The organism is Polynucleobacter sp. MWH-UH24A, assembly GCF_018687475.1.
Taxonomy (GTDB): Bacteria; Pseudomonadota; Gammaproteobacteria; order Burkholderiales; family Burkholderiaceae; genus Polynucleobacter.
This window is the reverse complement of the sequence record NZ_CP061292.1, coordinates 1779344-1834434: the sequence shown is the minus strand read 5'-3', so window position 1 is coordinate 1834434 and position 55091 is coordinate 1779344. Positions and strand designations below refer to the sequence as shown.

The following is a 55091-nucleotide window of genomic DNA, read 5'->3' as shown; positions in this document are numbered from 1 at the left end:
GATCACTTAAATCAATTTCCTGAATACGGTCAGTTGATTGCAAGTGCTGAAATTGCCGGGCCGGGATTCATTAATTTTCGTTTAAGTCTTGCAGCAAAATCGGCAGTGGTGGAGCTTATATTGCGTCAAGGTTCCCGTTTTGGCCGTCGGGATAGCACGGGGGCTCCAGACCCAAGCTTGCCAAAGCGGGCCATGATTGAATTTGTATCTGCTAATCCCACAGGACCCTTGCATGTCGGGCACGGCCGTCAAGCCGCTCTCGGTGACGCATTAGCCAATCTTTTAGATAGCCAAAATACCGAGGTTCATCGGGAGTTTTATTACAACGATGCCGGCGTTCAGATTCATAATCTGGCACTATCCGTTGAAGCTCGTTTGCAGGACTTAAATCCCAAAAGCGCTAATTGGCCTAAGGATGCTTATAACGGCGAATACATTGCTGAGATTGCTCAGTCCTATCAAATTAGTGGTCACGATTTATCGGATTTGGAGCAAATCCGTCAATATTCAGTCGCCTATTTGCGTAAAGAACAAGACATTGACCTCAAGACCTTTGGTGTTCAATTCGACCAATTTTATTTGGAATCCTCTTTGTACACCGATGGAAGTGTTGAACAAATTATTAGTGATCTTCAAGCGGTTGATAAAACCTATGAGGCAGAGGGCGCTTTATGGCTAAAGACCACTCTAGATGGGGACGATAAAGATCGTGTGATGCGCAAGTCCGATGGTACGTATACCTATTTTGTGCCAGATGTTGCTTATCACATTAATAAATGGAGCCGCGGTTTTGAGAAAGTGATTAACGTCCAAGGCAGCGATCACCACGGCACCATCGCTCGAGTCCGTTCTGGAATTCAGGGGGTTGCACAAAAACGCGATTGGCCAATTCCGACAACCTATCCCGATTATGTGTTGCATAAGATGGTGACTGTCATTCGCGATGGTGAGGAGGTTAAGCTCTCCAAACGCGTCGGCTCGTATGTGACTTTGCGGGATTTGGTCGAATGGTCTGGTGGCGTTCATGCGCAAATGAGCGATGCAGAACGCAATCTAGCCTTACAGCGTGGGCGCGATGCAGTCCGCTTTTTCTTAATCTCTCGCAAGGCGGATACCGAATTTGTATTTGATGTAAATCTAGCGTTGCAGCAAAATGATGAGAATCCCGTCTTTTATGTGCAATATGCCCATGCAAGAATTTGTTCCATTCTCCAGCAATGGGGTGGCGAGCCCAGCGCCCTAGAGAATGCAAATTTAAGTTTGCTAGATAGCAAAGCAGCCGATCACTTATTGCGGCGATTATCGGAGTATCCAGAGGTACTAGCCAATGCCGCCCATGACTTGGCTCCGCATGCGGTCGCCTTCTATCTGCGTGAGCTCGCAGGGGATTTCCATGCTTTCTACAACGCGGATCGCGTTTTGGTGGACAATGAGCAACTCAAATTAGCGCGGTTAGCGTTGCTAGCTGCTACACGGCAAGTCTTGGAAAATGGCCTAAAAATTTTAGGGGTTAGTGCCCCGAAAAAGATGTAATTACTCAGACGTAATTACTCTCTAAGCTCGTATTTTTGAGCAGCGGTTAAGATAGAGGGCATGGCCGACTTTAAATCATCTAGAACACCAGAAAAGCAATCTGCAAGCTATCTTCTAGGCTCCTCCGAGTCTGGCGGAATGATTATGGGTGTTCTAATTGGCGTTTTTGTTGGGGTTGGATTAGCGCTGATTGTGGCCTGGTATTTAATGAAATCTCAGCCACAAGAAAAGCCTGGTGTTCGGGCTCCAAATGCCCCAGCATTTATGAAGCCAATGCCGCCAAAATCGGACAAAGAGACCGAGGAAGAAACTACCATAGCACCGCCTCAGCTTGATCTGAATAAGTCTCTACAAACCAAAGTTCCAGGTATTGGTGGCGTCGATCCAGCGCGCGATCCGATTGCTGATATTGCAGCGGGCAAGACCCCAGAAACAAAGAACGAGGCAAAAGCTGACACTTTATTTTTTGTACAGACCGGAGTATTTAGCCAGCGCGCAGAAGCAGATGCCCAAAAAGCAAATTTAGCGATGCAGGGCATCCAAGCGCAATTGAGCGAGAGTGCCGTGGATGGCAATTCAGTTTGGCGAGTTCGAATCGGACCTTTCGGTAGCATTGAAGATACAACTTCAGTACGCAGTAAATTAACTATTCTTGGAATTAAACCAACCGTTATTCGTGTGAATCGATCATGAAATCTGTATTCAAAACTTTTGTTCTAATCCTGACTCTGTTTGGTCTTCAATCACTGGCATTCGCCCAAGCCCCCATTAAGGTTGAAGAGGGCTTTGATTACCGCGTTTTACCGATCGCTCAGCCAATCGATGTAAAAGGCAAGGTTGAGGTTATCGAATTCTTTTGGTATGGTTGCCCACATTGCTTTGAGTTTGAGCCTGAGCTAAAAGCTTGGTTAAAGCGCCAAAATAAAGATGTGGTTTTCAAAAAAGTACCAATTGCTTTTCGTGACGAATTAATGTCTCATAGCCTGTTGTTTTATGCCCTTGAGTCATTGGGAAAGGGCGAGGCTCTTAATGACAAGGTGATGCATGCAATGCATCGCGAGAACAAGCGACTTCTTAATGAAAATGATATTGCTGACTGGGTGGCAGCACAGGGCGTTGATCGCAATGCATTCTTAGCAGCCTATCGTTCGTTTTCTGTTCTCTCAAAAGCGCGTGCAGCGAATCAGTTGGGTAACTCCTACCGCATTGATGGCGTGCCAACGGTTGCAATCCAGGGTAAATACATTACATCCCCATCGATTGCGGGCTCGCGCGCCAAGTCCATTCAGGTCATGGATTTTTTAGTAAATAAAGTTCGTAAAGACGGCTACAAATAAATTTAGATCTTCACAAACTTGCGTAATATCCAAAAATAAATTGGGTAGGGCAAAAGGCGTAAGAACTTTAAAAAGCCTGAAAAGCGCTTCGGAAAATGAATATCAAATTCTCCACGCGCAATGCCATCCAAGATTTCATTGGCGGCGGTTGTCGCTGAAATCAAGGCTGGCATTTCAAAGTCATTTTGAGCAGTCGCTTCAGTTTCTACAAATCCGGGGGAGATCATATGAACCCCGATACCTTTTGGCTGCAGGTCATAAAACAAGGTTTCACAGAAATTAATCATTGCTGCCTTTGTTGGTCCATAAGCCAGCGCCTTCGGCAAACCGCTGTAGCCTGCAACACTACCAACGATTGCAATATGCCCGCTACTGCGATTAAGCATGGCCGGCAATACAGCAGCAACTGCACGCATCGGCCCTAAGATATTCGAATCCACCGTTTTTTGGGCATTAGCCATATTGAAAGTGTCTGCCCGCATCGGGATATAAATACCAGAAACAAAGAGAAGCAGATCAACACCGCCCCACTCTTTTTCTATCTTTTGATAAGCATCTTGAACATCAGCCTCACGCATGACATCAACGGGTAAGATTAAATGATCTTCTTTTGGGTAGCCTTGCGCGATTGCTTCGAGTCGATCAACGCGACGGCTTGACAATGCAACTCGCGCACCCTTTTGAAAAAGAGCCCTCACGCAAGCCTCACCGATACCACTGGATGCCCCAATCACCCATACACGTTGTTGCTTAAAGTTAGAAATCGCTGGCTGATTCATCGATTACCTTATTTAGGTTGGTGGCTAAGTGTAAATTGAACGACGTCAATATTTTGCTGTTTGAAGCCAGCTGCACAATACAGCAAATAAAAGTTCCATAGCCGGATGAAGGGCTCATCAAAACCAAGTTCTCGGATTTCAGGGAGTTTGTGATTAAAGTGCTCATACCAGATGCAAAGGGTTTTGGCATAGTCATGACCAAATGCAAATTCACACTCGATCTGAAGCCCAGCCTGTTGCGCATAGTGCTTAAAGGCTTCTCTAGAGGGGAGCATCCCACCTGGAAAAATATATTGCTGAATAAAGTCTGTACTTTTGCGATAGCGGTCAAACAAATTTTCTGCGATTACGATTGTTTGGATGCATGCTTTACCATTTTTCTTAAGACAGCGAGAAATTGTCTCAAAATACATTGGCCAATATTGCTCACCAACGGCCTCAAACATTTCAATAGAGGCAATCCCATCAAATTGATCCTTACAATCTCGATAGTCTTGCAGTCGTACTTCATGACGATTGGGCCATTGGTGATTCAAACGATCAATCGCAAATGACTGCTGTTCAGTTGACAAGGTAAGACCGGTGACCTGGTGACCGGCAAGCGCGGCTTCCTCCATAAATCCACCCCAACCACAACCAATCTCAAGAACCTTGTTATTTGGTTGAAGTGCTAGAGATTTCAGGATGTTTTGATATTTTGCCCGTTGCGCAAGCTCTAAACTAGTATTAGGATCGGCCTGAAACCAAGCGCTTGAGTAGGTCATGCTTGGATCAAGCCATAAGCGATAAAAAGCATTTCCCAAGTCGTAATGCGCATGAATATTTTTTTTGCTACCTGTTTTATTATTACGATTTAGAAAGTGACGAAATCGATATACCAAGGATCCAAACCAATTGCCATAAATGGCGCGCTCAAGAATATTGCGATTTTTGACTGCCAAATCGAGCAGTTTCTCAAGATGAGGACTGTCCCAATCGCCGCGGATATACCCTTCAGCAAAACCGATATCACCGTGTCGCAAAATATCCTGAAATGCTGACCAGCGATGAAACCGAATCTCGGCATGCAAAGAATCGGATCGGGCTCCAAATTCACGTTGCTCACCATTGGGAAAGGTCATCACCAGGTAGCCAGCCGATAATTGCTTTAAAAGGCGTTCAATGGTCCTCGCTGCAAGAGTAAGTTTTCCATCCGCTGGCAATTTCTCCGTTTGCGACGGTGATAATTTATGAAGCAGGGATTGTCCGGGCCGAATCATGAACTCACTTCAATTCTGGGAGGTGTTGGTTTTGAATGAAATGGTACCCCCTTTAGCCAAAGTTTGAGCGCTTGCCAATGAATGCGTGCTATGACCCCAAAGGTCATCATTGGGTAGCGAAGCTTTGCACGGTTTAAAGCAGAACGGGATAGGGGAAAATCTTGACCACTAATGCTGGTATAGATAAGCGGCTGATTGTCGGTGTACAGCTCAATACGACATACCGAATCAATTTTGCGTTGGCTATCTTTGGAAAACAGAAAGCGAAACCGATACTCGCCAGAAACATCACAAAATGGCGATACATGAAAAATCTTCTGACTAATAAGTGTCTCACCGGAATGTAACTCTGATCCATCTCTTTTATGAAGTAGGTAACAATGCCGCTCACCAAAGGTATTATTTACTTCGGCTAAGATCGCTCGTACAGAGTGATGTGCATCGGTGTAGATCCAAAAGCTGACTGGATTGAAAACGTAACCCAGTACTCTTGGAAATGTTTGCAACCAGATTTCACCTTCGGGGATCGAAATGCCCTCTTGGGTAAAAATAGATTCCGCCCATTCCAGGCTGTTTTCTGTGCCCTGACCATGATCATGGTCATAAAAAGAGTAAAAAGCCCAGCGGTTATCACCAACGCCGAATTGCTTGAGAAGATTGGGATTGCGATTTCGCTCTCGCATCGGGATCTTTAAGGTGAAGACCCCATAACTAAAGCGATTGCTCACCGGTCTTAAGCGGCTGTGCTTGACTTGACCATAATTAATGAGTGGATTAACCATCGCTTGGAATGCAAAAGCTTTGTTTAGTTTGCTGATTGAAGAGGCGGGCGCTTAAGAGGCGCATGCAGGGAGGGTGCAAGATCGGCTGCCACCAACTCCCCCGAGCGAAGACCATCTTCATGAAAACCGTATCCAGTCCAAGCGCCACAGAACCAAATGCCCCCCTTACCCTGAATTAATGAAAGATTTTTTTGTGCCGAAATGGCCTTCGCATCAAAGATAGGGTGTGAGTAGGCAATTTCCTTAAAAACTAAATCAGGCTTTGGCTCAACTAAGGGGTTAAGGCTAACAATAATTGGCTCATGCTGCAATGCAGCTGGTAAGGGTTGTAGCTTGTTGATGAGATAGTCAACACTCACCGCTTGGATTTGATTATTGGAGTAATTTGTTTTGTAGTTCCAGGCTGCCCAGCAGCGTTTTGTTCGGGGCAAGAGGTTGGCATCTCGATGCAACACTGCGCGATTTGATTGATAGGGGATAGCTGCCAAGAGAGATCGATCAAATTCAGCAATCCCATGGAGTAGCTTCAGGCTCTCATCGCTATGACAGGCCATAACGACCTCATCAAAATAATGGATACCTTGAGCACTAATCAATTCAACGCGTTTATCAGGACTTTGCGGATCGGGCACATTCACTTTTTTGACGGCCTCACGAATTAACTTAAATCGCTCGGGATGCATGGCATTGATTAGTCTTGACACGTACTCTTTTGATCCACCCCTAACCGTTAACCATTGAGGGCGATTATTCACTTGTAAAAGCCCGTGGTTGTGACAAAACCGCACCATGGTTTCGATTGGAAACTCCAGCATTTGTTGGGTGGGGCAGGACCATATCGCACCAATCATCGGTAAAAAATACCACTCCCGAAATGGTCGACTAAAACCATGTTCGTCAAGAAATGACGCGATCGATTGCAACTGCTTGGGATCAGCGCTGTGTCCAGCATTTACCTGTTTGGTTGCAAGCGCGGTCGCTAGGCGATTAAACCGCACGATATCCGTAACCATTCTCCAAAATGCTGGACGTAGTAGATTCGTTCGTTGCCCAAATAGGGTATTTAGGTTATCACCTGACCATTCTAGGGACTGATCAATGGAAACTGAGAAGGTCATTTCCGATAAGGCAATTGGAACCTGCAGCTCCTCGAACAAACGCGTTAGGCGTGGGTAGGTTTTTCGGTTAAAGACTAAAAATCCAGTATCCACCCCACACTTAACCACGCCGTTGCGATCCACAATTTCAATATCAACGGTATTGCTGTGTCCTCCAATATGCGAAGCTTCCTCAAATAAGGTGACATGGACCCCTGCATTCTTTTGTAATGCATAGGCACAGCCTAAGCCAGAAATGCCAGCGCCAACAATTGCAACTTTTTTTTGGGGTGAAGAATGAGGGTGCGGGTTCACGAGGCTTTGGGCTTTAGTAGTTTTTCAATTTCAGAAGTTATCGATTTGCTATCCGGTTTCGTTAGGCTATTAAAGGAATCAACAATATTGCCGTCACGATCAATTAGGTACTTGTAAAAATTCCACTTGGGCGTGGTACCCGTTTTGGTAATCAACATCTTAAATAAAGGATTCGCTTCTTTGCCACTAACGGAGCTTTTAGCAAACATTGGAAATTTTACATCGTAGGTATTCTTACAAAACTCCGCGATTTCTTTATTTGATCCAGGCTCTTGTTGCCCAAAATCATTGGATGGGAAACCTAAAATCACAAAACCACGATCTTTATAGCGTGCATAAATTTTTTCAAGGGATTCATACTGGCTCGTAAAACCACAAAAACTAGCGGTATTCACCACCATGATGACCTTGCCTTGGTATTGGCAAAGATTTTGTGGGATTTCATCTTGAAGCCTCAGAAAGGTATGTGAAAGCGTTGGGCTGCACTTATTAGCCGACGAGTTTGCGTGCGCATCATTTGGATTAAGCATAGTCACAGTACCAAATAGGGAAATCATGATTAGCCATTTCATTCGGAGACCTCACTTTTAACCTAGAAACCTTGAAGTCTACCGTCTTCCGCCACCTTTTGTGTTTTGAAGAAAATTACCCCTTATTTTCAGGGTAAGGCAGCATTTTTAGGTTGGGAATCATCTAGAATTCGAACTATGGTCCAGCCAATTTTGAAGCCCCCTACCTTTGAAGCAAAACTATGTGACATTGATGGAGATTTGGAGGCAAAGTTAAATACTTTAGTTCGCCCCATGGTTTTCACAAATGGGGTGTTCGATCTTTTGCACCGGGGCCATGTAAGTTATTTGGCACAAGCCCGCCAGCTAGGAATGAGCCTTGTCGTTGGCGTCAACTCGGATGCATCGGTACGCATGTTAGGAAAGGGTTCAGATCGTCCAATTAATGGTCAGGAAGACCGAATGGCCCTTCTCGCCGCATTAGAGAGCGTTGATTTGGTCGTACTGTTCACAGAACAAACTCCTGTCGAATTGATTCGTCGAATCCGCCCAGATATTTATGTCAAAGGCGGAGACTATGCGATTGAGTCTTTAGAGGAAACCAAGGTCGTGCAGGCTTGGGGTGGAAAGGCATTTGCAATCCCTTTTATTTACGAGCGTTCCACCACAAATCTGCTGGGTAAGATTCGTTCTTAGTTCGCTGTGACCTGGGTGTTGAGCCAGGCCCAAAGTCCACGAAGTACTAAACCCGGCATTTTTTCTACAGGGATTTGCTTTCGAATCAAATCATCAAACACGATATTCGTATTGCCGCCATCGATCCATACCCGGGTAATTATTTGATGGTGTTGCTTAGCAAAATTCATCGCCTCTTGAATTGCCCCCAAATGGGCTAGTCGGGATCCCTCGTCAATAGCGTTCGCAGTATCTAATCCAATACCGGACGATTGTTGATGAAGGCTGGCCACATCAAGCCCGGCAGTATGTTGCAATAGACTTTGTCGCATTAGACCCAAACCGGGCAGAATCCAGCCGCCATAGTGCATACCGTTGCCACCTAGAAAATCAATGGTCGTAGCGGTACCAGCACTAATCACTAAGGTGTTGTCATTGGATAAATGACGAGCGGCAATCAAAGCGGCCCAGCGATCAGCGCCCAGAGTATGGGTGTTTTGATATTGGGTCCGTAGGGATGGATACGATGAGTTTCCGAACAGACGAAACTGGGGGCAGTTTTGCCAGGGCTGAAGTAGCTCACTCAATTGTTGGACTGCAGATTCAGCTACCACACTGCAAAGCCCAATCGCACTTGGGGCTGGGATGGTATTGAAAATATAGTGAGCCAGTTCATCACGGTGTTCTTTTGAACCTAGCAACTTCGTATCAATGGCGCCGGAGTGATCCCATAATTTTTTATCCCGCTCAATGGGGTTACGTTTGCCATCAACGCTAGCCCACTTTAAGCGAGAGTTACCAATATCAATCAATAGGAATGAGCTCATGTGTGCCTTCTGAGGGATACATCGCCGGCATAAATCGTTGTTAGCTCAGCCTTATCAAACTCTTGCAGTAAGAATGCCCCTTCTTCATTGATACCATGCGCAATCCCTGTTTGCTTAATTAAGCCAGATTCAGAAATACTCACGGGCTGATTTCGGTAGGCGTCCCAAAAATCCCACTGCGAGCGAAACGGTACAAATCCTTTAGTGGCAAATAGCTCTAAATAATCACCAAGGGCGTTGAGAATGGCGAGCCAAACTAAATCGGCTTCCATTGGCATGTGTTTTTGATTGAGCTCCGACAGAGCGCTAATGGGTAATTGGGTAGCATTTTCTAGGGCCTTGGAATGGGTTAAGTTCATGCCAATCCCAATAATCATCCAGACTCGTTCATTCGCATTCGAGCTTGAAAGCTTCCCCCCTTCAATCAGAATCCCTCCTAATTTACGTTCGTTAATGAGAAGATCATTGGGCCACTTCAGCGAGAGGCCGCGCTGTCGCAAGCTCATTTCATCAAGTCCGAGACTCTTGGAAATACCCTGGATAACAGCCAGTCCACAAACAAGACTTAGCCCGTGTAGAAATTGCTGTGGTTGATTAAATGGATAAGCAAGCGAGAACGATAAGGACGAGTTTGGCTCGGCAAACCATTGTCGCCCTGCTCGCCCTTTGCCCTTGGTTTGGTGTTTGGCTAAGCGAGAGACAGGATCAATAAGTTCCCTTGAGCGCCAGCGCGCCATCAGGTCATCGTTGGTTGATTCAGTTTGGGCGACGCGCTCAAGAATGCAATTCCAGTTCATTTGTCTATTGTAGAAAGGTCTCGCTAGAATGGGTACTTATGTCAGGTAAAGACGAAAAAGACCTTATCCAGGAACGCGCGGATACCCCAAGAGTGCCACAGCGTATTCATTGGCCTTTACAGGCGATGCCACTGGCTCGAGCAATTGCGATTATCTATGTTTTCCTGATTGGCTATGGCTGCTTAAACCCTTTTAATGTGGATTGGAAGTTTGGTTTAGATCCATTTGCGTGGTGGACTGGTCCCCTACCAAAATACATCACCTTATTTGATGTCACGATCAATATCTTGGGATACATTCCTTTAGGCTTTATTTTGGTCTTTGCGCTTTATCCTCGTTGGCAAGGATTTCAAGCGATTGCTATCGCCGTAGTATTTAGCGCCTTTCTATCGGGATCGATTGAAAGTGCACAAAGTTGGCTGCCCACTCGAGTGCCTACACAAATTGATTGGATTGCTAATCTAATGGGCGCTTTTATTGGCGCGTTGTTAGCTCAACCCTTAGGGCCACACTGGTTATCTGGAACGGCGCTACGTAAGCGTTTTGATTATTGGTTTGGCACACGCTGGCTAAGTGTCGCCCTGTTCATTTTGTTCCCGTTTGCACAAATTTATCCTCAAAGTGCATGGTTGGGCATGGGCTTTTTGGGTCTCGGCGTAAATCCAATAGCCAATTGGGGGTTGGGAGGAATTCATCACACCATTTATGAAGCCTCGGTGACCGGCCTTAGTTGGTTTGGCGTTTGCTTATTTTTTTCCCTCGCATTACGCGCCAATATTCCAAAATTAACTCTATTGGCAGGATTATTGGCAATCACAATCATTATTAAATCCTTATTCACATCCCTACAGTTTGGATCGGAGTTTGGCTTTGTATGGTTAAGTGCTGGTGCCATTTGGGGGATGGCGCTCAGTAGTCTCCTGGCTGGTATTTTTATGCGCTTTTCAACCAGCATTCGGCTCATTGCTTGCATCAGCGCTCTAGTGGCTCTCATGATTTTGGTGAACTATTTTCCAGATAATCCATACTTCACCATCAGCCTGCCGAGATGGAATCACAGCCGCTTGGCACATCTCAATGATTTAATGCAATGGCTATCTTGGTTATGGTTACCAGTAGCATTTATTTGGCTTATTTATTTTGCGCGCCGGGCAAATAACTGAGTTCGGCTAGAAGCGCTATCCATCGATATAATTTGAGAATGAGTTATCAATATCACCTATTTTTTTGTTTAAATGAGCGAAGTAATGGCGATGATTGCTGTGCTCGACACAATGCCCAAGCGTTATTTGATTACACTAAAAAACGGGTTAAGGAGTTAGGGCTTAACGGTGCAGGTAAGGTGCGCGTGAATAAAGCCGGCTGCTTAGACCATTGTGCGAATGGTCCGGTCATGGTGGTTTATCCGCAGGGCATATGGTATTCCATGATCGATACTGAGGATGTGGCAGAAATCATCGACTCTCATTTGATGCAAGGTAAGCCTGTCGAACGTTTAATGATTTAGTTGAGCGATTGGCGCATCGCATGAATAGTCGGACCCAAACCATTACGATCCAAGGCCCAGCAGGTCTGATTCAGCTCTCCATTGATTTACCAGAAAGCCTTAAGCAAAATCCCCATACTGTGCTGCGAGGGCTGGCCTTGATTGCGCATCCCCACCCGCTTCTTGGGGGAACGATGGATAACAAGGTGGTGCAGACCTTAGCAAGAACCTTTAATCAGCTCGATTATGTGTGCGTGCGCCCAAATTTTCGTGGCGTTGGTTTATCAGAAGGCATTCATGATGAGGGGCGCGGTGAGCTCAATGATCTAATTGTCATTAGCGATTGGATGCGCACCCCAGGCGCTTGGTTGCAAAGCTTGTCTAATGCCAATGAGCAGCCATGGATTACTCAGGTCAATCAATTACCCTTGGTGTTGGCCGGTTTCTCATTTGGAAGTTATGTGGGTACGCATTTGGTACAAAAATTGGCTGAGCTTGGTCGACCGGTAGAACGTTTTGTGATGGTTGGTAGCGCAGCGGGTAAATGGGAGTTAGCCGAACGTGTTCCAGCCGATACGATTGTGATTCATGGAGAAAATGATGAGACCATTCCATTGAGTGCTGTATTTGATTGGACCAGGCCTCAAGAATTAACGGTTCATGTTGTGCCAGGAGCGGATCATTTTTTTCATCGCAAGTTGCACTGCATTCGCAATATCATTTTGTCTAACTGGTTGGGCTTTCCGAGAACATCATCATGAACACCAACGCTCCAGCGGAGTCCTTGATACAGTATCCCTGTGACTTTCCAATCAAAGTAATGGGTAAAGCCACCCCTGAGTTCTTGCCTGCGGTGATTCATGTTGCTAAGCAATTTGACCCTGATTTTCAGGAGACAAGTATTGAAGAGCGGCCATCGCGTGATGGTAATTACCTCGGTCTAACAATCACGGTGCATGTAACGAGCCGGGAGCAGCTCGATGAAATCTATCGAACCTTATCCACACATCCCTTGGTGAGCGTCGTACTCTAGTGACTGATATGCAGGCTAGCCCAGTGCAAATTCGCTTCTTGGGCATGGTGGATTACCAGAAAGCCTTTGATGCCATGAAACGGTTTACGCAGGATCGTTCTGCAACAACGGCAGATGAGATTTGGGTGTTGCAGCACCCTCCAGTCTTTACCTTGGGTTTGGCTGGAGAGCCAAGGAATTTACATACTCCGATTGATTCGATTCCGCTCATTGAGGTTGACCGTGGTGGTGAGATTACTTATCACGGGCCAGGGCAAATCGTGATTTATTTATTACTGGATCTTAGGCGTAAGAAGCTTTTTGTGAAAGAGTTCGTTCGAAGTATCGAGGAAGCGGTGATCCGGACGCTCAGAGCTTACAAGGTGATTGCTGAACGCAAACCAGGAGCCCCTGGCATTTATCTGAGTAACCAGTCTGAGGTAGAAGAGTCTCTTTGGGGTGCGAAGATTGCAGCCCTAGGGCTTAAAATTACTAAACAATGTAGTTACCATGGTTTGGCACTGAATATTGATATGGACTTATCGCCCTTTGATGCTATCCACCCCTGTGGCTATGAGGGCTTACGAACCGTTGATCTCAAATCGTTGGGAATTTGCGAGAATATCGATACCGTTGCAGGAACTTTATTGAATCACCTACAACAGCAATTGCAACTGGAGCCTGTTTGATGAGCGATTTAAAAAAAGAATACGATCCCCTGCAAAAACAAAAGTCAGCAGATAAGACCGCGCGGATTCCGATCAAGATCGTGCCTCTAGCCGAGACTCTAAAAAAGCCAGATTGGATTCGGGTGAAAGCCGCATCGAGCAGTTCACGATTTACAGAGATCAAACAGATTTTGCGTGAGAACCAGTTAGTCACAGTATGCGAAGAGGCGAGCTGCCCAAATATTGGTGAATGCTTTGGCAAAGGTACGGCCACATTTATGATCATGGGCGATAAATGTACCCGCCGCTGTCCGTTTTGTGATGTGGGTCATGGCAGACCCGATCCTCTGGATTTACAAGAACCAATTAATCTGGCCAAAACAATTGCTGCACTCAAATTATCTTATGTCGTAATTACGAGTGTGGATCGCGATGACCTGCGAGACGGAGGCGCACAGCATTTTGTCGATTGCATTCGTCGCACCAAAGAACTCTCACCTTCAACGCGTATTGAGGTTTTGGTGCCTGATTTTCGGGGTCGCCTTGAGAAGGCTCTCGATATTTTTGCTAGCGATCCACAAGGTTTGCCCGATGTCATGAACCATAACCTTGAGACCGTACCGCGTTTGTATAAACAAGCCCGACCAGGGTCAGACTATGCGCACTCATTGAAGTTATTGATGTACTTTAAGGCGCGCTTTCCGCAGATACCAACCAAGAGTGGATTGATGGTTGGTTTGGGCGAGACCGATGAAGAGATTTTTGAGGTAATGCAGGATATGCGTGCGCATCATATTGATATGCTCACCATTGGTCAGTACCTTGCCCCATCAAATCATCATTTACCCGTATTGCGGTACGTACATCCGGATACCTTTAAAGAGTTTGAGCAAAAAGCCTATGCGATGGGATTTAGCCATGCAGCAGTTGGTGCGATGGTCCGTTCCAGTTATCACGCCGATCAACAAGCCCATGAGGCTGGCGTTGTATAGAGTGTTGCGCAGATTTGGGCTAGTTACCCTTGGTATTCTGATCGTAGCGTGTAGCCCCCAGTTCGATTGGCGCACAATTAAAAATGATGCGCAGGGCTATTCGGCGATGTTTCCAAGTAAGCCCCAATTGATTGAGCGCAGTATCAATTACCAGCAGACTTCCCTAAAGCAAACGTTGGAGTTTGCTAAAGTGAATGAAGATGTGTTTGCGGTGATGACCACACAAATACCGGCAACGATTGCGACCCAGGTCACAATGGTTGAGAAGATGTTGCAAAATACCCTATTGCAGCAAGTTCCCACCACGCAATTTAATCTGGTTAAAGATGCCACTAGTCGAATTGGGTCAGCAGATCAAACTAAACAAGTGGCTCAGGATTTTTATTTAGATCTTGCGCAAAATAAGAAGGTGATGCGCGTACGGTGGCTGATTAGGCCGGCAGCAAATGATTCAGTGAACCTCTATCAGATTAGTGTGATTCGGACGGGTCAGTCGAGTCAACTCGAGCCGCTCCTTAACCAAGAAAACATCAGCATTTTTTTTGATGAGTTTCGACCGAACTAAGTGCTAATGAGTCGAATGCATTACTCCCATTGGTATGGCAGGCCCAATGATCGTTTAAAGCTACCGGTCGAGGGCGGGTTTGCATTGCGTATTTTCTTATGCTTTGCGATGGCCTACTTCATGTCCTATGCATTTCGCACGATTAATGTGGTGATCGCTCCTGATCTTATGCGTGACCTCCAAATCAGTAATGCAGACTTAGGTCTTTTGTCATCGGCTTATTTTGTCGGTTTTGGAATGACTCAAATCCCACTGGGTTTAGCGCTTGATCGCTTTGGCCCACGAATTACGGAAGCGTGGGTGATGACCCTTGCAGTAATTGGTGCCATTATTTTTGCCTTGGCCGAGAACTTCAATACGCTTGTAATAGCTCGGGTCTTAATTGGAATGGGGGTATCTGCATGTCTGATGGCGGCATTCTCGGGCTTTAGAGCGTGGTACGCCCCTTCCCAACAAGGGCAACTTGCCTCAGCCATGTTGGTATTTGGAACCAGTGGTGCATTAGCCAGCACCTGGCCAGTACATCTAGTTACACCCTATATCGGTTGGCGCGGGGTCTTTTTAGTGCTCGCCGGCTTATCGTTTTTGGCAATCCTGATTTTGTATTTTGGTTTACCAGTGAGAAAGCAATATCGGCAAAATCGGCAACATCAGCAACATCAACATATTAATAATGAAGTATCAGGCTCACACGCTAATTTGTCGTGGCAAAGTTATCAGCCGATTTTGACCAATCCATTTTTCTGGCGCATCCTGCCATTGGGCACATTTTGTTATGGCGGATTTATTGCGATTCAAACCTTATGGTTTGGTCCTTGGCTCATTGAGGTGATGGACTATCAACCCAGTACCGCTGCACAAATCGTATTCGGATTTAATACCGTACTTCTAGTTGCTTATCTTTTTAACGCATGGATCCTACCAAAGTTAGCAAAGCGCGGGATTGATACCATGCGTTATATGACCTGGATGGTCGGTGCTTCAATGGTCATGCAAGCCTGTGCGTATTTTTGGCAAACACCCTTGGTATGGATCTGGTGGTATTTATTTGCTATTACCTGCGCTTCCTTTGTGTTGGCACAAAGCATTATTGTTTTGTATTTTCCGAAACACTATTCAGGAAGAGTCAGTACTACATACAACCTCACACTCTTTATAGGCGCCTTTATTGTGCAATGGGGCATTGGCCATCTATTGGATTTCGGAATTGCCATGGGATGGAATAAAACCAGCGCTTATGATTTGGCGTTAGCCGTATTTCTAGTCGTGCAAATTGCTGGCTTTATTTGGTTCTTGATTGCACCCAAATACTATCCTGCCGCATTCTTTCGTGATGACGATGAAGAAGAAAATACTCCAGTGACAACCTAGAGAACAACCAAGAGCATTAGGATTTGTTTTCGAGAGCCGCTACTTTTGCTTCAAGCGCTTCTAATTTTTCACGGGTCTTAGCCAAGACCTTCGACTGAATATCAAACTCTTCGCGGGTAACCAAATCCATGCGTTGAAAGCCTTGGCTCATCATGGCCCTGACATTTTTTTCAATGTCCTTAGCGGGTGAGTTGCGAATGACCTCGCCGATCTTGTTTTGCATATCGACCGCAATGGTCTGCATTTGCTCGAATAGTTGACTAGGTTTTTGCATAGATAAATTGTAGGGCGAAGCCAAAGACCTTGCATGCACAAAATAAGTGCAAATCACAGTGCATTCTTTTGGTGCAAAAGCCCGTTATTCAACAGAGTTTCACCAAGTTGAAACCTAAATAAAAGAAAAAAATCCATCTTAAAGACCATAAGTAATTGATTATAAACGATATTTTAAGGTTGGCATGCTAATTGCATTAGTAGGTCTGTAGTGCATTTTTTCATTCAACCAGAAGGGAGTATTCATGAACACTTTTAAGAAAACCACACTTGCTCTAGCGATCTCTGGATTGGCAAGCGGTGCAATGGCGCAATCGGCACCAGCACCCGCTCCTGAGCCAGAAAAGAGCCCCATTACTGCAAACGTGACAATTACAAACGATTATCGGTATCGCGGTATCACGCAAACAAATTACCAGCCTGCTATTCAGGGTGGATTTGATTATGCCCATGAAAGCGGTTTCTATATTGGCAACTGGAACTCAACAATCAATTGGGTTTCCAACACCACAGGAAATGCAGTTACAGCCCCTGTCGAAATGGATTTTTATGGCGGATTTAAAAAGGAGTTAATTGCGCCAGGTTTTGCGTCTGATATTGGGGTGTTGCAGTATTTTTATGCTCAAAAGGGTAACTATCCTGCCGGATCGATGTTGAATCCCAATACCACAGAGATTTATTTAGCCCAGAACTATACTTTCGGCTCGTTAAGTGGTTTTGGAAAGATAAATTACGGACTTACAAACATTTTTGGTATTCCCAATAGTTCAGGTTCTTATTATTTAGATTTAACCTCTAATTTTGATACGGGTATTTGGGGATTAACACTTAACGGACATATAGGTTATCAATATGTTGCCGGCCAACCAAGTCGACCTTCTGGCTGGTCCTCGCCAACACCTAATAATATTAGTTATACCGACTGGAAGCTTGGTGTTACTAAGGATTTCGGGGGTGGCTTGAGTTTATCGGCTTCGTATGTTAGTACCAATGCAAACTCTTCTTGGTGGAATACATGGAGCGCCCTGCCACAAGGTACTCCAACCACTACTGCCGGCCGCGGTGGCGCCGTTGTTGCCCTTACCAAAACTTTCTAATCCCTCTCACTATCTAGGAGATATGCATGAAAATGATTACCGCAATCATCAAGCCTTTCAAGCTTGACGAGGTGCGTGAGGCTCTCTCAGAAGTTGGGGTTTCAGGCATCACCGTCTCAGAGGTGAAAGGTTTTGGTCGACAAAAGGGTCACACCGAGTTGTATCGTGGTGCTGAATATGTCGTTGATTTTTTACCTAAGGTTCGCATTGAAGCTGCGGTAGAAGATGGCATTCTCGATCGCGCCATTGAGGCGATTGAGAAATCAGCACGCACAGGCAAGATTGGTGATGGCAAGATTTTTGTCTCTTCCATCGAACATGTCGTTCGTATTCGTACCGGTGAAACCGGTACCTCAGCACTATAAGGGGTTAACCATGTTGAATTGGATGAAACGTCTCGTTGCTGCTGGTGCTATGGCACTTGCTGTGACCACTACGACAGGTGCGCTAGTTTCTCCAGCGTACGCTGCCGATGATAAAAAACCCGCAGTGACTGCGCCTGCCGCAGCTCCTGGAGCCCCAGCTGCTGCTCCATCAGCCGATCCTGCTCCAACGCCAAATAAAGCAGATACGACCTGGATGATGGTATCAACAGCCTTAGTGATGTTGATGACACTTCCTGGCCTCGCATTGTTTTATGGTGGCTTAACCCGCAGTAAAAACGTACTCTCCGTTTTAATGCAATGTATGGTGGTGTTCTCCTTAGTGGCAGTGTTATGGGCCATTTACGGATACAGCTTCGCATTTACAGAGGGTAGCGCGTTCTTTGGTGGTTTGGATCGTTTGTTCTTGTCCGGACTCACGCCAGAGAGTAATGCCGCGACATTTAGTAAAGGTATTGTCATACCAGAACTATCATTTATGGCATTCCAAGCCACTTTTGCATGCATCACTTGCTGCCTGATCATCGGTGCATTTGCTGAACGCGCGAAGTTCTCTGCAATTTTGTTGTTCATGATCCTATGGTTCACGTTTAGCTATCTGCCGATCGCCCATATGGTTTGGTTCTGGGCTGGCCCAGATGGAATTAAGGATGCGGCATCACTTGAGGCTGTGACAAATAGTGCTGGTTGGTTGTGGCAAAAAGGCATTCTTGATTTTGCTGGCGGTACCGTTGTCCATATCAACGCTGCAATTGCTGGTTTGGTTGGCGCATATGTAATCGGTAAGCGTATTGGCTATGGCAAAGAAGCGATGAAGCCACACAATCTGGTTTACACCATGGTTGGAGCATCGCTATTGTGGTTTGGTTGGTTTGGTTTTAATGCTGGCTCAGCTTTAGAAGCAAACGGGACTGCAGCATTGGCGTTTGCCACCACACTATTAGCAACTGCCGCAGCAGTTCTTGGTTGGACTCTTTCAGAGTGGATGACCAAAGGTAAGCCATCGATGTTAGGTGCAGCTTCTGGTTGTGTTGCAGGCTTAGTCGCAATTACCCCCGCAGCAGGTTTTGTTGGTCCAATGGGTGCCATCATCATTGGCTTTATTGCTGGAGTTCTGTGCTTATGGGGTGTATCAGGCCTTAAGCGTATGCTCGGCGCCGATGATAGCCTTGACGTATTTGGCGTTCATGGCGTAGGCGGCATTGTTGGTGCAATTCTGACGGGTGTATTTGCTGATCCTGCCTTAGGTGGAGCTGGTATTTACGACTATGTTGCCAATGCAGTTGCCACCGAATACTCAATTGGTAGTCAAGTGTTCGTCCAAGCTCAAGGCGTGGTGGTGACTCTGATTTGGTCTGGTGTTGTTGCGTTCATCGCTTTCAAGATCGCGGATATGGTATTCGGATTGCGCGTCAAGGAAGAGGAAGAGCGCGAGGGTCTGGATATCAACTCTCATGGAGAGTCAGCTTACGAGACCTAATTTAAGTATGCAATAGTGGTTTAGTGATTTTTACCCCTCACTAGGCGACACTGGTTGGTTGCCTAGTTTTTAAGCGCGGAATCGCAAGATTCCGCGTCTTTCTTTCAAAAAACTTACAATGCGGATATGGTCCCGCATCTTATTACCGCCTTAAGTGGCCCCCTCTTAGAGCTCGAGTCGAAAGTTCTCGAAGCAACTCCAACGATTGAGCGCTGGTTTCGCTTGGAATGGCAGGAGCACACTCCACCGTTTTATTGCTCAGTGGATCTGCGTAACTCTGGCTTTAAGCTCTCTCCGGTTGATACCAATCTATTCCCAGGTGGGTTTAATAACCTGTCACCAGAAATGTTGCCCTTGGCCGTTCAGGCTGCGATGGCGGCGATCGAGAAAATTTGCCCAGAGGCTAAAAATTTATTATTGATCCCAGAGCGGCATACACGCAATACCTTTTATTTACAGAATATTGCCTGCCTATCATCAATTCTGCGGCAAGCTGGATTAAATGTCCGCTTGGGTACCTTATCGGAGGAGATTAAAAAGCCGACCGCCATTGAACTACCTGAGGGCGGAAAGTTAGTTTTAGAACCCCTTACACGATTAGGCTTACGTAAGACTCGTTTGGGCCTCAAAGATTTTGACCCTTGCTCAATTTTGCTAAACAATGATTTATCCGCTGGTATTCCACCAATACTCGAGAACGTCCATGAGCAATATTTATTACCAGGATTGCATGCGGGTTGGCCAAGTCGTCGCAAATCCAATCACTTTCAAGCCTATGAAGAGTTAGCAAAGAAATTTGCCAAACTAATCAATATTGATCCCTGGATGATCAATCCCTATTATGCCCGCTGCACGGGTATGGATTTTCATGAGCAAAAGGGTGAAGAGCAATTACTTGCCGCAGTTGATCAAGTGCTCAAAAAGACCGCTAAAAAATACCGCGAGTATGGAATTAAAGACAAACCTTATGTGGTCGTGAAGCCCGATGCTGGAACCTATGGAATGGGTGTGATGGTTGCGCATGACCCCAATGATCTAAAAAACTTAAATCGCCGTGACCGTAACAAGATGAGTGTTGTTAAGGAAGGTCTTGAGGTAAACGACGTGATTGTTCAAGAAGGTGTCTACACCTTTGAAAAGGTTAATGAGGCAGTGGCCGAACCCGTGGTTTATATGATTGATCGTTACGTAGTTGGTGGGTTTTATCGGGTTCATACCGATCGCGGGCCGGATGAGAATCTAAATGCACCCGGAATGCATTTTGTACCCCTTGCGTTTGAACAAAACGCCATGCCCGATATGAAAGCAAAACCAGGTAGTGCAGCGCCAAACCGTTTTTATATGTATGGCGTTGTTGCGCGCTTGGCCCTGCTCGCCGCATCGCTTGAGCTTGAGCGCACCGATCCGGATGCCGAGGCCGCTTAAGTCTGGCCATGAAATTTCTGTTTATTGCCGATCCCCTCGATTCATTCAAGGTCGAGAAAGATAGCACCTTGGCCATGATGCGCGCTGCATCGGCTGCAGGTCATGCGATTTGGTATACCCAAAGCCATGATTTGCTGTGGGGTGAAGGCAAAGCCAGAGCGCGTTGCCAAGCGATTGAACTTTTAGATGGTGAGCATTGGTATGCGTTAGGTTCCTTTGAGGAGCATCCGCTGGAATATTTTTCAGCGGTATTGATGCGCCAAGATCCACCTTTCACGGTGGAGTATTTGACGAGTACCTGGATCTTATCGGCTGCGGTCTTGCAAGGGGCGCGGGTATTTAATTCGCCAGATGCGGTTCGCAATCATTCTGAGAAACTCTCGATTACGGAGTTCCCACAATTTATTCCTCCAAGCTTGGTGACGCGTGATATTCATGCAATTCGTGATTTTCATCAGCTGCATCACGATATCGTGATTAAGCCGCTCGATGGTATGGGAGGCATGGGCGTATTTCGGGTCGGGCCCGATGGCCTCAATTTAGCAAGTATTGTTGAAACGCTGGGTGAGAATGGCGCACGCACATTAATGGCACAACGTTACTTACCCGAAATTACTGCCGGGGATAAGCGCGTTTTATTAATTGGTGGTGAAGTCATGCCCTATGCCTTAGCCCGTATTCCGCAGGGCTCGGAGATTCGTGGGAACTTAGCCGTTGGTGGAAAAGGTCTGGCGATGGCCCTGACAGCGCGCGAAGAGGAAATTGCAAATCATTTAGCCCCCATTTTGGCTAAGCGCGGTTTGTTCTTAGTTGGACTTGACATGATCGGCGGCTACTTAACCGAGATTAATGTGACTAGCCCAACCTGCTTTGTGGAAATTACTCAACAAACCAATTTGGATATTGCTCAAAAATGGCTTACATTGCTTGAAAAGGAGCTAATTTAAAGTGCCAGGAATCCTAATTGTTGCCCACACACCGATTGCAGGATCCATGCTTGGCTTTGTTGAGCATACCTATGGCAAGGCGCCGGTTCGTATGGCTGCAGTTGATATTCCTCCGTATGAGGATACGAAAGTCAGCTTTGATCGTGTTTATGAAGCGGCAACCCAGGTCCAAAGTGAATATGGAATATTGGTATTAACGGACGTCATGGGTGCCACGCCGGCAAACGTTGCTACTCGGCTTGCAAGGTCAGGCCTTTTCCAGTGCAAGGTGATTGTTCTAGCCGGTGTGAATTTGCCAATGCTGATGCGGGCAATTTCTTATCGGGGTACCGGGGTTGAATCGGTTGCCCTAAAAGCAATGCAAGGGGGTCAAAACGGCATTATTCGGTTAGGGGCGCCCTCTTCGATGACAGAGACTGAGCTTATCTTGAATCAGAATGCAGGAACGAGTGATGCCAAAAGTTGATATTGAAATTATTAATAAGCTTGGTCTGCATGCACGTGCCTCAGCAAAATTATCGCAACTCGCTAGTGAGTATCCGTGCGAGGTTTATATGAGTAAGAACGGCCGACGCATCAATGCCAAAAGTATTATGGGTGTGATGATGTTAGCTGCTGGTATCGGAAGCATCGTCACCATTGAGACCGTTGGCGAAAAAGAAGACGATGCCTTACAGAAAATTTGTGAATTGATTCAAGATCGATTTGGTGAGGGCGAATAGGCATGACCTTTGCTCTTCATGGGATTGCAGTCTCCAAAGGCATTGCGATTGGCAAAGCTGTATTAATTTCCAGAGCTGCTCTTGAAGTTAGTCATTACCTCATTGAGCCCGGAACTGAAGAGGCGGAAGCTAAAAAATTACTCGAAGCATTTGATTGCGTCCGCCAAGAGCTCAATACTCTGAAAGCGGCTTTGCCTAAAGATGCTCCACAGGAGATGGCAGCATTTTTAGATGTTCATCAACTAATCCTATCGGATCCCACCTTAGCCGAAAAGCCTTTAGCCCTAATTCGGGAAAAACGGCTAAACGCTGCTTGGGCGTTGACGACGGAGCTCAATGATTTGCTTGAGCAATTTGCTGAAATGGATGATCCGTATTTAAAGGAACGGGGTAATGATATTCGGCAGGTCGCTGAGCGTGTTTTGAAGGCCTTACAGTCAAATAACCGTCAGACTGTCATTGGTGGTGAGGGCCTAATTACTGGACACTTTGATGATGACGCGATCGTGGTGGCGCATGATATTGCACCTCATGACATGTTGCGTTTTAAAGAGAACGCATTAGGTGGATTTGTGACTGATTTGGGTGGCAAGACTTCACATACCGCCATTGTGGCTCGCAGCCTAGAAATACCTGCAGTTGTTGGTATTCGGCACGCGAGCGACATGATTGAGCACGGCGATTGGATTGTGATTGATGGCGACCGCGGGATTGTGGTGGTTGCTCCAGACGAAATGCTCTTAAGTCAATATCGGAGTCTTCAGGCTGAGCAACGCATCGAGTCAGAAAAGTTGCAAGAGCTCAAGTACAGCCCAACCCGCACTAAAGATGGTGTTGAGATCGAGTTATTTGCCAATATTGAATTACCAGAGGATGCAAAGCATGCCCTAGATTTAGGAGCAGTCGGTATTGGCCTATTTCGGTCAGAGTTCTTGTTTATGAACCAAGAACACGGTCTTCCAGATGAAGAGAAGCAATATCAGGAATACACGCGTGCCGTTGAGGCAATGTTTGGCTTACCAGTGAATATTCGTACGATTGACATTGGTTCTGATAAAGCGGTAGTGGGAACAGAGACCGGAACCACTGGAACCTCCCCACTTGGATTGCGGGCCATCCGTTGGTCTTTATCTGAGCCAGAGATTTTTTTAACCCAATTACGCGCAATCTTGCGTGCATCGGCTCATGGTCAGGTTCGACTGTTATTGCCGATGTTAGCTCATGCTCAAGAGATTCATGAAAGTTTGCGACTCATTGATAAGGCAAAGCAGCAATTGCAGGAGCGAGGTCAGGCATTTAACCCAGATATTCAGGTGGGGGCAATGATTGAAATACCTGCAGCTGCCTTAATGATGCCGCTTTTTGTAAAACACTTTGATTACCTTTCAATTGGTACGAACGATCTGATCCAGTACACCTTGGCAATTGATCGCGCCGATCACGCTGTAGCTCACTTGTATGACCCATTAAATCCAGCGGTGCTGAACTTAATTGCGGGGATTATCCGTGAAGCAAATCGAGCTAATGTACCCATTGCAGTATGCGGTGAGATGGCTGGCGACCCTGCTTTGACAAAGCTATTGCTGGCGATGGGTCTGACCGATTTCTCAATGCACTTTAGTCAGCTTTTACTGGTTAAGCGTGAGATTATGCAAGCCGATACTCGCAAGTTAAAGATGCATATTCATGAGCTATTAGCGGCTTACGAGCCAGTTGAGCAAGGCGTTCTATTTAATCGCCTGAACTCAATTCACTAAGGTTTGCCTGATCCGCATACGGTACAGGCATGATGGCGTGCGAGATTAATTTCATCTACCTGGGTCGTTCGGGCATTCCAGATCAACAAACGTCCGAGTAATGGTTTTCCAAAACCAATAATCACTTGCAGAGTTTGCGCCGCCGCAATAGTTCCAATAATGCCCACCAAAGGTGCAAATACTCCCATGCTGGCACAGTTGGTTTCAACATAATTTGGGTCTGGTGGAAAGACGCAGGCATAGCACGGTGAGCTCGAATTACGAAGATCAAATACGCTCACTTGACCATCAAAGCGTAATGCAGCTCCAGAGACCAATACTTTTTTATGGTTTACACACACCCGATTAATTAAATGTCGGGTCAGAAAGTTATCGGTGCAGTCAACGACTACATCAACATTTTGGATGACCTCTTCAAGTAAAGGTTCATCAATCTTCTTTTCAAGCGCTTGAACCTGACAGGTGGGATTTAAGTTTTTCAGAAAACGCTTACCTGATGCTACTTTACTCATGCCAATACTATCCATTTGATGCATGATCTGTCGCTGAAGATTGGTGAGATCAACATGATCATGGTCAATCAGAGTAATTTTTCCAATCCCAGCTGCGGCTAGATAGGGCGCGCACGCACAGCCTAAACCACCAGCACCTATAACGAGAACATGAGAATTTAGCAGGCGTTCTTGGCCAGCAATATCAATTTCATCGAGCAGTAGGTGGCGCGAATAGCGAAGAAGCTGCTCGTCATTCATGAGCAAATGAATTACTCGAGTTTAGAAGCCGAGCGTTTGACCGTTTGACCGTTTAGGAAGGCAATCGCTTGTTGCAACATGAAGTCATCATTACTGCCAAACTCAGGTGGACGACGATTTTTTTCTTTCTCACGCTCTTCAGGAGTCTTCTTCGCGTTACGCTCTTCAATGAGTTGCAACTCTTGGAGGCGACGCTTCTCACGATCTTTGATTAAAGCCTCTTCAGACGATTGTTTGTTGCGTAGGTGCTTCTCACTGTCAATTTCTCGGGTAATCAATACATCTTCGGGGTCGCCATCTTTATTCTGATCAACTGGAATATCGGGTTTAATTCCAAATGCTTGAATTGAGCGACCATTGGGCGTGTAGTAATAAGCAGTGGTGATTTTGAGTGCAGAGTCGCTACTGAGTGGCCGAACGGTTTGAACCGAACCCTTACCAAATGTAGTTTTTCCAAGAATGGTGGCCCGCTTGTAATCTTGTAAAGCACCTGCAACGATCTCAGAAGCGGATGCCGAATATGCATTGACGAGCACTACCATTGGGATTTTCTTAAAGAGAGGCGGAACCTCATCAAGGGGATCATTTGATTCGTTCAGTTTATACATCGCAGGAACCGCATTAAATACCTGCCGTGAGTCAGGAGCCTGACCTTTGGTCGACACAATCACAGCACCTGGAGGCAAGAAAGCTGCCGCTACTCCAACCGCACCTTGGAGTAGGCCACCACCGTTATTGCGTAAATCCAATACCAGGCCTTTTAAGTTCGGATCTTTAGCGGCAAGCTCTGCTAATTTTTTTGCAAGATCGGGAATGGTACGTTCTTGAAAGCTAGTGATCCGGACCCATGCAATATTGTTATCGACAACTTTTGCTCGAATCGATTGCACTTTAATTTCAGCGCGAGTGATGGTGACCGGAAAAGTACGCTCTTCACTTTTTCTGAAAATTGTTAAAGTAATTTTGGTGCCTGGTGTACCGCGCATGGTACGAACGGCTTTATCGAGTGACATGCCGCGCACCGGTTTATCGTCAAGACGGGTAATCAGATCGCCAGCTTGAAGACCGGCTTTAGCGGCCGGTGAACCCTCGATGGGATTAAGAACTTTTACTAAACCATCCTCAGAGGTGATCTCAATACCTAGGCCAGCGAATTTACCAGCGGTTTGTTCTTGCATTTCGGCAAAGTCTTTTTTGTCGAGATAGGCGGAATGCGGATCAAGGCTACTGACCATTCCCTTGACGGCATCGGTGAGCAGCTGCTTGTCATCAATGGGCTCCACATACTCACGCTTAATTTGCCCAAAAACATTTGAGAGCGTGCGCAATTCATCGAGCGGCAGAGTGCTTGTACCCTGCTGCGCGGTTGCAGAGAACTGGATGGTTGCCGCAATTCCGGCAATTAAACCAATACTAATGAGGACGATATTTCTAAATAACTGACGCATTTAGCTATTTTGCCTGTAAATAGAAATGTTGTATTGGGCGAAGCTCGTCATCCAGTTCATAAACGAGGGGATTGCCGTTGGGTACGTTGACTTGCATGATTGCCTCATCGGATACCTGATCAATATGCTTCATCAGGGCGCGGATGCTGTTGCCATGGGCAACTAAGATAACCCGCTTTCCAAGTTTTAGAGCTGGGGCGATCGACTCATTCCAAAGAGGTAGAACCCGACTCACCGTGTCTTTAAGGCACTCACCGAGGGGAATATCCTCGTGCTTTAGCTTGGTGTAGCGGGGATCCTTGGCCAGCTCAGAGCGCTGCTCAGGGCTTAGCGGCGGCGGGGCGATGGCATAAGAACGTCGCCAGATGTGCACCTGTTCGTCCCCAAATTTTGCTGCAGTTTCTGCCTTATTAAGTCCAGTTAATGCACCATAGTGACGTTCATTTAATCGCCAGCTGTGGACCACGGGCACCCACATCAAATCCATTGCGTCTTGGATATTCCAGAGGGTCCGGATGGCACGTTTCAAAACCGAGGTGTAAGCAATATCAAAGTCATAGCCAGCGGCCTTTAATAGTTGACCAGCTTGCTGGGATTGCTCGACACCGGTTGGGGTGAGATCAATATCGGCCCATCCAGTAAACCGATTTTCAAGATTCCAGGCGGATTGTCCGTGACGGACTAGGATGAGTTGTTTCATAGATGCATTCTATAATCTGACAATGGACTTCTTAGCTCAAACTGACAACCTCGTATTGGCCGCCTTAATCATCATTTCGGGCACCGCTTTATTCATGCCAACATTATCAACCCTAATTAGTGGCAAGGGCTTAACTCCCACCGATGCCACCATTTGGATTAACCGTCGCAAAGCCAGTGTGATCGATTTGCGAGCCGAGGAGGATTTTAAATTAGGTCATTTACCAAATGCCAAAAATATCGCCCTGGAGAGTTTGGGCTCTAGTCTGAAAACAATGAAAATTGATCAAAAGTATCCCGTTGTGGTGATCGGTCGGGGTCCGGCTCATTCTCAGAAAGCAGCCAAAGAACTTCGCAATCTTGGCTATACCGAAGTGGGTGTTTTAGATGGCGGTATTGGCGCTTGGCAAACTTCTGGATTGCCACTTGTTAAATCGTAATGGGGAAGCCATGCCAGACGTTTTGATGTATAGCACTCGTGTTTGTCCGTACTGTGTCATGGCAGAAAAACTTTTGCAAAAAAAGGGTGTTCAGAATTTGCAAAAGATTTTGATTGATGTCGATCCGGCAAGGCGAGAAGAGATGATGTCACGCACGGGTCGGCGAACTGTTCCACAAATTTATATTGGCGATCGTCATATTGGCGGTTACGATGATCTGGCAGCATTGGATCGTGCAGGCGGTCTTGATCCGCTTTTAGCCTAAACGTTTCTAATACGAAAGAGGGTTTTTATGAGTGATGCTGCAACGAATTCAGCAACGGGTTCAAACGATCCTTCGTTTGTTATTCAACGAGTGTATTTAAAAGACTTATCGCTCGAGCAACCCAATGCCCCCGGTATTTTGTTGGTTCATAGCGAACCACAAATTCAGGTGGAGTTGGATATTGCGGTGGATCGTTTAAGTGATGAGTTATTTGAGGTTGCTCTTTTGAGCACTGTTACTGCGCGTGTTGAGGGTAAGGTCATGTTTTTGGTCGAAGCGAAACAAGCTGGTATTTTCGAGTTTAAAAATATTCCACCTGAGCAAATTGATCCAATGCTTGGCATCACTTGCCCAACAATCATCTTTCCCTATTTGCGTTCGAACGTTGCTGACATCATTAGTCGTGCTGGTTTTCAGCCCATTCATCTCGCTGACATTAACTTTCATGGCATGTATGAGCACCGCTTGGCTCAGGCTCAAGCGGCTCAAGGCGCCCAAGCTGGCAATGGTGACGCAGAGAGTAAGATTATTTTGCCTAACTAATGAATATCTCGGTTCTAGGAGCAGGAGCATGGGGTACAGCCATTGCTATATCCGCTGCTAGTCACCATCCAGTTTGCTTATGGGCGCGCAATCCAAATGCAGCTGAAGTCATGCGTCGGGATCATGAAAATAAGCAGTATTTACCGGCCGTTACTCTACCCAATTCATTAGCAATCGAATCGGATTTTGAGAGGGCCGTTGGCCGCTTAGGATCTGATGACTTGTTAGTCATTGCCACGCCAATGGCTGGTTTAGCAAGTACGGTAGCTGATGTATTTAAATTGGCTCAACACCCTTTTAATATTTTGTGGCTTTGCAAAGGTCTGGAGCCCAAAACTTCACTACTGCCGCATCAAGTTGTTCAGCGCGAACAAGAACGGTATGCCACTCATGCGCATGCAGTCGGTGTGTTATCGGGCCCTAGCTTTGCGCGTGAAGTTGGTGAAGGCCTGCCTTGTGCTTTGACAGTAGCTAGCACCACCTCTGAATTTGGTCAGCAAGTACAAACTGCGTTTCATCATGGAAATATTCGAGTCTATGCAAGTGACGATCTAATTGGCGTTGAGCTTGGTGGCGCAGTGAAAAATGTGTTAGCGATCGCCGCTGGAATTAGTGATGGTCTGGGATTAGGCATGAATGCTCGCGCCGCATTATTGACGCGAGGCTTGGCAGAAATGATGCGCTTAGTGAAAGCCGTTGGTGGAAAAAGTGAAACCTGCATGGGCCTTACTGGATTGGGTGATCTCATTCTGACCGCAACTGGTGATTTATCGCGTAACCGCCGGGTGGGGCTATCGCTTGCCGCTGGTGAGCCTTTAGATCGAGTGTTGGCTGCGCTTGGTCATGTGGCTGAGGGCGTCTTGTGCGCTCAAGCCGTGAGTGATTTGGCTAAAAAACATCATACTGAAATGCCAATTTGTACAACGGTTAGTCAGGTGTTGAATGGTCAGTTAAGTCCTGAGGCGGCCGTTCGAGCCCTAATGGGTCGCGAGCCTAAATCGGAAAATTAAGTACCACCCTGGAATTGGTGCTGGCGCCACGCTTCATAAACAACGATCGCCACTGAGTTTGAGAGATTTAAGCTGCGACTATTGGCCAGCATTGCAAGTCGTAGGTGATTTTCACGTGGAATGCTAGCGCGTACCTGATCACTGATTCCTTTGGTCTCCGATCCGAATACAAAGTAATCGTTTGGATGAAATTCCGCATGAAGTAGAGAGCGCTGACCTTTGGTTGTGAGAGCAAATACGCGCTCAAGATCAGCCTTAGTGATTGCCAAAAAATCTGACCAGTTTTCATAGAGCTTGAGACTGGCAAACTCGTGGTAGTCCAAACCCGCCCGCTTTAATTTGGCGTGTTCAAGAGGAAAACCAAGTGGTTTGATCAAATGCAATTGCGCACCGGTATTGGCGCATAAACGGATGATATTTCCTGTATTGGGCGGAATTTCGGGTTCAAATAAAACAACATTAAACATAGCAGCATCATATTGCACCTAAGCCCTCCAAGGTGGCGTCCGAAACATAGTCCATGCCGTTACCCGTTTTGCTCCAGATTGTTTAAGGGTTTTAGCCAGATAGTGAATGGTCGAGCCGGTGGTCAACACATCATCAACAATCAAAATATGCCGGTTCTTGATGACAGTTACTGCGTCCGCCTTTAAGATAAAACGTTCTTGCATGGACGCCGTTCGATTAGCGCGGCTAAGACTCGTCTGTGCGGCATTCGCCCTTTGGCAGACCACTAGGTTTGGAGCTCGTTTGACAGAGTTTGGGAGATCGAGTTGTTTGGCGATTTCCCAGGCTTGATTAAACCCCCGTGCCGCTAATTTTGCTTGGCTAAGGGGCACCGGAATCAAAACATCTGCATCGCAGGATTTGAGAGCATTTTGATGAAATGTATTCCATAACAGAGCAAACCCAGAAGCGCATGCTAATCTTTTTTGGTACTTCAGAAGATGAAGTGGGTGGCGCAATGGTTCTTGATAAAGGTCGAGATAAACCACGCGATCAAATGCTGGCCTCTCCTCTTCACATTGGGTGCAAATTGATTGATGCGGTTTAATTGGTAAAGCACAAACCGCGCATGATGGACCAATTCGCGAGCGATTTATAGCAATTCGCTTGCGACATGCGTGACAAACAATTTTCGCTTGTGGGTTTTCGCACACCATGCACAGTGTGGGTATTAGATATTGGGTTACGGTACTAAACCAGCGCATTGGGGCGCTGAGTATACTGATTCGATGACCACTTCTCTTTCATGGCTTCGTGCAGAAATTCAAGAGCGGATACTCAATAAGTTAGAGCCCATCAAGTTATCTCCAAAACGAATCCTGCTTGAACCCGATTTTTCAGACTTAAATCGCAGGGCATTTATTAGGCGTTTTCCTGGTGCGCAGATTGACAGCATTGCCGATTCTCAAATTCAGGGAGCCACGCCATTCCGAATCAAACTTCAACAGGCACTTAGTCGAATCTTGCCGAACTCTGGCCGATTATTGGATCAGGGGATTCCAGCCGACGCATCCTATGACTTAATCCTTAGTAATTTATCGTTGCAAAGTCGCAGCAATCCTGGAGCCTGGTTAGCAAATTGTCATCAACACCTGACTGAAGGCGGTCTTATTTCATTTGCCTATTTAGGCCCCGATACGGGTAAGGAACTTCGGAATGCCAATTCAGAAGGGGGGCATTTACAAGCCCTACCGGGCGCCCTCGATATGCACGATATTGGGGATGCCTTAGTTCAAAACCGCTATTCGGACCCGGTCATGGATATGGAATACCTTTATTTGGAGTACGAGACCGAACGGGCCCTTTACAAGGATGGTTTGGCCCTTGGGCTCATTTCTCCGGATGCACAACTTGATCGGCTGCACGCACCCAGCCCCCTAAAACTGACACTGGAAATCGTTTATGGGCATGCCTGGGTTTTAGCTAAAAATCGCAGTAGCGGAGATAGTAAAACGGCATATATTCGCGCAGATGCAATTAAACGTAAATAGTTGCGGAGCTATTTTATAAGTAAGTACTTACATTTAATTATCTACATATAGGGTTTGCACCAAAGGAAATCACAAAATGACTTCTGTCAAGCAAATCATCCTATAATTCAGTGTCTAATTATTGATTAGTGGGTGGAAAAGTGGCCGTGGTTTACTGGGTACGCTCCTCTTAAATTTGAGAAAAAAATGAATATTCGTAAATTGCTGACAAAAATTTGGTTTGTCCTAGGTTTTGGAATTTGGAGCGTTACTGTTGCAGCGCAAGATATGCCTGGTGGCCCCAAAGTTAATCAATTGAACTTTCCTGCACCGGCTACCAAGATCATGGAAGAAATTCATTGGTTGCATTGGTTCATGATGATCATTTGCTTGTTGATTTTTATCGGCGTTTTCTCGGTGATGTTCTACTCCATTTACAAACATCGCAAATCAAAGGGCGCGCAGCCCGCATCATTTCATGAGAGCACTTCAGTTGAAATTATTTGGACCGTGATCCCGCTGTTAATCGTGATTGGCATGGCTCTTCCTGCTACCAAAACCGTCGTGGCAATGAAGGACACAACCAATGCCGACATCACTATTAAAACCACTGGGTATCAGTGGAAGTGGGGCTATGACTATATTAAGGGTGAAGGCGAAGGCATTAGCTTTCTTTCCACCATGTCTACTTCACGCGAAGCAATCAATAATCTTGCCCCCAAGAGCCCAACCTATTTGATGGAAGTTGATCAAGAAATGGTTGTGCCTGTGAATAAAAAAATTCGTTTAATTACCACAGCAAATGATGTTATCCATGCGTGGACCGTGCCCGCCTTTGGCGTAAAGCAAGACGCAATCCCTGGGTTTGTACGAGACACCTGGTTCCGGGCTGAAAAAATTGGCACCTTCCGTGGACAATGTTCAGAGCTTTGTGGTGCGCAGCACGCATTTATGCCCATCGTGGTCAGAGTCGTTTCAGATGAGGATTACACCAAATGGGTTGCTCAAAAGAAAAAAGAAATGGCTGCAACCGCGGATGATCCCAGCAAGGTCTATACCTTGGCAGAGCAAATGGATCGTGGTGCGAAGGTTTACGCTACCAATTGCGCTGCATGCCACCAACCGAACGGCAAGGGCGCAGGTGCCTTCCCTGCATTGGATGGCAGCAAGGTTGCACTTGGTCCAAAGGCAGGTAATTTCACAATTTTGATTAATGGTAAGGGTGCCATGCCCAAATGGGGCGGTGTTTTATCCGATGGCGACTTGGCAGCCGTGATGACCTATTACCGCAATGCATGGGGTAACAAGACAGGTGAAGTAGTACAAACTCAAGAGTTTGCATCTGTTCGTGCTGGAAAATAACTGAACCTATATAACGAATTGAATTAAACCGGAGCAAATCATGAGCACCATATCAACAACCCACGATCACGCACACGATCACGCACACGATCATCCGCACGGATGGCGCCGCTGGTTATTCGCAACCAATCACAAAGACATCGGCACGATGTATTTGATTTTTGCATTCGTGAGCCTCTTGGCAGGTGGCGTTATGGCGCTTGGTATACGTTTGGAGCTTTTTCAGCCCGGATTGCAATATTTGCGCCCCGAGTTCTTTAATCAACTAACGACTATGCATGGTTTGGTGATGGTATTCGGAGCCATTATGCCGGCCTTCGTCGGCTTTGCAAACTGGATGATTCCTTTGCAAATTGGCGCATCGGACATGGCTTTCGCACGGATGAACAACTTTAGTTTCTGGATTTTGCCGGTTGCTGCCTTGCTGTTGTTTGGCTCATTCCTAGTGCCAGGCGGTGCGCCGTCGGGTGGCTGGACCTTATATGCACCATTGACCTTGCAAATGGGGCCAGGAATGGATATGGCCATCTTCGCATTGCACCTTTTAGGCGCTTCTTCGATTATGGGTTCGATTAACATCATTGTGACCATTTTGAACATGCGCGCACCGGGCATGACGCTCATGAAAATGCCAATGTTTTGCTGGACTTGGTTGATCACTGCGTATTTGTTAATTGCAGTGATGCCTGTACTAGCAGGCGCAATCACCATGGTTCTAACCGACCGCCACTTTGGTACTAGCTTCTTCTCCGCGGCCGGCGGCGGCGACCCTGTGATGTACCAGCATATTTTCTGGTTCTTTGGCCACCCTGAGGTTTACATCATGATCTTGCCAGCATTTGGCATTATCAGCGAGGTCGTTCCTGTTTTTGCTAGAAAACGCTTGTTTGGCTACGAATCAATGGTTTATGCCACATCATCCATTGCAATCTTGTCATTCATTGTTTGGGCGCATCATATGTTCACCACAGGTATGCCAGTGACTGGACAACTCTTCTTTATGTACGCCACGATGTTGATTGCCGTACCAACCGGTGTGAAGATTTTTAACTGGGTTGCAACGATGTGGAAAGGTTCAATGACCTTTGAAACCCCGATGCTATGGGCGATCGGATTCATCTTTGTATTCACAATTGGCGGCTTTACTGGACTTGTTTTAGCGATGGCCCCAATTGATATTGGCCTACAAGACACTTACTACGTGGTTGCCCACTTCCACTATGTATTAGTGGCGGGCTCGCTCTTTGCAATGTTTGCAGGCTTTTATTACTGGTGTCCAAAATGGACAGGTCGTATGGCCGATGAGTTCCGTGGCAAGATTCATTTTTGGGGATCGATGTTCTTCTTTAACCTCACCTTTTTCCCGATGCACTTTTTGGGCTTGGCCGGTATGCCACGTCGGTATGCAGATTACCCAACTCAATTTGCTGACTTCAATTTAATTGCATCAATCGGTGGCTTAGGTTTTGGTTTAATGCAGGTTTATTTCTTACTGTATGTGGTGTTGCCGGCATACCGTGGTCATGGCAAGAAGGCTCCTGATAGCCCATGGGAGACAGCTAATTCCTTAGAGTGGACAGTTCCATCACCTGCTCCGTTCCATACCTTTGAGCAGCCACCCAAAGTTAGTTAATGGCGCCTTACGTGACCGAGCGATCAAATCCATTGATGAGCAACCGCCGCCTAGCGGCGGTCTTGCTATCGATTGTTTTGACTTTTTTCTTGGGTATTGTGCTGAAGTATTGGTTCTTGGGTTAGTCGCATGGCACACAATCTAGGCACTCTCAATAAGCAAATCCTTCTTAAGCTTCTTTTGCTTGCCGTACTAATGTTCGGATTTGGTTATGCCTTAGTGCCTTTGTACAAAGCGCTGTGCGAGGTAACTGGTATTAATGTTGTAACCAGTAAAAATAATTATGGTGTGCGAGCTTATGGTGCAAGTAAGCCTGGTAATACCCAGGTAGATTACAGTCGAACAATCACGATTGAATTTGACTCCAATAGCCGTGGACCATTCGCCTTTAAGCCCGTAAAGAACTTTCTTGAAGTTCATCCAGGTGAGATGCATGAGATTGTTTATGAAGTAGTCAACACCTTGGATCGCCCAGTGGCTGCTCAAGCGATTCCGAGTTATGCACCTAAGACCGCCACTGAATTCTTCACGAAGATCGAGTGTTTTTGTTTTCAAGAGCAAGCGCTGACTCCGCATCAAATTCGGCAAATGCCCGTGGTATTTATTGTTGATCCCAATCTTCCTAAAGACGTTAAAACAATTACTTTGTCATATACCTTTTTTGAGACTGGCATACCAAAGCCTGTTGCTGATAGCAAAGAGTCTAAGAAGAAAGCGTCATCATGAACAAGCAACCCAGCTTCGTTGGTTCAATGCGCGCAGTTTTGTGGGCATTTCTTGGAATTCGTAATAAAGCAGGATTAAAAAATGATGTTGCAAGCTTAAGCTTTGTGCACATCATCATTGCTGGTGTATTGGGCGCCGTATTATTTATGGCGATCCTTTTATTGATTGTGAATTTAGTAGTAGCCAATTAATTTTTAGTTAGAAAGAGCGCGATGTCATTAAACTCCACACCGTATTACTTTGTTCCGGCCCCCTCAAAATACCCTGTCCTCGCAAGCATTGGCCTGCTTGGATTTGGTGGCGGTATGTCGGCTTGGGTGAATGGCCTGTCATGGGGAGGACCGCTGGTCTTGGCGGCCGTCATTTATGTACTGTTTGTGCTTTATGGTTGGTTTGGTACTGCAATCTCCGAGTCCAATACCGGTAAAAACGGTGTGAATGTGGATGTGTCTTATCGCTGGTCGATGAGCTGGTTCATCTTTTCTGAGATCATGTTTTTTGCAGCTTTCTTTGCTGCGCTTTTTTACGCCCGCAGTATTACCGTACCTTGGCTTAGTGACGTAGATAACAAACTTTTATGGCCTGATTTTGTGGCATCGTGGCCTACTGTTGGTCCGGCAAATTTAGTGGAAAAATTTAGCACGATTGGTCCTTGGCCGATTCCAACGATTAATACCCTGTTGCTACTAAGTTCAGGGGTGACGGTGACATGGGCGCATCATGCTTTGCGCGAGGGAAATCGTCAGCATGCCATTTATGGTTTATTTGCCACCGTTTCTTTGGGTCTTATTTTCTTGGGTTTCCAGGCCTACGAGTATATCCATGCTTATAGCGACTTAAACCTGAAGCTTACTTCTGGCATTTATGGTTCAACTTTCTTTATGTTGACGGGTTTCCATGGATTCCATGTATTTTTGGGCGGCTTGATGTTGACCATTGTTTTGCGACGCATGATTCGTGGCGATTTCACTGCTGAGAATCATTTTGGTTTTGAAGGCGCCGCATGGTATTGGCACTTCGTTGACGTCGTCTGGCTAGGTCTCTACATCGTCGTTTATTGGATGTAATGGTAGTAATACGCAGCAACCATCGTTGCTGCTTATTGAGGTACTTTCAGGCCAGTGGACTCAATGAGTCCAAAGTAATGGGCAATCCAAATGCCAATGAATAGTGCAATCGATAAACCAATTCTGAGCATCAGCGAGTGAACCATTCTGGAACTATTGCCCTTGTCTTTCATCATGAAGTAGAGGGCTGATCCAAGACTAGCAATGATGACCAACAGAATAAAAACAATTAGCCATTTCATATTGGTAACGAACCCTTGAGTTTATTTCGAGTTCTTATTGTAGAGCGAAGAGTCGCAACGGTTGCAATGTTGGTAGTTCTGGCAATTGGCGTTTTAGCGGGTCGCTGGCAGCTTAGTCGTGCCGACCAGAAAATAATCCTCGCTAACCAAATTACGGCTATGGCAGATCGAGAGCAAATTGATCTGAATGCCAAAAATTGGACCCTTCTTGAGACTCAGTTCAGACCAGTGCGGGCCCGAGGCCGCTTTTTAGTCAATGAGGTAATTTGGCTTGATAATCGACCGAACCCAAAACCGCAAGCAGGACAGACCCAATCGGGTTTCTATGTGCTGATGCCATTTTTACTCGACGGTCAAGAGAAACGGATTGTTTGGGTCAATCGAGGCTGGGCTCCCAGAAACAATCAGGATCGATTGATATTGCCAAGTATTAAAACTCCAGAGGGTTCGGTAATGATTGAGGGTATTGCATTATCGGGTCCAGGAAAGGTATTAGAGCTTGGTAACCAGCCCAATAGCGAGCGCAAACCTCGGATTCAGCAAAATTTAGATTTGACCTATGAGGCAAGCCGATTCACGTATTCTCAATCCCCCTTCATCATTCGTCAAAATGACCCGGATGCGGTTGATGGATTATCACGAATTTGGCCTGTTGCAACGACGGGAGTCGATCGCCATTATGCTTATGCTTTCCAATGGTTTTCTTTGGGCGCGGCAGCGCTAGCATTTTGGTTTACAACTGGATTTATGCGATATCGCAACCAAGGTAAATCGAGTTCATAGGGGTTATGTGACGGTGAGTGATCAAGATTTATTAATTCCAGCAAGTCAGCTTGATAAAAAAGCGCTGGATGCCCGAACCCGTCGCGGTCGGATTCAGATGATATTGGTTTTATTAGCATGTGCAGCCCCAGTCATCGCATCGTATTTGGCCTATTACGTTTTTAAGCCTGAAGGTGGAAAAACTAACTATGGCACTTTGGTTGTACCCCCACAGCCAATTAATCCAACTTGGTTTGAAATTCCATTCAATGGTAAGTGGACCCTCATGGTGGCAAGGCCTGCGAGTGAATGTAAAAAAGGTAACGATGCGTGCGTTGAGGTTTTGTATCTAATGCGTCAGGTTCGGTTGGCGCTAGGAAAACATAAAAATCGTTTGCAATTAGTTTGGGTTGTGAGTGATCGTGGGCCTGTTGAAGTCGATATTCAGAAAGCCTATGATCAAGAGAATGCAGGGTTTTACATTATTCCTGCTCCAGATCCTAAAAAAGAAGCAGCTTGGCAAGCATGGCTGAACACTCAAAATCTAGGCCAAGGAATTGCTCTAATCGATCCAAGTGGCGAGAAGATGATGGTCTTTCCAGACAAGACTAGCTCGAATGACTTTGTGAAGATCCGTAAAGATATTGAGCGTCTTCTAAAGTTAAATCGTAAGGGTGAGAAGATATGATGTCTGAAACGGCTCTGATGGTCTTGGAGCTTGCTGGAATTGCTCTCCTAATTGCTGGCTTACCATTGGCATTTCTTTATTTTAAAAAAGGAATGGGCTTATTTCAAAAGCTCAACTGGACCATCGTATTTTTGACCTTTGATCTCATTTTGTTTGGTGCGTTTACCCGCTTAAGTGATTCGGGTCTGGGATGTCCGGATTGGCCAGGTTGCTATGGTACATCCAATCCTTTTCGTGCAATTGAAGAGATACGTGCGGCGGAGGCTGCAATGCCAACGGGCCCGGTGACAGTATTTAAAGCCTGGGTTGAAATGATTCATCGCTATTTAGCGATGAGCGTTGGCTTTTTAATCATCATCCAAGTGATTGCGGCATTTAAGCAGCCAAATCCAAGACGCTCTTTAGCAATTAGGGGTAGTTTGTTTTTGCTGGTATTGGTGTGCTTACAAGGCGCATTCGGGGCTTGGACTGTCACCCTGAAACTTCAGCCAATAATTGTGAGCATGCATCTGATCCTGGCATTGGTGTTATTTGCCAGCATGGTGTGGTTCGCGCAGCGCAATGATCTACATCATTTAAATGATTCCAAGACGATCTCAAGCCTATCTGGCGGCCTTGTACTCATTGCCATCTTAGCCCTCTTTGGACAAATTTTTCTAGGAGCATGGGTTAGTACTAACTATGCCGTTTTGGCTTGTCCTGATTTCCCAACCTGTATGGGTACTTGGTATCCCAACATGGATTGGCAAAATGCATTTTTCTTATGGCGCGATTTAGGTGAGGCTAAATCAGGTGGAATTATTCCAATGGCAGCATTGGTTACCATTCATTGGACCCATCGCGTTGGTGCAATTATTGCTTCGGCAGTTTTGTTATTCGTCGCTGTAAAAGCAGTTCGTTACCCAGAGTCTAAAGTTCAATTTTGGGGTAAAGCAATCATCGCATTATTAGCATTGCAAATTGCAACCGGTATATCTAATGTCGTATTTCAATGGCCATTAGTTGCCGCGCTATTACATACCGGCGGTGCCGCAGCTATCTTATTTTGCTTAGTGCGTTTGAGTGCTTGGAGTAACAGTTATTTTTTATCCAGCAAATCGTTACAACAAGGGTCTGTGTGAGCAATACTGATTTTGTCCGCCCCCCAATGCCTCGCTGGAGACAGTATTGGGTGCTAACAAAGCCAAGAGTCACTCAGCTTGCTGTGTTTTGCGCAATTATTGGTATGTTTCTGGCGACGCCGGGGATGGTTTCTTGGTCGGTCCTCATTGGCGGCTCGATTGGTATTTGGTTGCTAGCAGGCGCAGCATTTGCAGTGAACTGTTTGATTGAACAGGCGGTTGATGCCAAAATGCGCCGCACCGCATGGCGCCCTTCTGCAACCGGTGAGATTACCCCGTGGCAAATTATTATTTTCTCTTGTATCTTGGGGGCCGCGGGTATGGCAGTTTTGTGGATTTATACCAATCCACTAACGATGTGGCTTACCTTTGCAACATTTGTTGGCTACGCTGTCATTTATACCTGGTTCTTAAAGCCAGCAACACCTCAAAATATTGTGATCGGCGGGCTCTCAGGTGCCATGCCGCCGGCTTTAGGTTGGGTTGCCGTTACCAATCAACTATCGGCGGAGGCATGGTTATTGGTCTTAATTATTTTTGTGTGGACACCGCCGCATTTTTGGGCATTGGCACTGTACCGCCGTGAAGATTACGTTCAAGCAGGCTTACCAATGCTGCCAGTAACCCATGGCGAGCGTTTTACCTTATTGAATATCTTGCTCTATACGTTAATTTTATTAGCGGCATCGATTCTTCCTTATGTCTACGGAATGAGTGGCTTGTTTTATTTAATTTGTGCTCTGATACTTAGCGGTATTTTTGTGATCTATGCCATTCGTCTATACAAAGACTATAGCGATCAATTAGCCCGCAAGACCTTTAAGTATTCCATTAGTTATTTGGCGCTTTTGTTTGCTGCCATCTTGATTGACCATTATTTATAGCCCATGAAAAAAATTGTTCTTTTATTTGCCGTATTTTTATTAGCTGCTTGTTCAAAGCCTAGCTTTAAGAACGTTGATATTACCGGCAGCAAATCGTTTGGCTCTAATTTTGAGCTTTTGGATCCAAACGGTCAGGTGAAAACAATGGCTGATTTCAAAGGCAAAGCGGTATTGATTTTCTTTGGCTACACCCACTGCCCAGATGTTTGCCCGGCAACATTGATTGAAATGCAAGAGGTCATGAAAGCCTTAGGCCCCTTATCCGATCAGGTGCAAGTGATCTTTATTACCGTTGATCCCCAACGAGATACTGCAGAGTTAATGGCGCAATATCCCCCAGCATTTGATCCTCGATTTATAGGCTTACGCCCCGCCAATGATGAGGCTCTCGCTAAGCTCGCAAAGGATTTTAAGATGTATTACAACAAGGTTCCTGGTAGCAACCCTAAAAACTATACGATGGATCATACAGCCGGGAGTTATGTTTTTGATCCTAGCGGTAATTTACGCCTATATATTAAGCATGGGCAGGGTGCACAACCCATTGCCCATGACTTAAAGATACTGCTTCAATAAGTTTTAGTGGAGCGTGAGATTTTCGTCTTTTAGGAGGCTACGCAGCTTTTTAAAAGCTGCAACCTCAATTTGACGGACACGTTCAGCGGAGATGCCATACTCCTTGGCAAGATCATGCAAAGTTTTACCACCCTGCCCCTCCGCATTAACTGCTAACCAACGGCTTTCAACGATGGCACGACTTCGCTCATCTAAGGCATGAAGTGCTTGCATCAGTTTTGGGCCTTGCAAAGAATACGTTTCATTTTGCTCAAGAACAGCAGTTGGCTCTTGACTCTCATCAGTAAGCCATTGAATGGGAGCAAAGCTTTCTTCATCATCGCTATCGCCCTCGATTGAGATATCACCCCCCGCAAGACGAATTTCCATTTCTTTTACATCGGCACCACGAACATCAAGCGCCTTTGCCAATGATTCAATTTCATCATTGCTCAAAGCATTGGCCGACAGTTTATTGCTTCGTAGGTTGAAAAAAAGCTTACGCTGAGCTTTGGTAGTTGCCACCTTGACCAAGCGCCAGTTTTTTAAGATGTACTCGTGGATTTCTGCTTTGATCCAATGAATTGCGTATGAAACGAGTCGTACCCCTTGATTGGGATCATAGCGCTTAACCGCTTTCATTAGACCAATGTTACCTTCCTGGATGAGGTCGGCATGTGGAATTCCATAACCAAGGTACTGACGAGCAACTGATGCTACAAGTCGTAAGTGCGATAAAACCAACTGACGTGCAGCATCTAAATTTTCAGAGCGGCGATATTCTTGCGCCAAGGTATATTCCTGGGCAGCACTTAACATCGGCAAGCGGTTAATGTGTGCTAAGTACGCATCAATCGTGCCGACCCCAAGAGCAGGTAGTGCCGGCATTGCAAGTGCGATGCTAGAGGTACCCATTTTTTGTGTATTCGTCATAGTTTTCAAAGTCATCATTGAATTGATTAATTTGAGTTTAGATAAATACATTTTAGCACTCATGTCAATAGAGTGCTAATTACGCTAATAAACTATAAATACTTGATTTATATGACTATTCTACGAGCTCTTTAGCATAGGCTTGGGCTGAAAAGAGCTCCAAATCACCTAATTGCTCACCCTTGCCAAGGGCGTAGACATAGGTTTTAGGACCCTGGTTTTTGGGGGCGTTTTCTAATTCGTTGCGAAGCGCACAAATTACCCCGCCCTTAGCGGTGCCATCTAATTTAGTAACGATTAAACCGTGCAGTCCTATCGCGTTCCGAAAGGCCAAAACTTGGGCAATTCCATTTTGTCCTGTATTTCCATCAAGGACCAACACCATTTGATGTGGGGCATCCGGAATCAACTTCGAAATGACTCGCTTAACCTTCTTTAATTCTTCCATGAGGTTAGTCTGAGTGGCCAGTCGACCAGCCGTATCAATTAATACGATATCCACTTGCCTTGATAGCGCAGCCTGGATTGCATCATGTGCAATAGCGCCCGCATCGCCGCTTTCTTGACTAAGTACTTGTACTTGATTGCGCTCACCCCATTCTTTGAGTTGATTGCGAGCCGCTGCTCGAAATGTATCACCCGCAGCAAGCAGTACCGATTTTCCTTGAGCTTGGAAGTGGTGACATAGTTTTCCAATTGATGTGGTTTTGCCAGCACCATTGACCCCTACGATCAGCCAAACTTCAGGCTTTGCATGGATCGCAGAGGGATTTAGGGGGTTTTCAGGGGGCTCCAAGTCGCTCAAGTGATGGCTTAGTTCACTTACAAGAACGGCTTTTAAATCCTCAGAATTTGTAATGGCATGTTCTTTTGCAGATTTGCGTAGACTAGTGATTAGGAATGTCGATGTCGCAACCCCAACATCGGCTTTAATTAGTAATTCTTCTAAATGGTCAAACCAGGCCTCATCAACACGGTGACGAGTAAAAAGTGAACTAAGTGTTTTACGCAAACCAAACATTGTCGATACAATCCAAAAGAGTCATCTTAACTAGTCAAACCATGCAACCATGATAGCGAAGTTACAGTTTAGCAATCCAGCAGCAAAAATTATGGCCAGGGCATTGAGTGCCTTAGCTGCTCTCTGTTTGCTCGATTCAGGGAATGCATTTTCTGCCCAAACGGATACGCATGAGTATCAACTCAAGAACGGATTACGTTTGATCGTTCGTGAAGATCATCGTGCACCCACAGTCGTTCATATGGTGTGGTATCGCGCAGGATCGATGGATGAGGTGAATGGTAAAACAGGCGTTGCCCATGTTCTTGAACACATGATGTTTAAGGGAACTAAAAAAGTGAAATCAGGTGAGTTCTCACGGATGGTTGCTGCAGTCGGTGGACGCGAGAATGCATTTACAGCCCGAGATTTCACAGGATATTTTCAGCAGATTGAGAAATCAAAGCTGGAAGAGGTGATGAGGCTTGAAGCCGATCGAATGGCCAATGTTCAATTTTCTGATGAGGAGTTCGGGCGAGAGCTGCAAGTAGTCATGGAGGAGCGACGCTTACGAACTGAGGATAATCCAACGAGTTTGATGCGCGAATTACTGATGGCAACCGCATTTATTAGCTCCCCCTATCGCCACCCCATTATTGGTTGGATGAGTGATTTACAGAATATGAAGCCCGCTGATACGCGGCAATGGTATCACGACTGGTATGCACCCAATAATGCAGTGGTTGTTGTAGCAGGCGATGTTAATCCACTGGCAGTGAAAGCATTGGTTGAAAAGTACTATGGACCAATTCAGGCAAAAAAACTGCCAGAGCGTAAGCCACAGGTGGAGCCTGAACAAAAAGGGGAAAAGCGCGCAGTTTTGAAGGCGCCAGCTGAGAGTCCTCAAATCATGATGGCATGGAAAGTTCCCAAACTGGATCCAAAAAAAATGGATGAAGTAGATCCTTATACCTTGCTCGTTTTGTCTGCCGTTCTAAGTGGTCACGATAACTCGCGATTAAATCGAGAGTTAGTTCGTAATCAACGTCTTGCAAATAGTGCCAGGGTAAGCTATGAACTAACTAGTCGCGGACCAGAGCTATTTGAGATTGGTGCAACGGCGGCTAAGGGTCAAACGGTTCAGAATTTGGAAAAAGGCATTTTGCAGACCTTGCAAGATATTGCAAACCAAGGGGTAACTGAGGCCGAGCTAAAGCGCATAAAGGCACAGTTGCTTGCTTCACAAATCTATAAACGCGACTCCATTTTTGCTCAAGCCATGGAGATTGGAAGCTCAGAAATGGCCGGAGTCTCCTGGCGCGATTTAGATCGCATGATTGAGCGAATTCAGTTGATTCAATCCAATCAAATCCAACAGGCAATTAAGACACATTTTATTAACGATGGTTTAACCATCGTGACCCTAGATCCCCAGCCGCGTTCAATGCTTGCAAAGCCGCGTGGCATGTCAAGTAGTTTGCGTCATTAAAAGGGAAGACCATGCATCGTATTCATATCTTCTGCAAAGGCTTGGTTAGCTCGATTGCTATGCTGTTGGCAGCTCAGGCCTACGCAGTATTACCAATCCAAGAGATTTCGTTGAGCAATGGTACGAAAGCGTATTTGATCCAGACCAATGCTTTACCCATGATCGATATTGAAATTAGTATCGATGCTGGAAGCCGATATGACCCAAAAAATCAAAGTGGTTTAGCAGCACTGACCGCCGCAATGTTGACTCGCGGAATTTCATGGCAGGGCAGCACTCTAAATGAGGCTCAACAGGCCGATGCGATTGCCGAGTTGGGGGCTAGTATTAGTGCGTCAGCCTCGGGTGAAAGAACCATCGTGCGTGCCCGGTCATTGAGTAAGCCGGAATTATTTAACCCATTACTTCAACTATTGGTGGCTAGTGTTTCCAAACCCATCTTTGATCAATCGATTCTGGTGCGTGAAAAGCAACGCGTTAGCTCAGCAATACAGGAAGGCGATACAAAACCAGAGGTAGTGCTCCAAAAACGGTTTCGCCAAACAGTATTTGGAAATTACCCCTTAGCACGATCTCCGAGTATTGAATCGATTGCAGCGATACAGGAGGGTGACCTCAAGCGATTTCATCAAGACTTCTATCGCCAAGATCGAGTGATCGTAAACCTGGTAGGGAACATTGATCACGCCGGAGCGAAACAAATTGCGGAGCAAATTATCGGGGCACTTCCCGCTAAGGGATCAACCATTCCTGTTTTGCCACCATTAGAGCGCTCCCCGATTGAACCTGAATCACAGCGTGTAATACGTATTCCTTTTCAAACCCAACAAACCCACATTGCAATGGGCATGACTGCCATCCCGCGCGATAACCCTGACTATTTCCCGCTACTCGTTGGAAATTATGTATTGGGCGGTGGCGGTTTTGTATCTCGCTTGGTTGGTGAGGTTCGGGATAAGCGTGGATTTGCTTATAGTGTGTTTAGTTATTTTCAGCCTGGGCGTGATACTGGAACGTTTGAGGCAGGTTTGCAAACTCGTAATGATCAAGCGGATCAAGCCCTAAAAGTGTTGCAAGAAACGGTTGCACGCTTTATTGAAGATGGCCCAAGCGAAGCAGAATTAGCGGCCGCAAAAGCAAATTTAATCAATGGCTATCCATTGCGACTCGATAGTAATCGCAAATTACTTGATAACCTTTCGGCAATTACCTGGAATCAGTTGCCACTTAATACCCTCGATATTTGGACACAACACGTTGCGGCCGTAAAAAAAGACGATGTACGCAATGCATTCAAACGTCATTTAGATATGCGCAGAATGATCAGTGTTCTTGTTGGGAGCGCACCATAATTGGCACTTAGCCATCGAATTCGGATTATTGGCGGTGTATGGCGTAGCCGGCAGATTCAGGTTTTAGATCAACAGGATTTGCGCCCGAGCTCTGATCGGGTTCGTGAAACGCTATTTAATTGGTTGGGCCCTGACCTTAGTGGCCTAAAAGCGATTGACGTATTTGCTGGTTCTGGTGCTTTGGGTTTTGAGACTGCTTCTCGATCGGCTGATGAGGCAGTAATGATTGAAAAAGATAAACGAATCCATAACCAGCTATTGATACAGCACCAGCTTCTTAATTCTTATCCAATTCATGGGGAAGTAAAAATCATTCACGGGGATGGGATTTCTTATTTACAGCGTGCTGATGATCGGTCGGCCCAGTTGATTTTTTTGGACCCCCCATTTAATCAGCCAAACTTGCTGCTTAGTGCAGCACAAGAAGCGGGCCGTGTATGCGACGACCAAGGGCGGGGCGGAATTTATATTGAGTGCCCTAATGACTTCGATCTAAGGGATTTGAGCACCTTATTGCCTAATTGGACCCTGATTAAATCGATGGAAACGGCTCAAGTAAAAGCGGTATTGTTTCGCCGCAGTTCGAGCTAAACTCCTGTTTATCTCTACTAATAAGGGGGTCTTCATGACCGTTGCTGTCTATCCAGGAACCTTTGATCCATTTACCCGCGGCCATGAGGATTTGGTTCGGCGTGCTTCGAGTATTTTCACCAAGCTGATTGTTGGTGTGGCCGATAGTAAAAATAAGCGTCCTATCTTTACACTCGAAGAACGCATTGAAATTGCCAAAGAGGTCTTGAGTCATTACCCAAACGTTGAGATTGCTGGATTTTCTGGGTTATTGAAAGACTTTGCTCGAGAGCATTCTGCTCGCGTGATTGTTCGTGGCCTGCGTGCTGTATCGGATTTTGAGTATGAGTTTCAGATGGCCGGTATGAATCGGTACTTACTGCCAGATGTGGAGACTTTATTCTTGACCCCATCGGATCAGTATCAATTCATTTCTGGTACGTTTGTCCGTGAAATTGCACTCATGGGCGGCGATGTGAGTAAGTTTGTTTTTCCCTCAGTGGAAAAATGGTTGCACAAGAAGAATGCGCAAATTAAATCCACTTAAGCTACTCTGATCATTCTTATGAGGATATTAATATGGCATTAATGATTACAGACGAATGCATTAATTGCGATGTCTGTGAACCAGAATGCCCAAACGATGCGATTTATATGGGGATTGAGATTTATGAAATCGATCCCAATAAATGCACCGAGTGCGTTGGGCATTTTGATGCCCCGCAATGCCGTCAGGTATGCCCAGTCGATTGCATTCCACTCAATCCCAATTATTCCGAAACGCAAGAGCAATTACTCGAAAAATATAAACTCTTGAGCAACCTCAAACAGACAAACTAAATCATTTAATTTGGGCCGTGCAGAATCTGGATGGCATCTTGCGTATTTCCCTCAAGAAGGAGGGGCAGAATACCAATTGCCTTCGTGATGGCTGCATCTAACTTATCTTGCTCTTCTGAACTTGGTTTTTTCAGTACGTAGTCGGCAACATCCATTTTTGCTAGATTTCCGGGTAGATCGCGTGGGTGACCAATCCCAAAACGAAGCCGCCAAAATTGAGGGCTTGATAAATGCTGTTGGATATCTTTAAGGCCGTTATGACCGCCATTACCCCCGCCTTGCTTAAGACGAGCTGTTCCAGGTTTGAGGTCGAGCTCATCATGAACCACCAGAACCTCGTTGGCCCCGATCTTATGAAAGCGACACAAGGGACCCACCGCTTCACCGCTAAGATTCATGAAGGTATCTGGCTCTAGTAAGTAAATATCATGACCCTTAATTTGGATTTTTGCGATCCGACCATTAAATCGCTTTTCAGCTTGAAGAGATTGTTTGCATTGAGCCGCAAGACGGTCGACAAACCAAAATCCTGCATTATGACGATCGGCCTCATGCTTTGATCCAGGATTTCCAAGTCCAACAATTAAACGAATCATTTTTATCAGTAGATTGAAGCTAGGTGATCCAACTATAAACGACTTCAATTGGGCAATAAAAAACCCGCATGTAGCGGGTTTTTCTGGGAGTGAAACGATTTAGCTTTTTGCTTCTTTATCAGCAGCTGGAGCGGCGGCCTCAGCAGCTGGTGCAGCTTCGGCTGCGGCTGCTTCGGGTTCCGCTTTAACGGCTGGTATACGAGCATTCGCAATCACCGGATTTTCTTGCTCTACATGAAGAACTAAGCTCACGCCTTTGGGCAGAGTAACTTCTTTGGCATGAATCGATTGGCCGACAACGATTTTGCTAAGATCAACTTCCAAGAATTCAGGAAGATCGCCTGGTAAGCATGTGATTTCGATTTCATTGGCAACGTGGCTGACAACAGCGCCACCAAACTTGACTGCCTCTGATTCTTCGGCGCCCTTGAAATGCAGGGGAACGCGCATATGAATTTTCTCAGTGGCCGATACGCGTTGGAAATCAACGTGCAAAACCAATGGTTTAAATGGATGCATCTGGTAATCACGCAATAAGGCTTTTTGTGATTTACCGTTTAATTCGATATCCAAAATGGATGAGTGAAAAGCTTCTTTCCGCAAAGCGTGAAATAAAGCGTTGTGGTCTAACTCGATTGCGCAGGGAGATTCTTGCTTTCCGCCATAGATAATTCCGGGGGTTTTCCCAGAATTGCGCAGGCGGCGGCTCGCACCAGTGCCCTGTACGCTACGTTCAAATGCAACTACTTTCATGATGACTCCAAATTAAGGGTTAATTTCCGTCCGCGACCAAACGGAAAGCCTTAAATTATAGCTTGAAAGAGTAAAAATTCGGTAGGAATCAGTTGCTTACGTAGCTATTCAGCAAAAAGCGACATCACAGAATCGCCTTTGGTGATTCGCAAAATGGTCTCTGCGAGGAGAGGAGCAACACTTAACTGCCTGATTTTATTGACTGATTTTGTATCTTGATTTAGTGGAATTGTGTCAGTAACCACTAACTCATCAATTTCAGATTCTGCAATACGGGCGGCAGCGCCACCGGACAGAACTGGATGGGTGCAATAGGCTGTAACGCTCTTAGCGCCGCGTTCTTTAAGAACCTCAGCCGCCTTACAGAGGGTGCCGCCTGTGTCAATAATGTCGTCCATGATGACGCAGTGGCGGTTTTCCACCTCACCAATTAAATGCATTACTTCAGAGACGTTGGGCTTTGGTCTACGTTTATCAATAATTGCCAAATCACAGCTTAATTGCTTAGCAAAGGCTCTAGCGCGTACCACACCGCCAATGTCGGGGGATACCACCGTGAGGTCGGGCTGATTTTTTGCTCGTAGATCCCCTAAAAGAACGGGAGATGCATAGATATTATCGACTGGGATATCAAAAAATCCTTGGATCTGGTCTGCATGCAAGTCCATGGTGAGCACGCGTTCTACGCCAGCAACGGATTGCAGCATATTGGCGACAATTCTGGCTGAAATCGCAACCCGTGCAGAGCGTGGACGGCGGTCTTGGCGAGCATAGCCAAAGTAGGGAATAACAGCGGTAATTCGGTTGGCTGATGCCCTTTTAAGGGCATCAATCATGATCATGAGTTCCATCAGGTTGTCGTTGGTGGGATCACAGGTCGACTGGATTACAACGACATTCTTGCCGCGAACATTTTCCTGGATTTCAACCTGGATCTCACCATCAGAAAACCGACCAACAAAGGCCTTTCCGAGCTGTAATTGCATCTGGCTAGCAACTGCCTCTGCAAGGGTGGGATTGGCGTTGCCAGTGAAGATGGTGAGCGCGTCAGAGTTCATGGTCTTAACTAGTATTGGTTAACCAGCATAACAGTGGCAGGGGAGGAAGGACTCGAACCCTCGCATGCCGGAATCAAAATCCGGTGCCTTGACCAACTTGGCGACTCCCCTACTGCCTCATACTGATAAAACCGAATTGTAAGCGGGATTTTGTTTTAGTCCCCGAACAAGCCGACCCACCCACCCTGAGGGAAGATTGAGCATCTTTTGTTCCAGATCGTATCGCTTGATCGATTCTGGTAGGACGGCAAACACACTACTACCCGATCCAGACATTCGACGAGTAGCATCTGGGAGCGTTTGAGCTAACCAATTTAATGCTCGATTTACTTCAGGGCAGAGCTCACAAGCCACTGGTTGTAGGTCGTTTGTGAATTGCCCAACATCACCAGTATTTGCGAGAAAGTCTACTATTGTAATCGGAGCATGATTTCGGGTCAATTGATCGGATTGAAAGACGGTTTGGGTTGACACGGAGTGTCCTGGAAAAATAATTAGGAACTCTTGATTTGGTAAATCAATGCATTCAAGTTGCTCGCCAATTCCCTGTACAAATGCATTGTGACCAAATAAAAAGAATGGCACATCGGCACCTAACTGCAATCCAAGTTCACTCAATTCAGTTTTAGGGAGATGAAGATTCCAGAGTTGGTTCAAAGCAATCAACACGGTGGCCGCATCGGATGATCCTCCACCTAAGCCTGCCCCAATCGGAATATTTTTTTTAAGATGAATTTCAACTCCGTATGGATAGTTCGTGTGGCTTTTCAGTAATTGGGCAGCACGCACGACCAAATCTTTTTCAGGGGGAACAGTTGGGTCGCCGCCATGTCGAATAATTGTGTCTCGATCGGTCGTACTAAAACACAATCGATCACACCAATCTACCAACTGAAACACGGATTGAAGTTCGTGATATCCGTTTGGACGTCGACCGGTTACATGAAGAAATAAATTAATTTTGGCTGGAGCAAGAAGCTCGAGGTGATTACTCATTCACTTGATCAAAAATTAAGCGCACATCAATCGAGCCAGTATTCGTGTTTCTGGTCATGGTGAGGCGCTCGATCTTCTTGCTTTCATTCCACACGTAGGCCAAATCCCATCCATCTTGGGAGATACGCTTTACTTGACCCTGATTATCACGTTCAAGTCGCGCCGGGCTGCCGGCACGTAGTTGTCCATTGAGCCAATTGGATAAACCCCGCGCAGGAAGTGGTAACCCTAAGGTATTCTGAATTAAGGTATCTGCATCAATGGCACTCACTTTTTTGCCATCCCGTTCTAGGATCGCTTCACCGGGGTTAATTGTAATTTTGGCAATTGCACCGCCCATTGGCCCTCGAATTTCTAGGGTGTCGCTTAAGCCATTTTTGGTGAGAGTAAAGCTACCCGATCCGCCTTGATTATTGTTAGTAGGTCGATCACTTGCTCTCACTGCAAAACGACCATCCCATTGACTGGCGACGATATCCATAGAGATTGCCCAAGATGGTTTTAGGCGCTTTAAGGTCTCCCGGAGGGTGGCATTATTCGCATCGATTAGCTCGCCTTGTCGCCAAGCTTCCTCTGCTTCAATGGGCCGATTTAGGATCCACAGCACTTCGCCAAGATGAGCAGCAATATCTGCCTCAGGTTTAATCCGAAATGCGTCTTGAAGCTGTTTTAAGGCAAGTTCTTTATTGCCTAAGCGAAAATTAACCCAACCCAAACTATCTAAAATAAAGGGATCTTTGGGATCCAGGTTATGGGCTTTAAGGATAAGCTCATAGGCATTTTTAAGTCGGATGTTTCGGTCGGCCAAGGAGTACCCAAGCGCATTGAGTGCTTGAATATCATTTGGATTGCGCTCGATGATGGTTCGTAACGTTTTTTCCATCACCTCAAACTGACCAGACTTTTCGGCTGCTAGAGCATAGGTATATAAAATTTGTGGATTGGTAGGGGGCGGAACCAGGGCCGCAACAATTCTGTAATACGCGTTTAAAGCTGCACCCTCATCTTGAGCCCGACTCAATAAGCTCTGCCACTGTTGCAAAATTTGTTCACGCTCTTTAAGGCTTTGTCCCTTTAGAAGAGCGATCGCTGGTGCAACAGCATCAGACCACCGTTGATTGAGCATCAGCAGAGTGACCAATACTTCTTTAGGCTTACTTTGACCAGGCTTTGATAATTCATCCCAAGTTTGTGCAGCGATTAAAGCAAGATCCGCCGCATTCGCTGCAATTGCAATCTCCATCGCGCGTTGAGCTAAGGCGGGATCGGCGGTTTGACGTGCCAGACTCAGGTAGGTTTGATAGGCCAATCCAGCCTCACCACGTTGTAGAGCAATTTCAGAAGCAAGTATTTCAAACACCTGCTCACTCGTGGCCCCTTTGGTCTGTGCTGAAGTGAGTGGGATAAAACCCAAAGAGCAGCACCAAGCAGCCCAAAGCAATAGATGCTTCAGACGCAGTTTTGCCAAAATGAAAGTAAATCGGTTACCCATCAGCACATTCTAATCCCCGAAACTACAATATACCGATGCCAGAATTACCAGAAGTCGAAGTCACTCGCTTGGGAATCAAGCCACACCTAGAGGGGCGCCAGATCACCCATGTGGATGTAATTGATGGGCGACTGCGTTGGCCTGTTCCTCGGGGCTTGCCAAAAATTCTGATGGGCCAACGGCTTGATGTGATCGAACGCCGGGGGAAGTATTTATTACTCAAAATGACCAATGGCTACTTGATCATTCACTTGGGTATGACCGGGGTACTGCGTGTGCTAGCGCGGAAGGATCCCCTAAAGCCACACGATCGGGTCGTGATTCATTTCGATCAACTTACTTTACGACTCCACGACCCCCGAAAATTTGGCGCTGTCTTATGGCACCCAGCCACCAAGGGCGATGTACTGCATCACTCTTTAATTCAAAAATTAGGGCCGGAGCCGCTTGCCGAGGAGTTTGCTGGGCAATTGGGTGCAACACGTTTATATCAGTATTCTCGTAAGCGGAGTGTTTCAGTAAAAGCATTTTTGTTGGCTGGGCAAGCGGTGGTTGGCGTCGGCAACATTTATTGCTCGGAATCCTTGTTCGAAGCGGGGATTCACCCAGGCGTATCCGCAGGTAAGTTAACCAAAGCTCAATGTGAGCGGTTGGCCCATGCTGTCCGAACCATTTTAAAGAAAGCCATTGCAGCCGGTGGAAGTAGCCTGCGCGATTTTGTGGATGCGCACGGTGAACCGGGTTACTTCATGATGCAAACTAAAGTTTACGATCGAGCCAACGAACCTTGTCGGGTGTGTAAAACACCGATTCGGCAAATTACCCAGAATCAGCGCTCGACCTACTATTGCCCTCAGTGCCAAAAACGATAGGTATGGGATTTCGTTTCTCCCAGGCTTTGATACGTTGGTCAAAGCAATATGGTCGTCAAGGTCTGCCTTGGCAGGGTCACAAAGACCCATATGCAATTTGGGTTTCGGAGATTATGTTGCAACAGACTCAGGTTAGCACGGTGATCGAGCGATACCCACTTTTTATGCGTCAATTTCCAACGGTTAAAGCGCTGGCAATCGCAGATTTAGATGCAGTCATGGCCTTGTGGAGTGGGTTAGGGTACTACTCGCGTGCGCGCAATCTTCATCGCTGTGCACAAGAGGTCATGGCAAAGTATGCGGGGAAGTTTCCCAATACGGCCCAAGAGCTTGAGACATTACCTGGGATTGGCCGATCCACGGCAGGTGCGATTGCTGCCTTTGCATTTGAGGAGCGTGCTCCAATCCTCGATGTCAATGTTAAGCGAGTGATTAGTCGTTTCTTTGGCATTACCAGTGATCAGCAAAGGAACAAGACTGTGCAATTACTTTGGGAGCATGCAGGCGCCATTCTTCCCAAGTCAAAGTCTCAAATGCCCCTATATACACAAGCGCTTATGGACTTTGGTGCTACTTGGTGCACTCCGAAGATTGCCAAATGCCTAAGTCAGGACCGGTCGTGCCCAATGATGAGTGAGTGCAAGGCATATGAACTTGGTCTGGTGGATCGTATTCCAGCAAAAAAGAAGAAAAAGCCATCCCCAATATTCACAACCCACATCTTTTTGATTCGTCATCACGATGAGGTGTTGCTTGAGAAGCGACCTGTAAAAGCGATTTGGGGTGGTCTTTATTCTTTGATAGAGACCCCTTGGGAGCCTTTAGCAGAAAAGATCATTCACCCGAAATCGATTGATGTCAAAGACTTACTGAATCAAACTTGCCTTGCAAACCATCTATCCAAAAACGACATAGACTCGATCGTTTCAATTGAAGAGAGCCATGCAATCGAGCATGTTTTTAGTCATCGTCGTCTGCAAATGCAACCTTGGGTCATTCAGCTCAAGCGAAAATGGCCATGCGCAGGCGCTTCACTCAATTGGGTTTGCACTAGTCGATTGATGGAGTATGGCTTGCCTCAGCCAATACGAACCTTTTTAGAATCTAATTCACGATGACGCTCTAGGACATACACGTCTTTGATTGCTGCCTTAGAAAAAAATTGCTGCAACTGATGGACGAGATAGACTGATCGATGCTGTCCGCCAGTGCAACCAATTGCTACGGTGAGATAGCTGCGACCATCTTTTAGATAATGCGGTAACCATTTTTGGATATGCGACTCAATATCGGTCAACATTTGTGAGACTTCAGGAAACTGACATAAGTAATCAGCAACCGCTTGATCTAAACCATTTTGATCGCGTAAGGCTACCTCGTAATGGGGGTTTGGGAGGCAACGAACATCAAAAACAATATCTGCTTCACTGGGTACACCCCCTTTAAATGCAAATGACTCAAATATCAGCGCCAAACCAATAGGCCTCTCTTTTAATTGATCGGCAATCCAATGTCGAAGGGTGTGGGCTGGAATGTGTCCAGTGTCAATTTGTTGAGCTTCGCTGGATAATGGAGCAAGCAACTCCCGTTCTTTTTCAATCGCATCAATTAAGGTGCTCGACTGATTGGGATGGGAAAGTGGGTGACGGCGGCGTGTTTCTGAGAAACGCTGAACTAAGGTATTCGTGTCCGCATTTAAAAATAAGACATCAACCTGATGTTGATGACGTAGCTTTTTTAGAAGTGCAGGTAACTCAGAAATCGACGCACCGCGCCTAGCATCAATTGCAATCGCAATATGCTGACAGCGCTCACCTTCCATTGTCTCAACCAACTGTTCGATCAGTGATACCGGTAAGTTATCAACGCAATCGTATCCAGCATCCTCAAATGCGCGTAATGCGACTGATTTTCCAGAACCAGAGATACCCGTAATGAGTTGGATACGCATCTTATAAGAGACGGCCTTGGGATTTATTATTTTCGCTATCAAGATTCATTTGATTGCGTTGGCGCTCAATAAAGTCCTTCAGCGTATCAATGCCTCTCAGTTGCAAAATCGTATTGCGAACAGCTGCTTCAACAAGAACCGCTAAATTTCGTCCGGCAGCCACCTGAATCTTTACTGTCCGAATCGGAATATCGAGAACCTCAACAAACTGAGACTCAATCGGTAAGCGTTCGAATTCACCATCATTGCGACGAACCAATTGCACAATTAAGCGTAATTTCAATTTGCGGCGGACTGCTGTCTCACCAAATATTGTCCGAATGTCCAATAAACCAAGCCCCCGAACTTCGAGCAAGTCCCGCAAAATTTCTGGGCATCGACCTTCAATGTAATCGGGTCCCAGTCGAGTAAAGTCAACGGCATCGTCAGCCACCAAACCATGACCCCGAGAAATTAGCTCAAGACCTAATTCGCTCTTTCCTAAGCCGGATTCGCCAGTAATTAAGACGCCGAGGCCTAAGATATCCATAAAAACCCCGTGCATCGTGATGCAAGGTGCCCCAATCTTAGTTAAATAGAACCGGAGGTGATCAATGACCTCCGCAGCAGAAGTATTGGTAGCAAAAAGGGGTGTGGAGGAGCGTTGGCAATAAAGTTGCAATTCCTCATCCGCATTACAGCCATCGGCCACAATGATGCAGGGCGGGTTACTGGCAATCAAGGCGGAGATTTGGGTTTGGCGCTCAGCACTTGGTAGTTTGGCGTGGTAATCAATCTCTTGGTTCCCAAAGATCTGTATTCGGCTTGGATGGATCATATTCAAGTGACCAACCAAATCCGAAGAAGCTGCGGCAGACCGAACAGCATCCGCGTTAAATTTTCGGTCTGCGCCCTCTAGACCGCTGATCCAAGACAGTTTTAAATCCCC

66 protein-coding genes and 1 tRNA gene (2 of these 67 running past the window's edge) are annotated in these 55091 nt (G+C 46.1%); 43 read left to right on the top strand and 24 right to left on the bottom strand.

Translation table 11 applies throughout. The features are described from left to right. The 3 genes in view from argS to ICV32_RS09600 are tightly spaced (at most 60 nt apart) and all read left to right on the top strand, a layout consistent with a single transcriptional unit that may run on beyond the window. Positions 1-1533, top strand: the 3' portion of a protein-coding gene (gene argS / locus ICV32_RS09610) for an arginine--tRNA ligase (RefSeq protein ID WP_215370530.1). Its footprint begins 213 nt before the window's first position; only the last 1533 of its 1746 coding nucleotides appear in the window; its start codon lies off the left edge, out of view; its stop codon occupies positions 1531-1533. A gap of 60 nt (positions 1534-1593) precedes the next feature. Beyond that, positions 1594-2226: an SPOR domain-containing protein gene (locus tag ICV32_RS09605; RefSeq protein ID WP_215370528.1), complete on the top strand. Its 633-nt coding sequence runs from the start codon at positions 1594-1596 to the stop codon at positions 2224-2226. Next, positions 2223-2870, top strand: coding sequence for a thiol:disulfide interchange protein DsbA/DsbL (locus ICV32_RS09600; RefSeq protein WP_215370525.1), 648 nt, complete (start codon positions 2223-2225; stop codon positions 2868-2870). The genes ICV32_RS09605 and ICV32_RS09600 overlap by 4 nt, the downstream gene beginning before the upstream one ends. Positions 2871-2872: 2 nt before the next feature. Here the strand turns inward: ICV32_RS09600 and ICV32_RS09595 are convergent, their stop codons facing one another. Genes ICV32_RS09595 through ICV32_RS09575 form a run of 5 tightly spaced genes read right to left on the bottom strand, consistent with a single transcriptional unit; the run spans position 2873 to position 7674 of the window. Further along, positions 2873-3649: an SDR family oxidoreductase gene (locus ICV32_RS09595; RefSeq protein WP_215370522.1), complete on the bottom strand. Its 777-nt coding sequence runs from the start codon at positions 3647-3649 to the stop codon at positions 2873-2875. Positions 3650-3657: 8 nt separating this feature from the next. Next, positions 3658-4908, bottom strand: coding sequence for a cyclopropane-fatty-acyl-phospholipid synthase family protein (locus ICV32_RS09590; RefSeq protein WP_215370519.1), 1251 nt, complete (start codon positions 4906-4908; stop codon positions 3658-3660). Continuing rightward, complete coding sequence (locus tag ICV32_RS09585; protein ID WP_215370516.1) at positions 4905-5690, bottom strand: DUF1365 domain-containing protein; 786 nt, start codon at positions 5688-5690, stop codon at positions 4905-4907. Before ICV32_RS09585 ends, ICV32_RS09590 begins: the two co-directional genes overlap by 4 nt. A 23-nt stretch (positions 5691-5713) precedes the next feature. Further along, a complete protein-coding gene (locus tag ICV32_RS09580) occupies positions 5714-7102 on the bottom strand; it encodes an NAD(P)/FAD-dependent oxidoreductase (protein WP_215370513.1) in 1389 nt (462 codons plus the stop codon). Then, positions 7099-7674: a glutathione peroxidase gene (locus ICV32_RS09575; RefSeq protein WP_215370510.1), complete on the bottom strand. Its 576-nt coding sequence runs from the start codon at positions 7672-7674 to the stop codon at positions 7099-7101. Before ICV32_RS09575 ends, ICV32_RS09580 begins: the two co-directional genes overlap by 4 nt. Positions 7675-7809: 135 nt before the next feature. Between ICV32_RS09575 and rfaE2 the strand changes: the two genes are divergently transcribed. Further along, positions 7810-8307: a D-glycero-beta-D-manno-heptose 1-phosphate adenylyltransferase gene (rfaE2, locus tag ICV32_RS09570; protein WP_215370507.1), complete on the top strand. Its 498-nt coding sequence runs from the start codon at positions 7810-7812 to the stop codon at positions 8305-8307. On the opposite strand, the gene ICV32_RS09565 is transcribed toward rfaE2, so the two are convergent. Both ICV32_RS09565 and ICV32_RS09560 read right to left on the bottom strand, forming a co-directional pair. After that, positions 8304-9113: a type III pantothenate kinase gene (locus ICV32_RS09565; protein ID WP_215370505.1), complete on the bottom strand. Its 810-nt coding sequence runs from the start codon at positions 9111-9113 to the stop codon at positions 8304-8306. The two genes, rfaE2 and ICV32_RS09565, sit on opposite strands and share 4 nt — an antisense overlap. Next, positions 9110-9910, bottom strand: coding sequence for a biotin--[acetyl-CoA-carboxylase] ligase (locus ICV32_RS09560; RefSeq protein WP_215370502.1), 801 nt, complete (start codon positions 9908-9910; stop codon positions 9110-9112). Before ICV32_RS09560 ends, ICV32_RS09565 begins: the two co-directional genes overlap by 4 nt. A gap of 38 nt (positions 9911-9948) precedes the next feature. On the opposite strand from ICV32_RS09560, the gene ICV32_RS09555 reads away from it, so the two are divergent. From ICV32_RS09555 to ICV32_RS09520, 8 genes are read left to right on the top strand one after another with little or no spacing between them, the layout of a single operon-like run. Beyond that, positions 9949-11073, top strand: a complete 1125-nt coding sequence (locus ICV32_RS09555; RefSeq protein ID WP_251371856.1) for a VanZ family protein — start codon at positions 9949-9951, stop codon at positions 11071-11073. Positions 11074-11111: 38 nt separating this feature from the next. Then, a complete protein-coding gene (locus ICV32_RS09550) occupies positions 11112-11417 on the top strand; it encodes a ferredoxin (protein WP_371817057.1) in 306 nt (101 codons plus the stop codon). A 20-nt stretch (positions 11418-11437) separates the two neighbouring features. Beyond that, positions 11438-12157, top strand: coding sequence for an alpha/beta hydrolase (locus ICV32_RS09545; RefSeq protein ID WP_215370496.1), 720 nt, complete (start codon positions 11438-11440; stop codon positions 12155-12157). Then, positions 12154-12429, top strand: coding sequence for a DUF493 family protein (locus ICV32_RS09540; RefSeq protein WP_215370494.1), 276 nt, complete (start codon positions 12154-12156; stop codon positions 12427-12429). Before ICV32_RS09545 ends, ICV32_RS09540 begins: the two co-directional genes overlap by 4 nt. 8 nt (positions 12430-12437) lie before the next feature. Beyond that, a complete protein-coding gene (lipB, locus tag ICV32_RS09535) occupies positions 12438-13097 on the top strand; it encodes a lipoyl(octanoyl) transferase LipB (protein ID WP_215370491.1) in 660 nt (219 codons plus the stop codon). Beyond that, positions 13097-14068: a lipoyl synthase gene (lipA, locus tag ICV32_RS09530; protein WP_215370488.1), complete on the top strand. Its 972-nt coding sequence runs from the start codon at positions 13097-13099 to the stop codon at positions 14066-14068. Before lipB ends, lipA begins: the two co-directional genes overlap by 1 nt. Then, on the top strand, positions 14049-14633 hold the full coding sequence (locus ICV32_RS09525) for a hypothetical protein (RefSeq protein ID WP_215370485.1): 585 nt from the start codon (positions 14049-14051) through the stop codon (positions 14631-14633). The genes lipA and ICV32_RS09525 overlap by 20 nt, the downstream gene beginning before the upstream one ends. Positions 14634-14639: 6 nt before the next feature. Continuing rightward, positions 14640-16004: an MFS transporter gene (locus ICV32_RS09520; RefSeq protein ID WP_215370482.1), complete on the top strand. Its 1365-nt coding sequence runs from the start codon at positions 14640-14642 to the stop codon at positions 16002-16004. Positions 16005-16020: 16 nt separating this feature from the next. On the opposite strand, the gene ICV32_RS09515 is transcribed toward ICV32_RS09520, so the two are convergent. Continuing rightward, complete coding sequence (locus tag ICV32_RS09515; protein WP_215370478.1) at positions 16021-16278, bottom strand: accessory factor UbiK family protein; 258 nt, start codon at positions 16276-16278, stop codon at positions 16021-16023. A gap of 244 nt (positions 16279-16522) precedes the next feature. Here ICV32_RS09515 and ICV32_RS09510 point away from each other — a divergent pair, with 244 nt between their 5' ends. The 8 genes from ICV32_RS09510 to ptsP all read left to right on the top strand — a co-directional run bounded on the left by ICV32_RS09510 (position 16523) and on the right by ptsP (position 24088). Continuing rightward, on the top strand, positions 16523-17374 hold the full coding sequence (locus tag ICV32_RS09510; RefSeq protein WP_215370475.1) for a TorF family putative porin: 852 nt from the start codon (positions 16523-16525) through the stop codon (positions 17372-17374). A 26-nt stretch (positions 17375-17400) separates the two neighbouring features. Continuing rightward, complete coding sequence (locus tag ICV32_RS09505) at positions 17401-17739, top strand: P-II family nitrogen regulator (RefSeq protein WP_108509169.1); 339 nt, start codon at positions 17401-17403, stop codon at positions 17737-17739. 10 nt (positions 17740-17749) lie between these two features. Further along, positions 17750-19237, top strand: a complete 1488-nt coding sequence (locus ICV32_RS09500) for an ammonium transporter (protein ID WP_215370473.1) — start codon at positions 17750-17752, stop codon at positions 19235-19237. Positions 19238-19363: 126 nt separating this feature from the next. Next, the gene (gene gshA / locus ICV32_RS09495; RefSeq protein ID WP_215370470.1) at positions 19364-20662 is read left to right on the top strand and encodes a glutamate--cysteine ligase; all 1299 of its coding nucleotides are present in this window, start codon (positions 19364-19366) and stop codon (positions 20660-20662) included. An 8-nt stretch (positions 20663-20670) separates the two neighbouring features. Then, positions 20671-21609: a glutathione synthase gene (gene gshB / locus ICV32_RS09490; protein ID WP_215370467.1), complete on the top strand. Its 939-nt coding sequence runs from the start codon at positions 20671-20673 to the stop codon at positions 21607-21609. Between the two features lies 1 nt (position 21610). Further along, positions 21611-22075: a PTS sugar transporter subunit IIA gene (locus ICV32_RS09485; RefSeq protein WP_215370464.1), complete on the top strand. Its 465-nt coding sequence runs from the start codon at positions 21611-21613 to the stop codon at positions 22073-22075. Beyond that, positions 22062-22331, top strand: coding sequence for an HPr family phosphocarrier protein (locus tag ICV32_RS09480; RefSeq protein WP_215370461.1), 270 nt, complete (start codon positions 22062-22064; stop codon positions 22329-22331). The genes ICV32_RS09485 and ICV32_RS09480 overlap by 14 nt, the downstream gene beginning before the upstream one ends. A 2-nt stretch (positions 22332-22333) precedes the next feature. Continuing rightward, positions 22334-24088, top strand: a complete 1755-nt coding sequence (gene ptsP / locus ICV32_RS09475; RefSeq protein ID WP_215370458.1) for a phosphoenolpyruvate--protein phosphotransferase — start codon at positions 22334-22336, stop codon at positions 24086-24088. Here the strand turns inward: ptsP and ICV32_RS09470 are convergent. Genes ICV32_RS09470 through gpmA form a run of 3 tightly spaced genes read right to left on the bottom strand, consistent with a single transcriptional unit; the run spans position 24085 to position 26988 of the window. After that, complete coding sequence (locus ICV32_RS09470; protein WP_215370455.1) at positions 24085-24840, bottom strand: HesA/MoeB/ThiF family protein; 756 nt, start codon at positions 24838-24840, stop codon at positions 24085-24087. The genes ptsP and ICV32_RS09470 overlap by 4 nt on opposite strands. Before the next feature lie 11 nt (positions 24841-24851). After that, complete coding sequence (locus tag ICV32_RS09465; protein WP_215370452.1) at positions 24852-26288, bottom strand: S41 family peptidase; 1437 nt, start codon at positions 26286-26288, stop codon at positions 24852-24854. Between the two features lie 4 nt (positions 26289-26292). Next, positions 26293-26988 (bottom strand): 2,3-diphosphoglycerate-dependent phosphoglycerate mutase, encoded by a 696-nt coding sequence (gene gpmA / locus ICV32_RS09460; RefSeq protein WP_215370449.1) that lies wholly within the window; start codon positions 26986-26988, stop codon positions 26293-26295. 22 nt (positions 26989-27010) lie between these two features. Between gpmA and ICV32_RS09455 the strand changes: the two genes are divergently transcribed. Genes ICV32_RS09455 through ICV32_RS09440 form a run of 4 tightly spaced genes read left to right on the top strand, consistent with a single transcriptional unit; the run spans position 27011 to position 29245 of the window. After that, positions 27011-27427: a rhodanese-like domain-containing protein gene (locus ICV32_RS09455; protein ID WP_215370446.1), complete on the top strand. Its 417-nt coding sequence runs from the start codon at positions 27011-27013 to the stop codon at positions 27425-27427. A gap of 10 nt (positions 27428-27437) precedes the next feature. Beyond that, positions 27438-27692: a glutaredoxin 3 gene (gene grxC / locus ICV32_RS09450; RefSeq protein WP_215370443.1), complete on the top strand. Its 255-nt coding sequence runs from the start codon at positions 27438-27440 to the stop codon at positions 27690-27692. 27 nt (positions 27693-27719) lie between these two features. After that, complete coding sequence (gene secB / locus ICV32_RS09445) at positions 27720-28235, top strand: protein-export chaperone SecB (RefSeq protein ID WP_215370441.1); 516 nt, start codon at positions 27720-27722, stop codon at positions 28233-28235. Next, on the top strand, positions 28235-29245 hold the full coding sequence (locus ICV32_RS09440) for an NAD(P)H-dependent glycerol-3-phosphate dehydrogenase (protein ID WP_215370438.1): 1011 nt from the start codon (positions 28235-28237) through the stop codon (positions 29243-29245). The genes secB and ICV32_RS09440 overlap by 1 nt, the downstream gene beginning before the upstream one ends. Here ICV32_RS09440 and ICV32_RS09435 read toward each other — a convergent pair. After that, positions 29242-29712, bottom strand: a complete 471-nt coding sequence (locus tag ICV32_RS09435; protein ID WP_215370435.1) for a tRNA (cytidine(34)-2'-O)-methyltransferase — start codon at positions 29710-29712, stop codon at positions 29242-29244. The two genes, ICV32_RS09440 and ICV32_RS09435, sit on opposite strands and share 4 nt — an antisense overlap. 18 nt (positions 29713-29730) lie before the next feature. Continuing rightward, positions 29731-30408, bottom strand: a complete 678-nt coding sequence (locus ICV32_RS09430) for a ComF family protein (RefSeq protein ID WP_215370432.1) — start codon at positions 30406-30408, stop codon at positions 29731-29733. 72 nt (positions 30409-30480) lie between these two features. On the opposite strand from ICV32_RS09430, the gene ICV32_RS09425 reads away from it, so the two are divergent. The 7 genes from ICV32_RS09425 (at position 30481) to ICV32_RS09395 (ending at position 36009) form a co-directional block, all read left to right on the top strand. Continuing rightward, positions 30481-31242 carry a methyltransferase type 11 gene (locus ICV32_RS09425; RefSeq protein ID WP_215370429.1) on the top strand — a complete coding sequence of 254 codons (762 nt, stop codon included), beginning with the start codon at positions 30481-30483 and terminating at the stop codon, positions 31240-31242. Positions 31243-31509: 267 nt separating this feature from the next. Continuing rightward, positions 31510-32583: a cytochrome c oxidase subunit II gene (coxB, locus tag ICV32_RS09420; RefSeq protein WP_251371986.1), complete on the top strand. Its 1074-nt coding sequence runs from the start codon at positions 31510-31512 to the stop codon at positions 32581-32583. A gap of 40 nt (positions 32584-32623) precedes the next feature. Continuing rightward, positions 32624-34216, top strand: a complete 1593-nt coding sequence (ctaD, locus tag ICV32_RS09415) for a cytochrome c oxidase subunit I (protein WP_215370424.1) — start codon at positions 32624-32626, stop codon at positions 34214-34216. 11 nt (positions 34217-34227) lie between these two features. Then, a complete protein-coding gene (locus ICV32_RS09410; RefSeq protein ID WP_251371855.1) occupies positions 34228-34341 on the top strand; it encodes a cytochrome oxidase small assembly protein in 114 nt (37 codons plus the stop codon). Between the two features lie 4 nt (positions 34342-34345). Further along, entirely contained in the window at positions 34346-34942 is a 597-nt protein-coding gene (locus tag ICV32_RS09405; RefSeq protein WP_215370416.1) for a cytochrome c oxidase assembly protein, read from the top strand. Next, complete coding sequence (locus tag ICV32_RS09400; RefSeq protein WP_251371854.1) at positions 34939-35133, top strand: DUF2970 domain-containing protein; 195 nt, start codon at positions 34939-34941, stop codon at positions 35131-35133. The genes ICV32_RS09405 and ICV32_RS09400 overlap by 4 nt, the downstream gene beginning before the upstream one ends. Positions 35134-35154: 21 nt before the next feature. Further along, complete coding sequence (locus tag ICV32_RS09395; RefSeq protein WP_215370414.1) at positions 35155-36009, top strand: cytochrome c oxidase subunit 3; 855 nt, start codon at positions 35155-35157, stop codon at positions 36007-36009. A gap of 32 nt (positions 36010-36041) precedes the next feature. Here the strand turns inward: ICV32_RS09395 and ICV32_RS09390 are convergent, their stop codons facing one another. Beyond that, on the bottom strand, positions 36042-36251 hold the full coding sequence (locus ICV32_RS09390; RefSeq protein ID WP_215370411.1) for a twin transmembrane helix small protein: 210 nt from the start codon (positions 36249-36251) through the stop codon (positions 36042-36044). 15 nt (positions 36252-36266) lie between these two features. Between ICV32_RS09390 and ICV32_RS09385 the strand changes: the two genes are divergently transcribed. From ICV32_RS09385 to ICV32_RS09365, 5 genes are read left to right on the top strand one after another with little or no spacing between them, the layout of a single operon-like run. Beyond that, positions 36267-37034 (top strand): SURF1 family protein, encoded by a 768-nt coding sequence (locus ICV32_RS09385; RefSeq protein WP_215370408.1) that lies wholly within the window; start codon positions 36267-36269, stop codon positions 37032-37034. Positions 37035-37047: 13 nt separating this feature from the next. Beyond that, positions 37048-37701, top strand: a complete 654-nt coding sequence (locus ICV32_RS09380) for a hypothetical protein (RefSeq protein ID WP_215370405.1) — start codon at positions 37048-37050, stop codon at positions 37699-37701. After that, positions 37698-38822, top strand: coding sequence for a heme A synthase (locus ICV32_RS09375; RefSeq protein WP_251371853.1), 1125 nt, complete (start codon positions 37698-37700; stop codon positions 38820-38822). The genes ICV32_RS09380 and ICV32_RS09375 overlap by 4 nt, the downstream gene beginning before the upstream one ends. A 26-nt stretch (positions 38823-38848) precedes the next feature. Beyond that, positions 38849-39706, top strand: coding sequence for a heme o synthase (gene cyoE, locus ICV32_RS09370; protein WP_215372703.1), 858 nt, complete (start codon positions 38849-38851; stop codon positions 39704-39706). 3 nt (positions 39707-39709) lie between these two features. Beyond that, on the top strand, positions 39710-40282 hold the full coding sequence (locus ICV32_RS09365; protein ID WP_215370403.1) for an SCO family protein: 573 nt from the start codon (positions 39710-39712) through the stop codon (positions 40280-40282). Between the two features lie 3 nt (positions 40283-40285). Here ICV32_RS09365 and rpoH read toward each other — a convergent pair whose 3' ends face one another. Both rpoH and ftsY read right to left on the bottom strand, forming a co-directional pair. Continuing rightward, the gene (rpoH, locus tag ICV32_RS09360; protein WP_251371852.1) at positions 40286-41176 is read right to left on the bottom strand and encodes an RNA polymerase sigma factor RpoH; all 891 of its coding nucleotides are present in this window, start codon (positions 41174-41176) and stop codon (positions 40286-40288) included. 133 nt (positions 41177-41309) lie between these two features. After that, complete coding sequence (ftsY, locus tag ICV32_RS09355) at positions 41310-42215, bottom strand: signal recognition particle-docking protein FtsY (protein ID WP_215370398.1); 906 nt, start codon at positions 42213-42215, stop codon at positions 41310-41312. A gap of 49 nt (positions 42216-42264) precedes the next feature. On the opposite strand from ftsY, the gene ICV32_RS09350 reads away from it, so the two are divergent. The 5 genes from ICV32_RS09350 to ICV32_RS09330 are packed head-to-tail and all read left to right on the top strand — an operon-like array spanning position 42265 to position 46445. Next, on the top strand, positions 42265-43683 hold the full coding sequence (locus ICV32_RS09350) for a pitrilysin family protein (protein WP_251371851.1): 1419 nt from the start codon (positions 42265-42267) through the stop codon (positions 43681-43683). A gap of 11 nt (positions 43684-43694) precedes the next feature. Beyond that, complete coding sequence (locus ICV32_RS09345; RefSeq protein ID WP_251371850.1) at positions 43695-45035, top strand: pitrilysin family protein; 1341 nt, start codon at positions 43695-43697, stop codon at positions 45033-45035. Beyond that, positions 45036-45626, top strand: coding sequence for a 16S rRNA (guanine(966)-N(2))-methyltransferase RsmD (gene rsmD / locus ICV32_RS09340; protein ID WP_215370395.1), 591 nt, complete (start codon positions 45036-45038; stop codon positions 45624-45626). Between the two features lie 34 nt (positions 45627-45660). Continuing rightward, the gene (gene coaD, locus ICV32_RS09335) at positions 45661-46152 is read left to right on the top strand and encodes a pantetheine-phosphate adenylyltransferase (RefSeq protein WP_215370392.1); all 492 of its coding nucleotides are present in this window, start codon (positions 45661-45663) and stop codon (positions 46150-46152) included. Positions 46153-46184: 32 nt separating this feature from the next. Beyond that, complete coding sequence (locus ICV32_RS09330; protein WP_215370389.1) at positions 46185-46445, top strand: YfhL family 4Fe-4S dicluster ferredoxin; 261 nt, start codon at positions 46185-46187, stop codon at positions 46443-46445. A 5-nt stretch (positions 46446-46450) separates the two neighbouring features. Here the strand turns inward: ICV32_RS09330 and pth are convergent, their stop codons facing one another. From pth to ICV32_RS09300, 6 genes are all read right to left on the bottom strand, one after another. Continuing rightward, on the bottom strand, positions 46451-47041 hold the full coding sequence (gene pth / locus ICV32_RS09325) for an aminoacyl-tRNA hydrolase (RefSeq protein ID WP_215370386.1): 591 nt from the start codon (positions 47039-47041) through the stop codon (positions 46451-46453). Between the two features lie 99 nt (positions 47042-47140). Then, positions 47141-47794 carry a 50S ribosomal protein L25/general stress protein Ctc gene (locus ICV32_RS09320; RefSeq protein ID WP_215370383.1) on the bottom strand — a complete coding sequence of 218 codons (654 nt, stop codon included), beginning with the start codon at positions 47792-47794 and terminating at the stop codon, positions 47141-47143. Positions 47795-47898: 104 nt separating this feature from the next. After that, entirely contained in the window at positions 47899-48852 is a 954-nt protein-coding gene (locus ICV32_RS09315) for a ribose-phosphate pyrophosphokinase (protein WP_215370380.1), read from the bottom strand. A 34-nt stretch (positions 48853-48886) separates the two neighbouring features. Beyond that, positions 48887-48963, bottom strand: a tRNA-Gln gene (locus ICV32_RS09310). A 6-nt stretch (positions 48964-48969) separates the two neighbouring features. After that, positions 48970-49848, bottom strand: a complete 879-nt coding sequence (gene ispE / locus ICV32_RS09305) for a 4-(cytidine 5'-diphospho)-2-C-methyl-D-erythritol kinase (protein ID WP_215370377.1) — start codon at positions 49846-49848, stop codon at positions 48970-48972. Further along, positions 49841-51340 (bottom strand): outer membrane lipoprotein LolB, encoded by a 1500-nt coding sequence (locus ICV32_RS09300; RefSeq protein WP_215370374.1) that lies wholly within the window; start codon positions 51338-51340, stop codon positions 49841-49843. Before ICV32_RS09300 ends, ispE begins: the two co-directional genes overlap by 8 nt. Before the next feature lie 35 nt (positions 51341-51375). Between ICV32_RS09300 and mutM the strand changes: the two genes are divergently transcribed. Both mutM and mutY read left to right on the top strand, forming a co-directional pair. After that, the gene (gene mutM, locus ICV32_RS09295) at positions 51376-52212 is read left to right on the top strand and encodes a bifunctional DNA-formamidopyrimidine glycosylase/DNA-(apurinic or apyrimidinic site) lyase (protein ID WP_215370372.1); all 837 of its coding nucleotides are present in this window, start codon (positions 51376-51378) and stop codon (positions 52210-52212) included. Positions 52213-52214: 2 nt separating this feature from the next. Continuing rightward, a complete protein-coding gene (mutY, locus tag ICV32_RS09290; protein WP_215370369.1) occupies positions 52215-53330 on the top strand; it encodes an A/G-specific adenine glycosylase in 1116 nt (371 codons plus the stop codon). Here mutY and rapZ read toward each other — a convergent pair. Both rapZ and hprK read right to left on the bottom strand, forming a co-directional pair. After that, positions 53291-54163, bottom strand: a complete 873-nt coding sequence (gene rapZ, locus ICV32_RS09285) for an RNase adapter RapZ (RefSeq protein WP_215370366.1) — start codon at positions 54161-54163, stop codon at positions 53291-53293. The genes mutY and rapZ overlap by 40 nt on opposite strands. Position 54164: 1 nt before the next feature. Further along, positions 54165-55091, bottom strand: partial view of an HPr(Ser) kinase/phosphatase gene (gene hprK, locus ICV32_RS09280; RefSeq protein ID WP_215370363.1) — the 3' portion only. It continues 60 nt past the right edge of the window; only the last 927 of its 987 coding nucleotides appear in the window; the start codon falls outside the window, past its right edge; the stop codon is at positions 54165-54167.

Coding starts and splice junctions, on each gene's coding strand:
- ICV32_RS09605 (WP_215370528.1), top strand. CDS start 1,594: ATGGCCGACTTTAAATCATCTAGAACACCAGAAAAGCAATCTGCAAGC.
- ICV32_RS09600 (WP_215370525.1), top strand. CDS start 2,223: ATGAAATCTGTATTCAAAACTTTTGTTCTAATCCTGACTCTGTTTGGT.
- ICV32_RS09595 (WP_215370522.1), bottom strand. CDS start 3,649: ATGAATCAGCCAGCGATTTCTAACTTTAAGCAACAACGTGTATGGGTG.
- ICV32_RS09590 (WP_215370519.1), bottom strand. CDS start 4,908: ATGATTCGGCCCGGACAATCCCTGCTTCATAAATTATCACCGTCGCAA.
- ICV32_RS09585 (WP_215370516.1), bottom strand. CDS start 5,690: ATGGTTAATCCACTCATTAATTATGGTCAAGTCAAGCACAGCCGCTTA.
- ICV32_RS09575 (WP_215370510.1), bottom strand. CDS start 7,674: ATGAAATGGCTAATCATGATTTCCCTATTTGGTACTGTGACTATGCTT.
- rfaE2 (WP_215370507.1), top strand. CDS start 7,810: ATGGTCCAGCCAATTTTGAAGCCCCCTACCTTTGAAGCAAAACTATGT.
- ICV32_RS09565 (WP_215370505.1), bottom strand. CDS start 9,113: ATGAGCTCATTCCTATTGATTGATATTGGTAACTCTCGCTTAAAGTGG.
- ICV32_RS09560 (WP_215370502.1), bottom strand. CDS start 9,910: ATGAACTGGAATTGCATTCTTGAGCGCGTCGCCCAAACTGAATCAACC.
- ICV32_RS09555 (WP_251371856.1), top strand. CDS start 9,949: ATGTCAGGTAAAGACGAAAAAGACCTTATCCAGGAACGCGCGGATACC.
- ICV32_RS09550 (WP_371817057.1), top strand. CDS start 11,112: ATGAGTTATCAATATCACCTATTTTTTTGTTTAAATGAGCGAAGTAAT.
- ICV32_RS09545 (WP_215370496.1), top strand. CDS start 11,438: ATGAATAGTCGGACCCAAACCATTACGATCCAAGGCCCAGCAGGTCTG.
- ICV32_RS09540 (WP_215370494.1), top strand. CDS start 12,154: ATGAACACCAACGCTCCAGCGGAGTCCTTGATACAGTATCCCTGTGAC.
- lipB (WP_215370491.1), top strand. CDS start 12,438: ATGCAGGCTAGCCCAGTGCAAATTCGCTTCTTGGGCATGGTGGATTAC.
- lipA (WP_215370488.1), top strand. CDS start 13,097: ATGAGCGATTTAAAAAAAGAATACGATCCCCTGCAAAAACAAAAGTCA.
- ICV32_RS09525 (WP_215370485.1), top strand. CDS start 14,049: ATGAGGCTGGCGTTGTATAGAGTGTTGCGCAGATTTGGGCTAGTTACC.
- ICV32_RS09520 (WP_215370482.1), top strand. CDS start 14,640: ATGAGTCGAATGCATTACTCCCATTGGTATGGCAGGCCCAATGATCGT.
- ICV32_RS09515 (WP_215370478.1), bottom strand. CDS start 16,278: ATGCAAAAACCTAGTCAACTATTCGAGCAAATGCAGACCATTGCGGTC.
- ICV32_RS09510 (WP_215370475.1), top strand. CDS start 16,523: ATGAACACTTTTAAGAAAACCACACTTGCTCTAGCGATCTCTGGATTG.
- ICV32_RS09505 (WP_108509169.1), top strand. CDS start 17,401: ATGAAAATGATTACCGCAATCATCAAGCCTTTCAAGCTTGACGAGGTG.
- ICV32_RS09500 (WP_215370473.1), top strand. CDS start 17,750: ATGTTGAATTGGATGAAACGTCTCGTTGCTGCTGGTGCTATGGCACTT.
- gshA (WP_215370470.1), top strand. CDS start 19,364: ATGGTCCCGCATCTTATTACCGCCTTAAGTGGCCCCCTCTTAGAGCTC.
- gshB (WP_215370467.1), top strand. CDS start 20,671: ATGAAATTTCTGTTTATTGCCGATCCCCTCGATTCATTCAAGGTCGAG.
- ICV32_RS09480 (WP_215370461.1), top strand. CDS start 22,062: ATGCCAAAAGTTGATATTGAAATTATTAATAAGCTTGGTCTGCATGCA.
- ptsP (WP_215370458.1), top strand. CDS start 22,334: ATGACCTTTGCTCTTCATGGGATTGCAGTCTCCAAAGGCATTGCGATT.
- ICV32_RS09470 (WP_215370455.1), bottom strand. CDS start 24,840: ATGAATGACGAGCAGCTTCTTCGCTATTCGCGCCACCTACTGCTCGAT.
- ICV32_RS09465 (WP_215370452.1), bottom strand. CDS start 26,288: ATGCGTCAGTTATTTAGAAATATCGTCCTCATTAGTATTGGTTTAATT.
- gpmA (WP_215370449.1), bottom strand. CDS start 26,988: ATGAAACAACTCATCCTAGTCCGTCACGGACAATCCGCCTGGAATCTT.
- ICV32_RS09455 (WP_215370446.1), top strand. CDS start 27,011: ATGGACTTCTTAGCTCAAACTGACAACCTCGTATTGGCCGCCTTAATC.
- grxC (WP_215370443.1), top strand. CDS start 27,438: ATGCCAGACGTTTTGATGTATAGCACTCGTGTTTGTCCGTACTGTGTC.
- secB (WP_215370441.1), top strand. CDS start 27,720: ATGAGTGATGCTGCAACGAATTCAGCAACGGGTTCAAACGATCCTTCG.
- ICV32_RS09440 (WP_215370438.1), top strand. CDS start 28,235: ATGAATATCTCGGTTCTAGGAGCAGGAGCATGGGGTACAGCCATTGCT.
- ICV32_RS09435 (WP_215370435.1), bottom strand. CDS start 29,712: ATGTTTAATGTTGTTTTATTTGAACCCGAAATTCCGCCCAATACAGGA.
- ICV32_RS09430 (WP_215370432.1), bottom strand. CDS start 30,408: ATGGTGTGCGAAAACCCACAAGCGAAAATTGTTTGTCACGCATGTCGC.
- ICV32_RS09425 (WP_215370429.1), top strand. CDS start 30,481: ATGACCACTTCTCTTTCATGGCTTCGTGCAGAAATTCAAGAGCGGATA.
- coxB (WP_251371986.1), top strand. CDS start 31,510: ATGCCTGGTGGCCCCAAAGTTAATCAATTGAACTTTCCTGCACCGGCT.
- ctaD (WP_215370424.1), top strand. CDS start 32,624: ATGAGCACCATATCAACAACCCACGATCACGCACACGATCACGCACAC.
- ICV32_RS09405 (WP_215370416.1), top strand. CDS start 34,346: ATGGCACACAATCTAGGCACTCTCAATAAGCAAATCCTTCTTAAGCTT.
- ICV32_RS09400 (WP_251371854.1), top strand. CDS start 34,939: ATGAACAAGCAACCCAGCTTCGTTGGTTCAATGCGCGCAGTTTTGTGG.
- ICV32_RS09395 (WP_215370414.1), top strand. CDS start 35,155: ATGTCATTAAACTCCACACCGTATTACTTTGTTCCGGCCCCCTCAAAA.
- ICV32_RS09390 (WP_215370411.1), bottom strand. CDS start 36,251: ATGAAATGGCTAATTGTTTTTATTCTGTTGGTCATCATTGCTAGTCTT.
- ICV32_RS09375 (WP_251371853.1), top strand. CDS start 37,698: ATGATGTCTGAAACGGCTCTGATGGTCTTGGAGCTTGCTGGAATTGCT.
- cyoE (WP_215372703.1), top strand. CDS start 38,849: ATGCCTCGCTGGAGACAGTATTGGGTGCTAACAAAGCCAAGAGTCACT.
- ICV32_RS09365 (WP_215370403.1), top strand. CDS start 39,710: ATGAAAAAAATTGTTCTTTTATTTGCCGTATTTTTATTAGCTGCTTGT.
- rpoH (WP_251371852.1), bottom strand. CDS start 41,176: ATGGGTACCTCTAGCATCGCACTTGCAATGCCGGCACTACCTGCTCTT.
- ftsY (WP_215370398.1), bottom strand. CDS start 42,215: ATGTTTGGTTTGCGTAAAACACTTAGTTCACTTTTTACTCGTCACCGT.
- ICV32_RS09350 (WP_251371851.1), top strand. CDS start 42,265: ATGATAGCGAAGTTACAGTTTAGCAATCCAGCAGCAAAAATTATGGCC.
- ICV32_RS09345 (WP_251371850.1), top strand. CDS start 43,695: ATGCATCGTATTCATATCTTCTGCAAAGGCTTGGTTAGCTCGATTGCT.
- coaD (WP_215370392.1), top strand. CDS start 45,661: ATGACCGTTGCTGTCTATCCAGGAACCTTTGATCCATTTACCCGCGGC.
- ICV32_RS09330 (WP_215370389.1), top strand. CDS start 46,185: ATGGCATTAATGATTACAGACGAATGCATTAATTGCGATGTCTGTGAA.
- pth (WP_215370386.1), bottom strand. CDS start 47,041: ATGATTCGTTTAATTGTTGGACTTGGAAATCCTGGATCAAAGCATGAG.
- ICV32_RS09320 (WP_215370383.1), bottom strand. CDS start 47,794: ATGAAAGTAGTTGCATTTGAACGTAGCGTACAGGGCACTGGTGCGAGC.
- ICV32_RS09315 (WP_215370380.1), bottom strand. CDS start 48,852: ATGAACTCTGACGCGCTCACCATCTTCACTGGCAACGCCAATCCCACC.
- ispE (WP_215370377.1), bottom strand. CDS start 49,848: ATGAGTAATCACCTCGAGCTTCTTGCTCCAGCCAAAATTAATTTATTT.
- ICV32_RS09300 (WP_215370374.1), bottom strand. CDS start 51,340: ATGGGTAACCGATTTACTTTCATTTTGGCAAAACTGCGTCTGAAGCAT.
- mutM (WP_215370372.1), top strand. CDS start 51,376: ATGCCAGAATTACCAGAAGTCGAAGTCACTCGCTTGGGAATCAAGCCA.
- mutY (WP_215370369.1), top strand. CDS start 52,215: ATGGGATTTCGTTTCTCCCAGGCTTTGATACGTTGGTCAAAGCAATAT.
- rapZ (WP_215370366.1), bottom strand. CDS start 54,163: ATGCGTATCCAACTCATTACGGGTATCTCTGGTTCTGGAAAATCAGTC.